Origin of the sequence: Pseudomonas sp. C6002, from assembly GCF_013385805.1 — a bacterium.
Classification (GTDB): Bacteria; Pseudomonadota; Gammaproteobacteria; order Pseudomonadales; family Pseudomonadaceae; genus Aquipseudomonas.
This window is the reverse complement of sequence record NZ_JACAPH010000028.1, coordinates 1-57,671: the sequence shown is the minus strand read 5'-3', so window position 1 is coordinate 57,671 and position 57,671 is coordinate 1. Positions and strand designations below refer to the sequence as shown.

Sequence of the window (57,671 nt, the reverse complement as noted above, 5' to 3'; positions counted from 1 at the left end):
CCCAGGCCAGCCCCGGCGGGTTTGTCATGGATTCGCGCCCGGGCCTCTACGAGTCGGTGCTGGTGCTTGACTACAAAAGCCTCTACCCGTCGATCATCCGCAGCTTTCTGATCGACCCGGTGGGCCTGATCGAAGGCCTGCGTCACCCCGAAGACAGCGAGTCGGTGGAAGGCTTTCGCGGTGCGCGGTTTTCCCGCACCCGGCATTGCCTGCCGTCGATTGTCGCGCGGGTTTCCGAGGGCCGCGAAGTGGCCAAGCGCGAACACAACGCGCCGCTGTCCCAAGCGCTGAAGATCATCATGAACGCCTTCTACGGCGTACTCGGCTCCAGTGGTTGCCGCTTCTTCGACACGCGACTGGCATCGTCCATCACCCTGCGCGGCCACCAGATCATGCGCCAGACCCGCGAGTTGGTCGAAGCCCGGGGTTATGAGGTGATCTACGGCGATACCGACTCGACTTTTGTCTGGCTCGGCAGCCCCCATTCCCAGGAAGACGCGACGCGCATCGGCCTGGACCTGGTGCAGCACGTCAACACCTGGTGGCGCGAGCGCCTGCAGAGTGAGTTCGGCCTGCAAAGCGCCCTGGAACTGCAATACGAAACCCACTTCAGCCGCTTCCTGATGCCGACCATTCGTGGTGCGGAAGAAGGCAGCAAAAAGCGCTACGCCGGGCTGGTCACCCGTGCCGACGGCAGCGAAGAAATGGTCTACAAGGGCCTGGAAACCGTACGCAGCGACTGGTCGCCCCTGGCCCGGCAATTCCAGCAGGAACTCTACCAGCGCATCTTCCACCGCCAGCCCCACCAGGATTATGTGCGCGACTACGTACGTCGCACCTTGAGCGGCGAGCTCGACGACCTGCTGATCTACCGCAAGCGCCTGCGCCGGCAACTGGGCGACTACGAGCGCAACGTACCGCCCCACGTGCGCGCCGCGCGGCTGGCCGACGAATACAACGACCGCCAGGGTCGCCCGCGCCAGTACCAGAACGGTGGCTGGATCAGCTACGTGATCAGCGTCAACGGCCCCGAGCCGCTGGAAGTGCGCCAGGCACCGATCGACTACGACCACTATGTCACCCGGCAACTGCAACCGGTGGCGGACGCGATCCTGCCGTTTGTAAACGATGACTTCGGCACCCTGGTGGGCGGCCAGATGGGCTTGTTCTAAAACGGCTTGCCTTGAGGTGGCGAGAGCCTGCAATCTTGGCCACTGACGACCACCAAACAGCGCAGCCCTCCCATGACTGAAATCACCCTGACCGGCACCACGGTCGAACTCCGGCCCCTGCAACGCGAACACGCCACCGCCCTGGTACAGGCTGCTGCCGACGGGCAGTTGTGGAACCTCAAGGTGACCAACGTGCCGGGGCCCGACACCGTCGAAAAGTACGTGGACATTGCCCTGGCCGGGCGTGAGGCAGGCACCGTGATGCCGTTTGTCATCGTGCGCCGCGACACCGGTGAAGTGGTGGGCAGCACCCGGTTCTGGAAGGTCGACCGGGTCAATCGCAAGCTGGAGATCGGCCACACGTTTATCAGCCAGTCGGTGCAGAAGTCCGGGGTCAACACCGAGGCCAAGCTGTTGCTGCTGACCCACGCGTTTGAAGTGATGGAGTGCGTGCGGGTGCAGTTCACCACCGATGAACTCAACGAAAAATCCCGGGCCGCGATCCTGCGCCTCGGCGCGGTACAGGAAGGGATCGTGCGCCACGAGCGCATCATGCCCGATGGCCGCAAGCGCAACTCGGTGCGCTTCAGCATCATTGATCCGGAATGGCCACAGGTGAAGGCGGGGTTGCAAGCCAGGCTGGCTCGCTAGGGCTTATGGCTCAGCTCTTCCACCAACTCATCCATCCGGTCGGCAATTTTCGGCGTGGTCGACAGCACAAAGCCTTTTTGCGTGCCCACATAGGTCTCGACGATGTACAGCGTGTCGCCCACATCCAGCCCCAGTTCCTGCAAGGCTTCGTCTGGCAGGCGGATGGCGCCGTCGCCGTCCCAGTCTTCGATCGTGACGCGTTTGCTGTGCATGATGGCTTCCCGTTGAACGAATGAACGGCCTAGCCTAACACCTCAATCCACTGCCAGGAGGCTTGGCACTGTGTACACCCTTTACGGAACCCAAGGCACCGGCTCGTGCATCATCGAAATTGCCCTGCAGCGTTGCGGTGTCGAGTGGTGCCAGGTCGACGCCTGCTCCTGGGAAGACCGCGTGGGCAACGAGGCGTTGGCGCGGATCAACCCGCTCAAGCAAATCCCCACTCTGCAACTGCCCAATGGCGGCGTGTTGACGGAAAGCGCGGCGATCCTGATTCACCTGGGCCTGCAGTTTCCCGCCTCAGGGCTGCTGCCCGAGGAGCCCGCCCAAGTCATTCGCGGCCTGGTGTACATCGCCGCCAACTGTTACTCGGCGATTGGCATCATCGACTATCCGGAACGCTGGACCGACAGCCCCGATGCGCAGCAGCATGAACAGCTGATCAGCGGCACCCGTCGCCGCCTGCATGGGGCCTGGGAAGTGTTTGCCGATCAATTTGCCGAGCAACTGTTCACCCCGGCGCAGGTTCCGAATGCACTGGCGATCATGGCTGCGGCGGTGTCGCGTTGGGCAGGCGGGCGGGACGCGCTGCAACAGTCGCGGCCTGAGTTTGCCCGGGTGCTGGCGCAGGTGGATGCCCACCCAAACGTAGCGCCGGTATTTGCCCGGCATTGGCCGTCGTGAGCATCCGCAATCAAAAGAAACAATGAGGCGTAAGGTGGCTAAACGCCTTGCGTCGCGGGCGTCCTGACCTACGCTTTCTGAAGTTGTTGTAGGAATCATCCTTGAATTTGACTGTCGCAGACATGAAACTCAAGAACCCTGCATGGAATTCAAAGGAGGTGTGCATGCTCATCCGGTCGCTGACCCTGGCTACCTTGATGGCTTTTACGGGGCCGCTGTTGGCCGCGGATGATCTCAATCCGCTCAAGCAGGACCTGGGCAAGTCCCGTCCGTTGGTGGTGGTGGAGCTCGACTCCGGCAACCCGACGTTGGCCACCCTCAAGAAACAGCTGGACGAGCCTGCCAACAAGCAGTCCTTTGAAGAGCGCAACATGGTGCTGTACACCGTGTCCTTTGGCAGCATCGGCGCTGAAGGCGAGAAGTTCGCCAAGGACGCGAAGGACAACAAGAAGCTCGCACCGCCGGAAACCAACGCGCTGATCCGCGCACTCAAGCTGGGTGCCGGCAGTGGCACCAAAGTGATTCTGGTGGGCAAGGACGGCGAGAAAAAACTCGAGAAGACCGTGCCACCCGACACCCTCAGCCTGGCGGATTTCTTCAGCGCGATTGATCAGATGCCCCAGGCTGAAAAGGACCTTGCCGCGCCGGCCGAACCTGAGCCCGCTGCCCCTGCAGCAGGCAAGCCTGGAGCCAAGGCCGGCAAGAACTCCAAGCATCCAGCGCCACAACCGGCACTGGATGATTGAGCGTTTTTCTGTAGGAGCTGGCTTGCCTGCGATAGCATCACCTCGGTAATTCAGGCACACCGCGGTGATGCCACGCAGCCTCGCTAAAGCTCGACAGCTCCCATATCACGCCTCAAGCTCCAGGCTTTTCACCGGCCACCGCCGGTGCCTTGCGCACCGGGAACGGGAAGTAGAAAAACCGCAGGAAGGCCACCCGCTTGATCACCTCGCCGATCATCAACGGCACCACCACCGCCACCACCAGCCCGATGCTCGCCGACAGCAGCGGATGCAGCCCGAACCGTTCCATCAAGTCCACCGTCTTGTGTTGAATTTCCCCGTGGAAGATCAACAAAATCAACGTTGACTGCCCGATGTACGTCATCGCCCGCGTCAGCAGCCCCGAGACCATCATCACCCCGGCCAGCGCCCAGCATACATACACGCCGATCACCGCCAGCAAACTGGTCCACAGCCAGTGGTCGTAACGCCGCTGTGCCAGGTCCATGGTGTCCCAGCTGTAGATGAACACCACCGCAAACAACGCCATGGCGCCCAGTAGCGTCAGCAACGAACTCTGGTGGCGACGCAGCACGTCCCGCAGCAGGTAACCAAAGATGAAATAGGTACTGCTGATCAACGTCACATCAATGCTGAACGGCAGCCCCGGCATCGTCCAGGTCTGCCCGCCGACGGTCACCGGCACCTGCCAGAACCACGGCAGGGTCCAGATCCCGAGCATCAATTGCAGGGTGATCACCACGCAGCTCATGGCCAGCGACAAGCCCAGGTGCTGCATCAGCCGCAACATCACCCAGCCGAACAGAATCGCCACCCAGAAGTGCGGCAGGAACCACAGCGCCTGCCATGGAATGGTGTCCACCGAGGCATACAGCACGCCGCCGATGTCCGGCAGCAGTGCCTGGCCGCGCAGCAGGTCGCGGATCAGGATGTACACCAGCATGGTGAAGAAGAACGGCTTGAGCAGTGCATCGGCCTTGCGCACCGCCATCTCGACAAAGGGTTGTTCAGGCTTGAAGAACACCCCGGAGAGAAAGAAGAACAACGGCAGGATAAATACCGCCAGCAGCGGGTACAGCAAGTCCAGGGAACTGGCGACAAACCAGCTGTGCCCGAACACGATGATCAGGATGCCAATGCCCTTGGCAATATCCATTTGAATCCAGCGTTTTTTCACCTGACTGCTCCCACTCTATAAATCTGCCTTGCGCCACGGCTTGAGCCACAGGCCCATGCCCAGCAACACCACGGCCCCCGCCAGGGTGCTCAACCCCAGCTGAAGCCAGATACCTTGAACCCGAAACAACACCAACGCCGCCAAGCCCATCACCAGCCCACTCAGCAACCAGTGCCCCTTCCAGGGCAGGGCGCCGAGCAAGGCCTGGCGTTGCATCAGCAGCAACGCCGTGCACAGCACGCCGGCGAGGGCGGCCAGCGGGATACCCGCCAGGCCAAACACAAACGGCAGCACACCCAGCAGCAACACGTTCACCAGGCTGCCCAGCAACTCGCAACGCAGCGGCTGGCGGGTGTCGCCGGCGGCATAGGCATAACGCGCCAGCAGGGCGTTCCAGGCGCCGAACACCAGCGGCACGGCAAACCAGGCCAGCAGCAGCGGCAACGGCGAATCCACCGACTGCTTCGGCAGCAGCAACGCCACCAGGCTCGGCGCCGCCGCCACCAGGCCGACGCCTGCGGGCAAGGTCAGCAGGCTGGCGGTTTCCAGGCCACGCTTGAGCAGGGCCAGGCGCTCGTCGCCCTGGCGCCGGCTCATCATGCCCAGCAGCACCTGGTTGAGGCTCATCAGGGCAATCAACGGCAAGTTCATCAGCTTGCGGGCCAGGTTGACCCAGGTCACCGCACCTTCACCCAGCAAGGACGCCACCAGCCGTTCAATCAGCGCCAAACCCTGGCTGGCACCGTTGCTTAAAAGCAGCGGGCCTATGCGAGCGCCCAGCTCGCGCAATTCCAATGTCGAAGCCCGCAGCCGCCACGGCCGCCAGCCCAGGCGCAGCATCGACGGCAACAGCGCCAGGGGCATCAGCAGGCTGCCGGTGAGGCAGGCCAACGCCAGCGAGTGCGGTTGCGTGGCGGTACCGGCGAGGGCGAGGTAGGTCACCGGCGGCAGGTTGAACAGCAACGAACCGAGCCCCGCGACCACAAAGCGCTCGCTGGCCTGCAGCGGAATACTGAACAGCGCATGCAGCATCAGCCCCGGCACACTCCAGGCGAGAATCTGCAAGTTGCTGCTGGCGAGGCTGGTGGCCGTCGCCGCCAGCCCCGGGCCGAGCAGCTGCACCAGCCATGGCGCCAGCAACGTCAGCAGCAGGCTGGTCACCAGGGCGATCAGCAACAGCGCCGGGAACAACACCGCCAGCCAGTCCAGGCGCTCGCCGTCCTTGCGTTGCAGGTACAGCGGCAGGGCGGCGGCACTCAGCACACCGCCGGCCAGGGACATGCGTAACGCTTCGGGCAAGAACAGCGCGATCAGGAACGCATCGCTGCGCTCGCCCGCACCCCACGCCGCCACCAGCAACCACTCACGGGCAAACCCGAGGCACAGCCCCAGCAAGGTTGCCAGGGTCAACCAGAACGCCGATCCGAGCATGCCTAGGGCCCGACGCTATCGAGCACAGGCTTGCGATGCGCCACGGTCTTGACCTTTGGCAGACGCGCCGGAAACAGCCGCCGCGCCTCCAGCACGTTGATCCCCACCATCAGCCAGAACAGCGCAATCATCACCAGGGCGAAGCTGAAGTAGTGGTCAAAAAAGCCGCTGACCAGCGCCGACAGAATCCCCGCCGTGCTGCCCAGCCAGATCGCATTGTCCTTGGTCAGGCGGATCGGGCCGATTTCCGGACGGGACTCGCGCCACCAGCGCCAGGTCACTGCGATAAACAGCAGCATGCTGATCACCCCGGTCTTGTAGACGAAATTCAGCCACAGGTTGGAAATCCCCAGCAGGTGCGTACCCGGCACCGGAGGGTCAACCTTGAAGCCAATGCCCAGCGGGTAACTGGCCACGGCCTGGGGGAACATGCGGTATTCGTCAAAGCGCACTTCCGTACTCGCGTTCTGCGCCGAAAAGATCGTCGCCAGGCGTTCCTGCAGCGGTGGATACGACACTACCAGCGCCGCCGCCAACGCCACGCCGATCATCAGCAAACGCCCGGTGTACGGCACCCGCCGCGACGCCATCCAGATCAGCACCAGCGCCAGGCTGACCATCGCCCCCCGGCTGCTGGCCAACAGCAGGGCCGCCGCACCCAGGCAGGCAACGCCCAGGCCGAGACCGCGTTTCCAGCCGGTGTTGGTGATGCCGTAGCAGAACGCCAATGGCAGCAGCAGCGCCATGATCCCGCCGGTGGCATTCGGGTGCATCCATGGCGAACCCATCCGCGAGGCCATGGCACCCAGGCCCAAGGACAAGGTGTCGAGGCTGCCGTAGTTCATCAGGGTCAGGATCGGCAACATGCCCGAGGCCGAGCGCGAGCGGATAAATACGCCGATGGACATCACCAGCATCGCCAGTGTGCCCAGCAACAAGGCGATCACCAGGGCTTCGCGGTTCTTCTGTTCAACCAGCAGCTTGGCGGCGAGGAACAGCACCGACAGGTTCAGCAGCCAACGCAACCAGTTCGCCACGCCGCTGGCCTCGGCGGTAATGCTCACCTGGCCGACGATAAACGGCACCACTGTGAAGATCATCAGCCACATCAACATGCGGTCGGTAGGGCGCCGCGACAGCGGTGGGGCGGCCGGCAGGCGCGAGAGGAAACCGTGCCAGATCACCGCCGCCCAGGTCAGGGCGATCAGCGCCTCACTGACCGTACTGCGAATCCCCAGGTTGAGGGTGGAGTAGGGCATGAACGTCGCCACCAGGGCGAACAGCAGCAGTCCCCAGAACGGGAACCGCAGAATCGTCACGGCAGCGGCCAGGCCGATCACTGCCAGCACGGCCTTGAACGGGGAAAGAAACAGGATCAACCCACCAAACAGCAGGCCGAAGACGATGGCGACGAGGCTACCCAGTGAGATTCTCAATTCAATTCCTCGATCAGTTCGGCCAGGCGCCGACGGTAGGCCTGGTGGTTGAAGCGTTCGGCCCAGCTGCGTAACTGTTCAGGTGGTTGTTCGACGGGTTGGTCGGCCAGGTGCAGCATCAATTGCACCAGCGCCGCGCCGTCCGTGGGTGAAAACCGCGGTGCCAGCGGCGGGGTGATTTCGTCCAGCGAGGTACCGCTGGCCACCGCCACCGGAGTGCCGACGCTCAGGGCTTCGATTACCGGCAAGCCAAAGCCTTCCGCGTAGGAAGGCTGCCACAGGCGCAAGGCCTTGCGGTAGAGCCCGTGCAATTCAGCGTCGGATACGCCGCTCAAGGCGCGTATCCCCGGGTAGTTGCGTTGTGCTTCGGGCAAATGCTCCAGGCTGCCCACCAGCACCAGTTCCGGCACGCTCGGCGACTGGCTGCGCGCTTGCTGCCAGGCGTTCACCAGGAACGGCACGTTCTTGCGCAATTCCCGGGTACCCACCAGCAGCCAGTAGCGCTCGGGCAGTTGCCGGGCCGAGAGGTCCGCCGGCAGTCCGACAAAACCGACCACCTGGTTGGGCAACACGCGAATCTTGCCTGCCGCCTTGGGAAACAGCCGCGCGGTTTCGTCGGCACTGTACTGCGAAGGCGTCCACACCCGGTCTGCCGTGTGCACCGCATAGGTGATCGACAGCCGATCACTGGCCTTGTAGATCAGCGCCTTCAGGCGGTTGGCGTGATAGTTGTCCAGGGTGATCTGAAACAGGTCATGCAGCAGCACCACGGTGCGCAGGCCCTGGGGTTTGGGCGGCAGCGGCAGGCCCATATTGAAGGTGCTTATGTACACATCGATGTGCTCATTGCGCAGCGCCTTGGGCAGGTAGCCCGCCTCGAAACGCAGGCGCTGGTGCGGCTGGTGCATGGCGGTCTTGGCGCAGCCCCAGTCCGGGCAATGCACGTTCAGGCGCAGCTCATCCCCCAGCGGCGCGACGCTGAAGCGTTCGAGCTCGATGCCGGGCAGGGTGCGCAGGGCATCTTCCAGGGCGTACACCTGGCGACTGATGCCTGATTGCGGCGAGGTGCCGACGGTGCGGTAATCGAGGCCTATGCGCATGCCGGCTCCTTTTGGCTCTGGGGCGACAGTTGCGCGTACACCTGCTCCAGCTGGCTGGCGGCGACGCTCCAGTCATGGGCACGGCGCACATAGGCGCGACCGGCTTCGCCCATGGGAGCTGCGATTTCAGGCTGTTGCAGCAGGCGCACCACGGCGTCGGCCAGGCTTTCAGCGGTCTGGCCGCCGAGGTAATCCAGGCCTTCCACCAGGTCCAGGCCGGACACGCCCTGGTCGGTACTCGCCAGCGGCAGGCCGGCGGCCAGGGCTTCAAGCACCTTGAGCTTGGAGCCGCCGCCATGGCGCAACGGCGCCAGAAACACCGAGCAACTCGATTGCAGGGCCAGCAGGTTGGGGACAAAGCCCTGCCATTCGATGCGTCCGTCCTGCCAGCGTTCGCGCCAGCTTTCCGGCATGCCGAAACCGCAGACGCTCATGCGTGCGTCGGGGCAGCGGGCCCACACTTTCGGCAGGATCTCATCCAGTGCCCACTCGATGGCATCGACGTTGGGCGCGTATTCGTAGTTGCCCAGAAACAGCACGCGGCGGGTCGTCGGGTCGGGTCGGGCAGCAGCGAAGTGCGCGCAATCCACCCCGTTGACCACCACCGGTACCGGCTTGCCGGCAATCTGCGCCAGGGTCTGGGCGTCGGCGTCGGTCACGGCGACCACTTGCGCGGCCTGGCGCATCACCCGGTGTTCCCAGCGGCCGTAGCGCCATTGATCGTAGCGTATGAACGGCAACGCCCAGCCGGGCAGGCGGTCGTAAGTCGCGGCGCCGAGGGACGATTCGACATTGTGTTCGGTCAGCACAAACGGCTGGGAGCGACGGGCCAATGCAGCTTCGTAAGGCTGGAAGGTGTAGGTATGTTCGATCTGCACCACGTCCCAATGCTCGGTCAGCAAGCGCTCGAAGGTGTCCTGCAGTTCACCCGACAGGCCATTCACACTGGCCAGCAACGGGTACGGCGCAAACAGCCCGGCCAGCAGGGTCTTCAGGCTGCGCAGCGGGCGGCGGGGGAGGATGATCACCTGTTCCAGAAAGGCTTCCAGCACCTGGCGATCCGTCAGCGATACCGCATGTTTGTCATGCAGCAGCAAGGTGATCCGATGCCCGCGCGCAGCCAGGCTGCGCAGCAAATGAAACTGGCGCGTCTTGCCGCCGCTGGTAGCGGGCCAAGGCGAGTAGGGCAGGATCCAGAGGATGCGCATGGGTGGCTTCAATCCCATAACAGAATTTGCAGGTTCGGCTTGACCGGTACGTCCAGTCCATTGGTGCCACTCAAGGGTGTTTCGGTGCCGCGCAACGGGTCATACAAGGTGGCGGTGGTCATGCCCGGCAAGTGCGCGCTGCCGCCACGGGCCGACCAGAAAAACCACACCTTGCGCCCGTCGGCACGGGACCAGCCGATGCTGAACAGGCCATCGGGCAACTGATCGGCGGTGGGTGGGTCGCCGGGGGTCAATTTGGGCCCGCTCACCTGCAGGAAATTCTGCAGCGCGGTGTACGACGGCTTGGGGTTGGCGTCGATGTCGAGCAAGCCATAACTCTGGTCGCGCACGCTGGCGCGCTGGTCCAGGTCGCTCAGGGTGAACAGGAAGATCTTGTCGAAATCCAGCGCGCTCATCAGCGCGACGCGGCGCACGATGTAGTCGGCCTGGCCCTGGGTGGTGATGAAGTCCTGCACCTCTTTCGGGCCTTTGTAGGTCGACCAGCCCCACTCGGTGCTCCACAGGGTATTCACCCCGGCCGCCCGCAGTTTCTGGTTGAGGGCGCTGGTTTTTTCGACAAAGTCGAGGTTCGACGGCGTGTTGCCTTCGGGCAATTGGGTGTAGGGGTGATAGGACATGACGGTATTCAGGCTCGGCACGCCCAGTTGCAGCAGCCCGTCGAGCATGTTCTGGCCGTTGGGCATTTCGCTGAAGAATGCCATGCCGGCGGCCACCACCGGTTTGTTCGGGTTCACCACCCGCAACGCGGCGGCGGTGACTTGCAACAGGTTCGCATAGCCGGCCGGGTCGGCGGCGGGGCGCCAGAACCCCAGCAGGTTCGGTTCGTTCCACACCTGCCACGCGTCCACGCTGGGGTAACGCTGTTCCAGCAATGCCATGCGGTTGGCGAAGATACTCGGGTCCTTGGGCGGGAACTGGTCCTGGTACGGCGAGGAGGCGGGCGCGGTGGTGGCGAACTTCGCCGAGCCCACCAGGTAGAACACCGACTTGATCTGGTTCTGCTGCAGCTTGTTCACCAGTTCGTCGAGGGTCGCGACGTTGTACTGGTTCTCGGCGGTTTCCAGCTGGTCCCAGTGCAGGTCCAGGCGCACCCACTCCAGGCCCAGGGCCTTGAGGCGGTCGATCTGCTTCTGATAACGCTCGGGGCTGAACCACAGGAACTGCGCGTTCACCCCCAGGAAGTCCTTCCACACGACCTCTTTGCTGCCCTTGAGCACATGGCTCTCGGCATCGGCCGGGCGGCCCCAGAGAAAGGCGGTCAAACCCAGCGCAGCGACGACTGCGAGGGTAGCGAGGTAAGTCCGTTTACGCGCCATGGTTGCCTCCTGCAACGGTTTGCTCAAACAGGCTCGCGAACTTCTGCGCGGTCACTGGCCACAACCGTTCGCGGCCTATGGCGGCGGCGCGTGCGGCCCAGTCCGTGGCCATGTGCGGGTTGCGTGCGAGCCGCAGCAGTTGTTCGCTCAAGGCGGCTACATCGCCTTGTGGATAGATGGCGCCATTGCCGCTGGCGACTTCCTCGGCAAACGCCCTGGCATCGGAGGTGATCGCGCCGCGCCCGCAGGCGGCAGCCCAGGACAATGCGCCGCTGGTGCCGCGCTGGCGGCCCAGCAGGCCGAGCTTTTTCGATTCGCGATACGGCAGCACCATCACATGGTGCGCCTGGATCGTCTGCGGGATCTCGCTGGCCGGCAAATTCAGCCGCCAGTCGATGGAGCCTGCCAGGCCGAGTTCGGCAATCTGGCTGTTCAACTGCTCCAGGTAATTGCCGCCTGTGCCAAACGCCATTTCGGCGGCAGTGCCACCGGCCAGGGTCAGGCGCACACGGTCACGCAATTCGGGGGCTTTTTCGAAGGCGGCGGCCAGGGCCTGCAACAGATCTTCGATGCCTTTGCCACGGTAGATAAAACCGAAATACAACAGGTGCAGCGTATCCAGCGGCGGCAAGGCCACCGGCGGGATATCCAGGTTGGCGTGGTTGATCACCGCCACCTTGCCGGCGGGCAATTGCATGCGCGCCGTCAGGCAGTCGGCGCCCAGGCGGGTGAGGGTCACCAGCCGAGTCAGGCCCTGGGCGACGTGACGTTCTTCGCGCAGGGTCAAGGGATCGGCCAGCACCACTGCCGCCTGGGGCAATGGGCTGGGCAAGGATTCCAGCAGGTTCAGCGGAAAGGGCAATTGCTCGCGCCGCCAGACCATGCGTTCCGGGTCATGCACCGTGGCGGTCAACGGCAGGGCGGGGTAGGCCTTGCGCAATTCGCGCAGGGCCAGGAACTCCCCCAGCCGCCCACCGCCCAGCTCGGCGTGGACCAGGTCAACACCCTGCCAGTCGAAACCGGCAATGGCTTGCTTGATCGCCGCCGTGCTGCCGACCACGCCCGTCAAGGGCGTAGCCACCTCGACGCCCAGTTGCTCCAGTGCCGTCTTGAAGTGGTTCGCGTAGTCGGCGATCCCGTTCTTTTCCGGCGGCAGGGGAGCGAGCAGGGCGATGCGCATCAGAACGAACCCCGGTATTTGGCGATGGTTTTCAGCACCTTGACCGGTACCTCGAACTTGCGGCGGTTGATGATAATGCCATCGACCTTGCCGAACGCCGTGGTGAGGATCGACAGTGCGTGTTCCACCACCGGTACCGTGCTTTTTTGCGCTTCCACTACCAGCGCAATCAGGTCGGCACGGCGCAGGTTGATGAACGCATCACGATTGTCCAGCAGCGCCGACGCATCCAGCAGTACCACCTGGCCCGGAATCGCCGGCTCAACCCCGCCGATCCGCACCCGCACGCCGTTCTCTTCCAGCAACTGGCGCAACTGCTCGACGATAAAGCTCACGCCTTCACCGTGCCGTGCCGAGGTCAGCCCCAGGGTCAGGCCCTGTTCGGCAATACGCTCCAGCGGCAGCAACCCATACAGGCGATAGATGCTCGCGTTGAAGGCGTTGGTGCTTTGCGCGGTGCTGGTGTCCAACTCCGGCAGCGTGGTCCACAGCGGCAGGCCGAATTTGCCTTCCACCAGGCCGCCGTCGTGGATCCGTTGATCCAGCAGGTAGCACAGGTAGATCACCAGCAAGCCGACCACGATGGAGAACGGGATCGCCAGCAACAGCATCAGCAGGGTTTTCGGGAAGACGCGCCCAGGGTTCAGGGTGGCTTCTTCGATCACCGCGATGTTACTGATCTGGCTCTTGTCCAGTTCGCGGTCGATCCGCGATTTTTCCAGGCTGTCGACATACAGCGCGTAGTTTTTCTCGGTGCCGTTCAACTCACGGGCCAGGCGCGCCAGTTCCGGCTCGATGGCCAGGGCGTCCTTGCGCTGGGCTTCCAGTTCAGTCAGTTGCTTCTGCTGTTGCACCAACTGTGTACGCAGCGACTGGTTGCGGCTGGTCTCATCCAGCAGTACCCGTTGCAGGTGGATTTCCAGGGTGTTCGGCGCGCGGTTCTCGGAGCTTTGCACCGTGTCGCTTTCACCGGCGACCTGGGCCTGCATGGCACGGATCGAAGCGTCCAGGGCTTTGACCGGCGGCGCGTTATCCGTATAGGTACGCATCATGTCGGCTTTTTCCAGGAGCTTCTGGTTCAGCAGGCGGCGCAAGTCTTGTTGCTGCGGGTTCAACGCGATCTGGCGAACCGTGGTCACCTCTTTGGGCTGGCCCTTGAGTTGGTCACGGGTGCTCTGCAACGCCACGTCGGAGGAAGCGATCAGCCGAGTGGAGTTGAACACCTCGCCACGCAGCACGTTGATCCGCTCGGACAAGTCTTCCAGGCGATCGGTGATGCTCGAGGCGCCGATGTCGTTCAAGTGCGCGAGGATCTGCTCCTTGTAGCTCTTGATCTGCGCAGCGCTGGAAGACACCTGGCCTTCATAGAACGCATACAGGCTCTTGCGGCCCAACGCCTGGGTGCGCTCGTCGATGTAGGTCTCGACCCAATCCTTGACCACCGCCTGGGCGATTTGCGGGTCATCCCAGCGGAAGCTGATGTCCATCACCGTAGAGCCGATGGCGTGGGTCACTTCGAAGTTTTTCTCCAGGCTTTTCGCCAGGCGTTCCACCGGGGTGGTTTCTTCGACGATGCCAACGGTTTCCAGCACCACTCGCACACCGTCAAATACGGCACTGATGCCTTTCTTGACGTACCACTTGGTGCGCTTCCACACGCCTTCCGGCGGCTGCATCTTGTCCATCACGTCGAGGTAATGCTCGGCCACTGCACGCACGATAGGGCGGCCGGTCAGCAGGCGCTCTTCGTCGACAATCGGGTCGCGCTGGGTGCTCGGCATGACGATTGGCTGACGGTTGTCGACCTCGATCGGCATCGTCGAGTCACGCCCTGGTTTTACCAGCAATCGCGCGGTGGATTCATACTTGGCCGGCAGCAGGAACGCCCCCAGCAAAATGATCACCAGCGCGGCAATCGCCGCCAGTTTGAACTCGTGCTTGAAGATGAAGAACAGACGCAGAAGATCACGAAAAGAACGGATCTCGATCATGGGATGTCGCTCCTTTAGTGGTTCGTGGTGTAGCTGTAGCCCACACCAATGGATTTGGTGAAGGGAATCAGCTGGTTCAGGTAAGTGTCCACGCCTTGGATCCGTTCGCCGACGTTGGACTTGGGTACAAACACCACGTCACCGCGTTGCAGCGCCACGGGCTTGCGGCCCAGTGCGCCGTTCTTCAGGTACTGGCTGAAATCGAGGAAGTAGGCGTGGTAGACGCCTTGGCCATCTTCACGCAGCAGGGCGACCATGCTCGCGTTGCCCACCGAGCTCACGCCGCCGGCACCGAGAATCGCCTGCTCCATGGTCGGGGCCGTGGCGATGGAGACAGCCGACGGGTTTAATACCGCGCCGCCGACGATCACCGTGTTGCCCGGCGCCTGGTTGATGTTCACCGTCACCCGAGGCTCGCGATACACCGGTGCGAGTTTCTGGCTCAGCTCGGCGGCGACTTCCGCCGGCGTGCGCCGCGCCACCTGGATCGGCCCCAGGAAGGGATAGTTGATCTTGCCGTCGTTCTGCACGGTGTACAGCGTCAGCTCGTAAATCGTGCTGACGTTGAACGCCGACAGGGTTGGCATTTCCCCGGCATCGCGGACAATCCGCAACTGGTCGCCGATGCGGATCCGCTCCACCGCCGGTGGCAGTTGGGCCATGCGATCGAGGGCCTGCTTGCCCTCGTCCACCGTCTTGCCATCGGGCGCGACGATCCGCGCGGGCGTATTGCAGGCGGCCAATGCCATCATGGCCAGGACGAGCAAGGTTCGTTTCATCAAAGGGGTCTTCCTGTAGGTCATGATGCTCACCTCCAATAACCGGGGAACATGCTGATGCGCCGCTTGAGGGCGAGGGGGAGCTGGCGCTCCAGATGGCCCAGCCGGTAGCCGAGCAATTTGAACGCGCTGCGCACCAGTACTTCGGGTACGCGGTGCAATGCACCGGCTTCGCGTAACGCTCGAAGCTCGGCCAGTACATAGCGTTTACCTTCACCGCCGGCATCGCCAAAAGCCTGGCGGATCCACGGCTCGCGGCCGTAGAAAACGCCAATGTCGAAGTAGCGGTGAAACTCATCCATGAGACGGTAATCGTGGGAGTGATAGACCAGGGCGGTGGCGGCGTAGCGCACCTTGTAGCCTTCCAGCAGCATGCGGGCGGCGACGTAGGCGTCCTCGCTGCCGATCACATCCGCGGGGAAGCCACCGACGGCTTGCAGGGCGCTGCGCCGGTACACCGAAAACGAATCCGAGCTGAAGCAGGTCTTGATCCCCAGCTCCGGCGCATCAGCCAGGCTTTTGCTGCGGCTTTGCGGCGGGTAATTGAAGTGGCGTGACTGGGCGCCCAGCACGCCGGCATCCGGGTGCGGCAACTGGCGGCCGTAAGCGACGCCGTTGAGCGGGTCCAGTTCCAGTTCGCCCACCAGGTTGGCGAACGTCTCGGGTTCGGCGGGGATCGCGTCCTGGGTCATCACGATCAGCGCGTCGCCGTCGACTTGCTCGCTGGCCCAGCGGCGGGTGCCGCCATGGTTGAAGTCCTTGGCATCGATCACTTCGACCCGTACGCCGAACTCGCGAAAACGCGCCACGGTGTCATCGCTGGAAGCGCTGTCGACCACCAGGGTTTCGTCCGGTTGCAGGGTTTGCATGCGCAGCGCCGGCAGCAGCCGGTCGAGGTGGCTGGAAGCGTTGCGGGTCGGGATGATCAGGGCGGTACGCATCACTTCTTCACTTCGGCCGGAGCCCGGCCGTAGATGTCGTCAAAACGCACAATGTCGTCTTCGCCCAGGTACTCGCCGCTCTGCACCTCGATCATCACCAGGTCGATGATGCCGGGGTTGGTCAGGCGGTGCTTGTGCCCGGCCGGAATGTAGGTCGACTCGTTGGCGTTGATCAGGAATTCACGGTCGCCGTTGGTAATCATCGCCGCGCCGCTGACTACTACCCAGTGCTCGCTGCGGTGATGGTGCATTTGCAGGGACAAGGAGGCCTGGGGCTTGACCACGATGCGCTTGATCTTGAAGCGGCTGCTTTCTTCCAGCACGGTGTAGGTGCCCCACGGCCGGGTGACGGTGCGGTGCAGGCTGAATGCCGGATGGTCCTGGCGCTTGAGCTCGGCGACGATGTAGCGCACGTCCTGGCTGCGTTTGGCGTCGGCAATCAGGATCGCATCCGGGGTGTCGACGACGATCAGGTCGCGCACGCCCACTGCGCCCAGCACGCGCTTGGGCGAGTCGATGTAGCAGTTGTGCACGTCATGCAGGATCGCCTGGCCATTGACCTGGTTGCCGTTGGCGTCGCTGGGGGTGAGTTGGCGCACCGCGTCCCAGGAACCGATATCACTCCAGCCGATGTCGCAGGGCACCACCGCCACTTGCGCGGATTTTTCCATGAGCGCCACGTCGATCGAGATGTCGGGCGCCGCGCCGAAACCTTCAGCGTTCAGCTCGCGCTGACGGCAACTGTTGTTGTTCAGGCTGTGGCCGTGCTCGAGGGCGGCCTTGGCGGCGTCCAGCACGGCGGGGGCGTGCAGCGCCAGTTCCTCCAGCAATGTACCGGCCTTGAAGCAGAACATCCCGGCATTCCACAGGTGCTTGCCGCCGTCCAGATAGCCCTGGGCGGTGGCCAGGTCGGGCTTCTCGACGAAGCGCTTGACCCGGAACCCCTGGCCTAGCGCCTCGCCTTGTTCGATATAGCCGAAACCGGTTTCCGGGTGGTCGGGCTGGATGCCGAACGTCACCAGGTAGCCGGCCTCCGCCAGTTCGCGGGCCTGGGTGACGGCATCGGCGAAGGCGCTTTCATCAAGAATCAGATGGTCGGCGGGCAGGATCAGCAACTGCGCCTCGCTGCCGAAGTTTTCCTGTACATGCAGGGCGGCCACGGCGATGGCGGCGGCGGTGTTGCGCCCGAACGGCTCCAGCAACAGGTCAAGGGCCAGATGGGCCTTGTTGACCACGCGGTAGTCATCGAGGGTGCGAAACAGCAGGTCGCGGTTGGTCACCGTCAGCACGCTTTCTACGCCCGGCAGGTGACTGGCCCGCAGGAACGTCTTCTGCAGCAGGCTCTGGTCATCACGCATGCGCATGAAAGGCTTGGGCATGTTCTGCCGCGACACCGGCCACAGCCGGGTGCCCGAACCACCGGAAATGATGCAGGGAATCAAGCCGTTGAGGGTGTTCATCAATAGACTTCCTTGGTCGAAAGGACGGCCGGGACCGTCATGAAAACGATGTACAAGTCGAACCACACCGACCACTTCGAGATGTACTCCAGGTCGTACTCAACGCGTTTCTGGATCTTGAACAGGGTGTCGGTTTCACCACGATAGCCGTTGATTTGCGCCCAGCCAGTGATGCCCGGTTTTACCCGGTGGCGCGAGCTGTACTCGCTCACCGCCACTTCGTAGGGCACGCCGGCGGCCTTGGTCGCGGTGGCATGGGGCCGCGGGCCGACCATCGACATGTTGCCCAGCAGCACGTTGAACAGCTGCGGCAGCTCATCGATGCTGGTCTTGCGAATGATCCGGCCCACGCGGGTGATGCGCGGGTCGCCGCGGGTGGTCTGGCGGTCGGCGTTGAAGTCGCTCATCTCGGCGTACATCGAGCGGAACTTGAACACCCGGATCACGTTGTCGTTGTAGCCAAACCGGTTCTGGCGAAACAGCACCGGGCCCTTGGAGTCGAGCTTGATGGCAATCGCCGTGATCAGCATGATCGGCGAGAGTGCCACCAGGCCCAGGGTTGCCAGGATCAGGTCTTCACAGCGCTTGATAAACGGCGACCAGCCCCGCAGCGGCACGTGGGAGGTGTTGAACATCAGGATGCCGCCCACATCGGTGATACGGCTGTGGCCATAGCGCAGGGCCGCCATGTCAGGCACCAGCATGACGTTGACCGACATCTGCCGCAGGCGCTTTACCAGCCCGTTGATCCGCTGTTCGGCGGCCCAGGGCAGGGTGATCATCACTTGGTTGACCTGCTCGGAGCGGATCAGTTTTTCCAGGTCGCGCGTGTTGCCCAGCAGCGGCAGGTTGCTCAGTTCCTTGGGGATGCGCTCGGTGCGGTCGTCGATAAAACCGATCAGTCCGGAACGGATATCGCCGTTGCGCTGCAAGTGGTCGGCCACGTGCACGGCGGTGTCGGTGAAGCCGAGGATCACCGTGCGTTGCAGGTATTTGCCGCTGGCCATCAGGTTGCGGAACAGGCGCAGCATCACGATCCGCTCCAGCCCGAACAACGCCAGGCTGGTGATAAACCAGAACGCCAGGTTGCGCGGGCTCAACTGCGGGAACATCAGCAGAATCTGGTACATGAACAGCAGGATGCAAAAGGCCGCGGACCAGGCCACCAGCATGGTGCGAAACCGCAGGCGGTTGCTGAACAGCTCCTCGGAGTAAACCCCCATGGCCTGGAACAGAATGATCGTCAGGATCGCGAAAAACAGCAGCAAGCCGAGAAAGTGCGCGCGCAGTTCGGGGGCCATCGGGTCTGGATAAAACAGCAGGATCAGTGCTGGAAAAACGGCGGTGAGGCCGTGCATCAATTTTACGAAAACAACAAAGAACTCAATGAAACCGGCCCGGGTCAAAAACAGGCTGTCGACTGACGACTTCTCGCGCATAAAAACATCCCTCATTGCACACCAGGGCTTCCTTGTTCGGCTGCTCATCCATAAAGGCAGGGCTTGCTTTATAAGTGGCGCCAGACGAACGGTTACTTCGCTGGGTAATACGCAATTACCTATCTATCTGCAGGGAATTTGCGGGGTAATGGCTAAATGATGGTTCCCTTTTCGTCGCTCGTCAAGGTTTTGACTTTTTTATAAGACCTTCGGTCTAGACACGTCAGGTGCTCTTCCGCGTGACAGTTTGTTGACTGTCTTGGTCGGATTTCCGGGTTTTCCCGGAACAAAATGCTGGCGTTTTGGAGTGTAGGAACAAATTTGGGAAATTTCCTGCGGCTGAGGAAAACCTTTTTTTGACGGAGGTCGGATGCGGGGTTTTTCGGGGACAAGCGATGAGTGGTGAGGACGTGAGTCCGTCACCACATTGAGGCGGTACTAACCTTAAAAATTGCCTTTCAAACTGACGGTAAAGTTGCGCGGTTCACCGTAGAAATTACCCCAGTCGGCCGTTCCCACCGTCTGATAGTAATTTTTGTCGAAGAGATTGTTACCGTTCAGCGCCACCGTCCATGTGTCATCAACCCGGTACGCCAACCGCGCATTCCATATCGCATAACCGGCTTGTTCCAGTTTGATGCCTTGAATTCGGTAGTTGCTGCTCTGGGCGTTGACGCCGGTGCCGACGCTCCATTTCGACAGTGTGCCGTCCAACTGATAATCGCCCCACAAGCGCAGCATGTGTCGCGGCACGTAGCTGTTTGCGACCGCGCCAATGGCGGCGCTGTTGATGTTGTTGAGATTCTTGGTCTGGGTGTAGGTGTAGCCGCCCGCCACTTGCAAGCGTTCCAGCAACTCGCCACTCAACTCGGCTTCGACACCTTGTGCGCGAACCTTGCCAGTGTCGGTGTAGCAATAGCCGTCTGCCGAGGTACCGCATTGGGTGGTGTAGTCGGTTTCGGCGGCGTTTTTCTCGATAGCGCGGAACAATGCCAGCGAGCTGTTGAGGCGCCCCTCAAACCATTCGCCCTTGATGCCCAGCTCGTAGTTTTCGCCGATTTTGGGCTTGAGGGCAGCGCCGGTCACCGTGGCGTTGGAGCTTTGTGGCTGGAAGATATCGGCGTAGCTGGCGTACACCGAAAGGTTGTCGTCGAGGTCATAGATCACCGCGGCGAACGGCGTGACTTCACCGGTTTCCTTGGTGCGTGCATCCTGCAGGGCCCATTCGCCCCAGGCGAGGTTATTCGACTGGCGGCGGTTTTCGAACCAACTGACGCGACTGCCGAGCACCACCATCAATGGCTCGGCCAGCCTCAGGCGCAAAGTGGCGTAGGTACCGTACTGGGTGGCGGTTTCCTTGACGGTGCCGCCCCGGTACATATTGGGCCAGAAGGTATCGTTGGCGGGCTGCGGGAAGTGGTGGTTGGGCAGGAAGATACTTTGCCGGTCGGGCAGGCTCCGGATCGCGTAGACATCGTCCTGGGTGCCACGGCTGCCATTGGCGCCGATGATGAGTTCATGCTGCAAACCGAACGCTTCGAACTTACCGTCCAGGTAGGCATCCAGTCCGAAATCCCGGTGGTCGTAGTCAAACAGCGCGGCGTACATCTCGGCGGTTGGCGCCGGATCACCGTACTTCACGGTGCCTTGGCTGGCGGCGTATTTGATGTCTTGCAGGTTGCGGCTGTTCACCGCCGTGACCTTGAGTTGCCAGTCGTCGTTGAAGTGGTGGGTGAGGTCGGCAAACAGCGTAGTGCGTTGGCTCTGCCAGTCGTTCCAGGCCTGGCCCAGGCAGGTGGAACGGCTCAGGCCGATGCTCTTGCCGTCGCTGTAGCGCGGCACGCCGCCCCAGCAGGGCGTTGCATCGACATCTTCGTAGCTGGCCCCGATGCCCAGGGTGGTGTCGGGCGAGAGGTCAACATCCAGTGCGAGGTACACAGCTTGGTCCTGGCGCTTGGAGACGTCCATGTACGAGCCACGGTTCTGTTGGCTGACCACGGCGCGGCCGCGTACGGTGCCGCTGTCATTGAGCGGGCCGCCGGTATCGACGTCGGCGCGGTAGTTGTCCCAGGTGCCGGCAGACAGCGACAGGCTGGTAGTGGGTTTGTCTTGTGGCCGCTTGCGCACGAAGTTCACCGCACCACTGGCGGTGCCGGCGCCCTTGAGCATGCCGGCCGCGCCCTTGAGCACTTCCACCCGGTCATAGATCGCCATGTTGGCGGTGAAGCTGTCGGCCTGTACGTAGTCTTTGCCGATGTCCAACGGCACACCGTCGAACTGGTATTGGCCGAGCATCTTGAAACCACGGGAATAGAAATACTTGCCACCCATAGGTGAGTCGTAGGTGGTGATGCCCGGGGTGTGTTCCAGTAATTGATCGATGGTGGTGATGTTCTGGTCGTCGATCAGCTTGCGGGTCATGACGCTGACCGATTGCGGTGTTTCCCGCAGGCTGTGGGCGCCCTTGCCGATGGTCACGGCGCCAGTGGTGTAGGAACCGCTGCCGTCAGTGGTGACGCCGAGGTGTTCGCCGGTCACGGTGGTGGCACCCAGGTTCAGCGCGCCGGTGTCCGCGACTTGCGGCAACAGCAGCCAGGTGTTGTTGCTCTGGCGTTGGGCTTGCAAGCCCTGGCCCTGGATCAATTGGCTCAAGGCCTGTTGGCTGTCCAGCGCGCCGTTGAGGCCGGGGCTGGTCTTGCCGGCGACGCTGGTGGCGTCATAGGACAGGCTGATACTCGCCTGGCGCGCAAACTGGTCGAGCACGGTGGCCAATGGGCCGGGTGCAATGTTCCAGTCACGGGCCTGGGTGTCGCTGACAGGCGTTTGCGCCATGACCGCCAGGGGCAGGGCGCTGCCGTTCAGGCAGGCACCGAGCAGGGCGGCGTGCACCGCATGCTTGAGGGGAGAACGCTTGGAGGGGAACGCTTGCATGACCGCGGAATGCTCCTGAAGGAAGTGGACAGAATCGGCCTGTTGATCGGCCTTTCCTTACAGGTCGAGCGAAGATGAGAATTCACCTCATTTATTTTCGGAAGGTCATGCACGAGCTGCGACGGTCACCCAATAACGGCTGCGATAGGTGATGTTCACCGACAGTGCCTGTGCCACCAGGGTCAGGACCTGATCGGTATCGTCCAACTGGTAAGTCCCGGACACACGCAAGCCGGCGACCGCTTCGCTGCAGCGCACCAGCCCAGTGCGGTAACGGCTCAGCTCCGCGAGGAAATCGTCCAGACGCATGTTGTGAGCGCTGATCACACCGTCGCTCCAGGCCCAGGGATCCAGGCCCGTGGTGGCGGGTGGACGCAAGCCGTTTCGATCAAACAGCACCTGCTCGCCGGGCTGTATCACCCCACGTGCGCTGGCCTGATGGCTGTCGGCGAATACCGCGACGCTGCCTTTTTGCACGGCGAGCAAGGTGCCGTGGGGCTCCTCGCGCACCATGAACCGGGTGCCCAAGGCGCGCAGATAACCGTCGCGGGTTTGCACCCAGAAGGGCCGTGGCGCGCTACCGTCGGCGCCCATGTCGATCAGGATTTCACCTTGGCGCAACTGCACCAGACGTCTTTCGGTGTTGAAGACTGTGTCGATGGCGCTGGCACTGTTGAGCTGGATACGGCTGCCATCGTCGAGGGCGACCCAACGCCGCTCTCCGGTGGCGGTGCGGTAATCGGCCAGCAGGCCGGGCAATGGCGTGTAGTCGCGGCCGAACCATGTCAGCCCTGCGGCACCGGCGAACAGCCCGAGCAACTTCAACCCTTCACGGCGGCTGATGCGTTGGCGGGCACCTTGCAAGGCATGGCGGCCGACCTGTGCCGGCAACTGCGCAAACTCGTCACTCATCGACGAGACCCGTTGCCAGGCCTGCTGGTGATCGCCACTGGTTTCAAGCCAGCGTTCGAAGGCAGCGGTGGTGGCGTCATCGGCAATATTGAACCGCAGCTTGATCATCCACTGGATCGCCTGGTCCACCAATGGCGGATTAGCCTTCGGCATAACGCAACCGATAACAGGCATGCAGTGCCTTGGCCAGGTCGCGCTCCACGGTGGCCTTGGACACCTCCAGGCGCTGGGCGATCTGTTGGCAGGTCAGGCCGTCCAGTTGCGCCAGCAAAAACGCTTCGCGCACCCGTGGCTTGAGTTGGTCCAGCAGGCGGTCGATGCGCTCCAGGCTGTCGAGGATCAGCAGGCGGGTTTCTTCCGACGGCACCTCGACTTGCGAGAAATGCGCGAGACTCTCCAGATAGGCACGCTCCAGTTCGCGGCGGCGATACTGGTCGATCATCAGGCTGCGGGCGATGCTGCTCAGGTAGGCCCGGGGTTGCAGCAAGGCTTGCTGCTTGCGCGCATTGAGCAGGCGCACGAAGGTTTCCTGCGCCAGGTCGGCGGCGTGCTCACGGCAGCCCGTACGCCGGCTCAACCAGCCGCGCAGCCAGGAATGATGGGCATGGTAGAGCTGGCCGATGGCGGCATGATCCAGTGGGTGGTCGCTCGACATGGGCATCCTGGCGCGGGCGTCTTAATTGATAACGGTTCGCATTCTATGCGTTGGCCAGAGGATTGGGCAATCGTTGCCGCGTGGATTTGGCCGGATGCACAAACCCACACAGGCTTGACGGGGTTGCGGCTAAGCCTTGCGCAGGTGCAAACACTCAATCGAGCGGTCGACGGTGGTCTTGGCAATTTCCAGCAAATGCCACACCGCCAGCAACTTTGCCCGCTCGGGGCTTTGCAGCAGTTCGCCGCAGTCGAGGGCGGTGGCCGAGGCGCTGCTGAGCAGGCTGGCAGTGTAGAGCAGGGAGTCTTCGAAGCTCAGGTCTTCGTTGACGGTATGGAAGCCCTGGGAGGGCAGGTAATGTTCGAGGGCGCGATTGAAGGCAGCGCGGTTTTTGAGCAGGTCGATGGGTGGGTCGGGGACGGGTTTATTCATGGTGTAACTCCTTTTCGGTTAAGGAACCGACCCCTTCGCGACTAAACGTAGGGTGGCGGCTGTACGCAGGTTAGTCGACCGGCCGAAAAGGAAAAACCGGCGCACCCGAAGGTGCCCTGCGCACAGCCACCATAAAACCTCATGATGGGACATGCGCCTTTTCGGATCCGGGCGACTAAACCCGATCACTGATGAGCAGTGACGGGGCGAAGACTAGCCACCGGTTCCGGCAGGCACAAGGCCGAAAGATTGTCTCGGAAATGTCCCGCAAATCAAAGGGATTTACCCTGCTGGCCCTTTATTCATATCCGAATTGCCTCGCGAATTTTCCCCAAGGCTATTCTCAACGTCGCCAAGTCAATCGACCCCAGCACCACCCGCAACGCATGCGGCACATGGGCCGTACAGGCAAACGGCTCGGCACTGGTGACCCGCACACCCTGGCCCTCAAGCGCAGCCACCACTGCATCCGCCCGCAGACCTTCCGGCAACACCAGCCACAGGTAATACGACGCCGGATGCGCAATCACCTCACACCCTCGCAAGACCTCCCGGGCCAGCGCCTGGCGTTGGCGCGCATCCTGGCGCTTGTGCTCTTCCAGTGCATCCACTGCACCGGATTCTATCCAGCGGCACGCCAGGTTCACCGTGAGCGTCGGCGTGCTCCAGGTCGAGACACGGATCGCTTGCTCCAGCGCCGGCACCCACGCCTTGGGCGCGACGATAAACCCCACCCGCAACCCCGACGCCACACTCTTCGAAAGGCCAGACACATACACCGTGCGCAGCGGTGCATAAGTAAACAACGGCTTCGGTGCGGGCTCGGCGAGAAAGGCGTAGGCGCCGTCTTCGATCAGTAGAAAATCGTAGCGTTCAGCCAACGCTGCAAGGCGCTCGCGGTCGGCTTCAACCATCACTGTGCCCAGCGGATTGTGCAACGTGGGCATGCAATAAAAAGCCCGCACCGGGCGCCGTTTGCACAAAGCCTCCAGCGCATCCAGATCCGTATGCCCAGCCGGTTGCGGCAGCGGCTCCAGGTCGATGCGCTGGGACTGGGCCAGGGTTTTCAACCCGGGATACGTCAGCGCATCCACCGCCAATACATCCCCCGGTTGCAGCAGCGCCATCAGGCTGACGGCGAGGCCTTGTTGCGCACCGTTGACGATCAGCACTTGCTCGCCACTCACGCGAATCTGCCGATTGCGCAGGTGCCGCGCGGCGGTCTGTCGTTCATGGGCGCGGCCACCTTGCGGCGCGGAATGCAGCAGCGCATCGAGGTCGCCCGAGGCGGCAATGGCACGCAAACCGTCGCGCAGCATCTCGGCCTGGCCCGGCAACGAGGGGTAGTTGAGGCTCAGGTCCACGGTGCCCGGTTGCAGCGGTTGTTGCACCAGGCCCATGCCCCGCAGCAACGTGGTGTCGCGCACAAACGTCCCGCGTCCCGGTTCACCCACCACCAGGCCGCTGGCCTCCAGTTCGCTGTACACCCGCAAGGCAGTGGCGAGGGCGATGCGATGGCTGTTCATCAGGCTACGCAGGGTCGGCAACTGGGTGCCCGGCGGCAACTGTCCGGCGCGAATCCGCGTGGCCAGTTCATCGACGATCAGTTTGTAGCGGACCTGAGCCATGGTGCGTTCCTGTGCAAAGTGTATCTAGATCAATTTTTTGTTTGTATCAGGTGGGCTGATTAATCTACAGGCTTTCCCGGCGGATGGCTTGAGCATGATCGACCTCGCAACCCTGGCTGTGTTCTCTGGCGCAGTCCTGCTGCTGTTGTTATCCCCGGGCCCGAACATGGCCTTCGTCATCAGCCACGGTGTGACCTATGGCTGGCGTGGCGGGGTGGCATCCGGGCTGGGCATCAGCGTGGCGGACCTGCTGCTCACGGCACTGACCGCAACCGGCGTGACCGCTCTGGTCGCCAGCTGGCCGCCGGCCTTCGACCTGATTCGCTACGCCGGGGTGTTGTACCTGCTGTGGCTGGTGTTCAAGACCCTGCAGAAAACGCCCGCCCTGGACACGGCCCACGTCAGCCGCGTGCCGCTGGGCCGGGTGTTTGTGCGGGCCATGCTCAACAGTTTGCTCAACCCCAAGGCGCTGCTGTTTTTCATGGTGTTCCTGCCGCAATTCGTCAGCCCCGAGGCGGGCCCCATCGCGCTGCAACTGGTGCAACTGGGGATCATCCTGACGCTGATCAGCGGTGTGTTTCATGCCGTGCTGGGGATTTTTGGCGGGGCGGTGAGCCGGTTTTTTGCCGGCAAACCGGGGAGCGCAGGCTTACAGAAATGGGGCCTGGCAACCGTGCTGATGGTGCTGGCCGTGCGCTTGGCATTGATGTCTCGCCCGACGTGAAACATCACTCATAAAAGGACGTTACCCATGTATATCGCAGCCTTTATCTACAAGCCCGGCGAACGGGATGACGAGTTCCAGCGCCTCACGAATCTGATCGACGCACTGGCAGCAAGGCTGCCGGGATACGTGGGGGCCGAGTCGTGGCGTTCGGCGGATGGCGGGTTGATCAACGCCAGTTATTACTGGCGTGACGAGGCCTCCATTCGCGCCTTTGCCAGCCACCCGACCCACCTGGAAGCCAAGCGCCTATACCGCCGCTGGTACGGCGGTTATCACGTGGTGATTTCCAAAGTGGAGCGGGCGTATGGGGACGGCACCATCGGGCATTTGGTGCCCGCCGACCGCCACGGACGGGCGAACGCTTAACCCAACCTGGCTGCCGCCCGTGCCACGATTTCACCCCGGGTCTTGCGCGACTCGGCGGTGCGCTTGCGGGCTTCTTCCAGTACATGCGGCGGTGCGGTTTCCGGCCGGCCAGCATTGAACGGCGGCGCCGGGGCGTACTCAATCTGCAACTGCACCAGTTGCGCTGCCGCCTCGCTGTACAGCTCGGCGGCCAGGGTCAGGGCAAAGTCGATCCCGGCGGTAATCCCGCCACCGGTCAACAGGTTGCCGTCACGCACCACGCGCTCCTGCACCGGGATCGCACCGAGCGGTGCGAGCAGGTCGTGGTAGGCCCAGTGAGTGGTCGCGCGACGCCCGCGCAGCAAGCCCGCGGCACCCAGCACCAGGGAGCCGGTGCACACCGAGGTCACGTAACGTGCGGTATGTGCTTGTGCCTTGAGAAACGCCAGGGTTTGCTCATCTTCCATCAGCGCCCCAACCCCCGAGCCGCCGGGCACGCAGATCACATCCAGCGTCGGGCACGCGTCGTAGGTGGTGCTGGGGGTAAACACTAACCCGGTGCTGGAGGTGACCGGCGCCAGGTCCTTCCACACCAGGTGCAGTTTCACATCCGGCAGCGATCCCAACACGTCGTAGGGCCCGGTGAGGTCCAGTTGCTGGATGCCGGGGAACAACAAAAAGCCGATCTGCAAGGTCATGGGGACTGCTCCTGATAAAGGGATGGACGGCTTCACTCTAGTCACCTAGGCTTTGGCGCATACGCCATTGAGCCCACGAATTACGCCAACATGCCCAGAATCATCAACGTTCTCGCCTTTCCCAATGTGCAGGTGCTCGACGTCACCGGGCCCTTGCAAGTATTTGCCTCGGCCAATGACCTGGCGCGCCAGCAGGGCTTGCCGTTGCCCTATGCGGTCAGTGTGATCGCCGCGCAGGCCGAGCCGGTGATGACCTCGGCGGGCCTGGCCCTGGTGGCCGAGCCACTGCCGCCTGCCGATGCCCCGTGCGACACACTGGTGATTGCCGGCGGCTGGGGGGTGTACGGCGCCGCCGAAGACCCGGCGCTGGTGGACTGGGTTCGGCAAAAAGCCACCCAGGCCCGGCGCATGACTTCGGTGTGTACCGGCGCCTTTCTGCTGGCCGCCAGCGGTTTGCTCGACGGCCGCCGCGTGGTGACCCACTGGACGCGCTGCGAAGAACTCGCGCGCAAGTACCCACAGCTGACGGTGGAGGCCAATCCGATTTTCATCCAGCAGGGCAACCTGTGGACCTCCGCCGGCGTGACCGCCGGTATCGACTTGTGCCTGGCGCTGGTGGAGGAGGACCTGGGTCGCGCCGTGGCCCTGGAAGTGGCGCGGCACCTGGTGGTGTTTCTCAAGCGCCCCGGTGGGCAATCGCAGTTCAGCGTGACGTTGTCCCTGCAAAAGGGCGGTAGCCGTTTTGCGGAGCTGCACGCCTGGATCGCCGAACACCTGACCCTCGATTTGAACGTTGCCACACTGGCCGCCCAGGCAGGCATGAGCGAGCGCAGTTTCGTGCGCCACTACCGCAGCGAGACCGGCCAGACCCCCGCGCGGGCGGTCGAGTTGATTCGCGTGGAGACCGCCCGCCGGCAATTGGCGGACAGCAGCGCGTCGATCAAGCGCATCGCCGTGCACTGCGGCTTTGGCTGCGAAGAAACCATGCGCCGCAGCTTCCTGCGAGCGGTATCGATCACGCCCCAGGCCTATCGTGAACGGTTTTCCTCACCCGGTTGAAGCGAAGCCTGTTTGAACGAATAGGTACGTTTTTGTATCAAGGTGCTATGTTACTCACAGTCCATTGCGCAGTGTCTTGATCCCAGGCCTCTACGTCGCGGTTTTGAACCTTCCCGGCGTGCGCACAGCTCATGAATTCACTACCTCCTGTCCTTGTCGAACTACGTGCGGCGACCGCTGCGCTGCACCGACGCCTCGATACCCGTCTGCCGTTTTCCCGCATGGACCTGGCGTTGTACCGCGAGTTGATGAGCGCCTACTACGGCTTCTATCAACCGCTGGAGCGCGCCCTGGCGCCGTGGGGCGAGATCATCCCGGACCTGGAGTGGGGGCGGCGCAGCAAAACTCCGTACTTGCAGGCGGATTTGCGGGCGCTGGGCCTGGAAAACCTGCAGATCGATGCCTTGCCGATATGCCCCGAACTGCCCGCCATCACCAACGTGGCCCAGGCCTTGGGCGCCCTCTATGTGCTGGAAGGCGCCACCCTCGGCGGCCAGGTGTTGCGCGACCTGATCGAGATCAAGATTGGCGTGGGCTCCACCAATGGCGGCGCGTTCATGAATGTGTACGGGGCCGAGACCAGCGCCCTGTGGCAGCGCTTTATGGCGTGCCTTTACCCGCTGCGAACCGCGTACGAGCGCGTGGAGGCGGTGAAGGTCGCCGAGTCGACCTTCCTGTGTTTCGAGCAGTGGCTGGACCGCTGCGGGGTGCTGCGATGACCACGGTCGATACGCTGATCGACGATTGCGCCAGCGAGCCCATCCATATCCCCGGCTCGATCCAGCCTCACGGGTTGTTGTTGACGCTGAGCGAACCGGCGCTTGAGGTGCTGCAAGCCAGCAGCAACCTGAGCGTCGCGCTGGGCCTGGACGCGCAACGCCTGTCGGGCCAGGCGCTGGCCAGTGTGCTGGGCAGCGAAGCGGCAGTACAGGTGAGTCGTGCCCTGGCAGACCTGGACGCCTTTGAGGAGGACGTGCATCAACTGACGCTGGATGGCTACGCCTACGACATCCTGCTGCATCGTCATCAAGGCCTGCTGTTTCTCGAACTGGAGCGGAGCCTCACGCTTGAGCACAGCGCTGTGAAGCAGCTGTCCCGAACGCTGCGCCGCTTGCAGTCGGCCAAGACGCTCGACAGCTTGTACCAGATCAGCGTGACCGAGATTCGTAGCCTCACCGGTTATGACCGGGTCACCTTGTACCGCTTCGAGCAGGAAGGCCACGGCAAAGTGATTGGCGAGGCCCTCAGCGACGGCATGCAGCCGTACCTGGGATTATGTTTTCCCGCGTCGGACATCCCGCCCCAGGCCCGCGAGCTGTACCGGCTGAACTGGATCCGCGCGATTCCCGACGCCGAGTACCAGCCGGTGCCGATCCTGCCGGCCCTGCGCCCCGACAACGGCCAGCCCCTGGACCTCAGCTTCGCCGTGTTGCGCAGCGTGTCCCCGGTGCACTGCCATTATTTGAAGAACATGGGCGTGCGTTCCTCCATGAGCATTTCGCTGCTCAAGGACGACCAGCTCTGGGGCCTGATCACCTGTGGTCACCGTGAGCCGTTGCGCGTGCCCCATGAACTGCGCACGGCGTGCACCAGCATCGGCCAGTTGTTGTCGATGCAGATCACGTTGCTCCAGGAGCAGCAGGAGCGCCGCCAACAACGTGACAAGGCCGCCATGGTCGAAGAGTTGGTCGCCGCCATGACCGCGGACCAGTGCGATGTGATGGAAAGCCTGTTGCCCTATGCGCAAACGCTGCTGAACCTGACCGCCGCCGGTGGCCTGGCGATACGGGTGGAAGAGCGCCTGCATGTGTTCGGCGTTTGCCCTGCACGTGCTGAAATCCACGCCTTGTACCAGTGGGTGCGCGGACAGGGCAAAGGCGTGGTGCACAGCCATCAATTGTCGGTGGACTTTCCCCCGGCGGCGGCCTACCAGGCCCATGCCAGCGGCCTGTTGGCGTTCTGCCTGCCCAAGCCGGTGGACAACGCGGTGATGTGGTTTCGCCCGGAGGTCCAGTCCTCGGTGGAGTGGAGCGGCCAGCCGGTCAAACATCAGGAACCGGGCAGCACGACCTTGAGCCCGCGCCTGTCGTTTGAGTTGTGGAAGCAGCAGGTCGACGGCAAGGCGCTGTATTGGTCGCTGTCGGAGCTACAGGCGGTGGAGAGCCTGCGGCGCAATGCTCTGGAGCATGACCTGGCGCGCCAGGTGCAACGCGAACATGCTGCGGTGCGGGCGCGTGACGAGCTGGTGGCGGTGGTCTCCCATGACCTGCGCAGCCCGCTGACCATCCTGCTGATGCAATGCGGCATGATGCGCAGCATGGTGCCCGCCGAGGACAACAAGGCGAACCGGCGCCTCTCCACCGCGATTGAAACCATGCAAAACGCCACCGCCCGCATGAACACGCTGCTGGAAGACCTGATCGATATTTCGCGCATCGAGGCCGGGCGCTACAGCGTTTCGCTGCAACGGCTCGATGTGGCGGCAACCCTGGACCAGATCTGTTCGATGTGGCAACCGCTGGCGGCGGCCAAGGGTGTGGACCTGACTTGGCGCTCAGTGGACGGGCTGAGTGCCCAGGCCGACCCGGAGCGCTTGTTCCAGGTGTTTTCCAACTTACTGGGCAACGCCCTGAAATTCACCCCGGTGGGCGGAGTGATCGAGGTGATTGCCGAGGCGGCGGGGGACGAAGTGCTGTTTCGGGTATGCGACAACGGCATCGGCATCGACCCGGCGCAACTGCCGTATATCTTCGACCGCTACTGGACCTCACGCGAGGGCAACCCCACCGGTAGCGGGCTGGGGTTGTACATCTCCCACGGCATCGTCGAAGCCCACGGCGGCACCCTGTGGGCTGAAAGCGTGGTGGGGCAGGGCAGCGTGTTCAGCTTCAGGATTTCGGCTGGGGGCTGAGGCTCAGCAGCTCGAAGATCGCCTCAAGGGTTGCCTGGGGCGCCTCCTGGGGAATGTTGTGGCCCACGCCGGCCAACACCTCGCGCCGATAAAACCCGCTGAAATTTTCCAGGTCGTCATCTTCGACCGGAGCCGGACCTACGCCGTCATCAGCGCCGCACAACGAGATGCTCGGTACTGAAATCGGCGGTGGCTGCACCAGGGCCTGCTCGATGCTTTCCAGCGCCGGATCACCCGGCGCGTACATGAAGCGATGACGGTAGGAATGGACCACCACCTCGACAAAATCCGGGTTATCAAACGAGGGCGCTGTCTTGCCATACAGGCTCGGCCCTTCGGCCCAGGACGGCGACCAGAGCGCCCACAGCAACTGGCAGAACTCACGCCGGTTGGCGGTCAGTCCGTCGACACCCCGTTGGGTATGAAGGTAAAACTGATACCACAGCCGATGCTCTGTTTCCGGCGCCCGAGGCTTGGTCGACGCAGCGATATCCTGAATGTTGTAGCCATCGCCCGTCACCAGGCCGCGCACCCGTTCAGGCCAAAGCGCCGCAACGATACACGCCGCGCGTCCGCCCCAGTCATAGCCCACCAGCGTGGCTTTTTCGATGGACAGGGCATCCATGAAATCCAGCAAATCCTTGGCCAGCGCTGCTTGTTGGCCGGAGCGCATCACCTGTTCGTTGATAAAGCGCGTCGGGCCATAGCCGCGCAGGTATGGCACCAATACCCGGTAGCCACGTGCGGCGACCACCGGGGCGATCTCGTCATAGCCACGAGGGTCGTAGGGGAAGCCATGCAGCAGGATCACCACCTCACCGCCTTCCGGGCCATGGGTTTCGTAGGCGATATCGAGCATGGGCGTGCGGATTTGGAGGGTGGGCATGGAGGCTCCAAGGGTGGAGGGAAAGTGTTGGAACTGTAGACCAAGCGGGTTACCGAGTGTGGTTCGAAAGGCTGCAATTGCTTGACTTGTCTAGACCGGCCTGGCGCAAGCCGATGCAATTACCCCAAGGGTCGCGCACCTGGCACATCCACTCGCCGCCCTCGACTTCCATTGGCCCGCGATACAACGTGGCGCCTAACGTGACTGATGTTTCCGTCGGCGACCTGGCTGGCAGTGACGCCGAGTAATGCGTCGGCAGAGCGCCGATCAATACGAGCCTTGTGTCAACGATGGTGTTTGCCAAACAACCTGTGGCGAGGGAGCTTGCTCCCGTTGGGCTGCGCAGCAGCCCCAGGTTTTGTTGACTGTGTTCTTTGAGTTAGATGGCGTTGAGCTTCTTGGGGCCGCTTCGCGACCCAGCGGGAGCAAGCTCCCTCGCCACAGTGAGGGGCTGACTTAAATCTCTGCGTGGGTGATGACGTGTTTAAAGTGATGTCGCCACAAATCCGCGCCCAGTTTCCCCGAGCGATCCAGCGATGAACCCACAGTCAAATCGCTGATCAGCGTGGGCTGTAATCCGGCATCAAACAACGCAAACCCGGCCGCCAGCACACAGGTATCAGTCTGGATGCCACACACCAGCACTCGGTCCGGCGCGAGGCTTTTCAGGTGGCTGATGGTCTCGGGCGTGGGCGCATAGCCGTGTTTGATGAAGATATGGTCAGCGGCGATCAGGCTGTCGTCGTCGGGCGCCGGTTGCCAGCCGAGTTGGCGAGCGAAGGGGGTTATGTTTTCGTCGTGGCGCTCTACGGTGGCCACTGACGGCATGCGACCCAGCAAGGCGTTGATGCCGATTACCAGCCAGTCGGGCGGGGCGAAGGAGGGTTGTACATCGATGATCAGTAGGACTTGGCGCATTGGCATCCTGGTATAGATCGAAGGACCACGCATTGTGCACCGGGTACACCTCGTCTCCAAGTCTGGCGCGGTCATGTGGGAGCAGGCAAGCCAGCTCCCACAAGGTTACTCAATTGCCTTCAGATTGTGCTCGGGCTCAAGGCTGCCAAACCGTCTTCACCCCACTCAACTTCCGGTCCAGGAACGTTGCCGCGCTGATCAGCGCCAAATGGCTCAACGCCTGCGGCGTATTCCCCAAATGCCGTGCCTGGTTATCAAACTCTTCGGCATACAACCCCAGCGGGTTGGCATAGCGCAGCAACTGTTCAAACTCCAGATGCGCCTTCTCCACTTGCCCGGCCCGGGCCAGGCATTCCACGTACCAGAACGAGCACGCTGCAAACGCGCCCTCGGTGCCTTGTAGCCCATCAATCTGGCTGTCGTCGTTGCGATAGCGATAAACCATCCCATCGCGCACCAGGCTTTTCTGGATCGCCTCCAGTGTCGACAACCAGCGCGGGTCTGTCGCCGCAACGAAGCGCACCAGAGGCATCAACAGCATCGAGCCATCCAGCGCGGTGCTGCCGATATGCTGCACGAAGTGGCCGCGTTCTTCGTTCCAGAAGTTGCTCCAGATATCGGCATAAATCGCCTGGCGGGTCTGGTCCCAACGGGCAAACGGCGCCGGTAGCGAGCGCTTGGACGCCAGTCGAATCGCCCGGTCCAGGGCCACCCAGCACATCAGCCTTGAGTGCAGGAAGTGATGCTGCTCACCGCGCATTTCCCAGATGCCGACGTCTTTGTGGTTCCAGGTTTCGCAGACCTGGTCGGCTACTTCCACCGTGTGTTTCCAGCCCTCATGGGAGATGGCCTCACCGTATTTGTTGACCAGGTATACCGCGTCCATCAACTCGCCGTAGATATCCAGTTGCACCTGGTCGTACGCCTCGTTGCCGATGCGCACCGGTTGCGCGCCGCCGTGGCCGCTGAGGTGGCTCAGCTCGGTTTCCGGCAGTTCCTGGCGGCCGTCGATGCCGTACAGGATGTTGATTTTCATCGGCTGATCGCAGCAGTCACCCACCCGGCCTTTCAACCAGCGCATGTAGCCGTTGGCTTCCTCGATAAACCCCAGGCGCATGAACGCGTAGACGGTGAACGAGGCGTCGCGGATCCAGGTGTAGCGGTAGTCCCAGTTGCGCTCGCCGCCGGGTGTTTCCGGCAGGCCGAAGGTGGCGGCAGCGAGGATTGCACCGTGTTTGCGCGAGGTCAAAAGCTTCAAGGCCAGGGCCGAACGATTGACCATCTCGCGCCAGCGCCCACGGTAGTTGGATTGGGAAATCCAGCCGCGCCAGAACTTCAGGGTGCGCTCCAGGCACAGGTCGGTGCAGTCGTTTTTGACTCGGGCATCGTCCAGCCCGCCGAGGACAAACTCGGCGCCTTCTTCCTGGTCGAGTTCAAAGGATGCTACGGCAGCGTCGCCATCCAACTGCAGGGTGTGGCTGCTGGTCAGGCGCAGGCCGGGTTGGTCTGCGGCCTCAAACAACACGTCGCCGTCATCTTGAGTGGCCCGGGTCTGGGCGCGGGCGTAGTCATGACGCACTGCGCAGCGCATATGGATGCTCGCTTTGCCGCTGACCACCCGCACCCGGCGAATCAGGATCGGCAGGTCGTCGACTTCTTCACTGACGGTCAAGAAGTCGGTAATTTCCACCACCGCATCATTACTCAACCAGCGGGTTTGCAGCACGTTGGTGTCCGGCAGGTAAATCTGCTCGCGGCGGGCGTCGGGCAGGTCCGGCGTGAGCTGGAAGATCCCGGCGGCGGGGGAGTCCAGCAATGAGCAAAAGATGGACGGGCTGTCGAACTCCGGCCAGCAGAAAAAATCGATGCTGCCCTTGTCATTCACCAGGGCCGCGCTGCGCATGTCGCCGATGATGCCGTGGGCATCAATGGCACTTTGTGGTTCGTTTTTCAGATCAACCATTGCCACGAAACTCCGGATAAAGGCTCATGCCGCCATCAATGAACAAGGTGCTGCCCACCACGTAGTCGGAGGCATCACTGGCCAGCCACACCACCGCATTGGCGACATCTTCGACGTCACCCACGCGGCCATAGGGAATTAACTTGAGAAGCTCCACCTCGGCCGCGCCTTCGGTGGCGGCGCGGTTGATGGCCGTGCGAATCGCCCCCGGCGCAACGCCGTTGATGCGGATGCGCTGCTGGCTGACTTCCTGCGCCAGGGTGCGCATCAGCATTTCCACGCCGCCCTTGGACGCGGCGTAGTTCACGTGCCCGGCCCAGGGAATCACCTGGTGCACCGAACTCATATGGATAATCTTCCCGGCGGCCCGGGAAACACCTTCGCGGATGCCCTGGCGGTTGAAGATGCGCAACGCGGCGCGGGCGCAGAGGAACTGGCCGGTGAGGTTGACGCCGATCACGGTGTTCCAGTCGTCGAGGGTCATGTCGACGGCAGCGGCGTCTTTCTGCATGCCCGAGTTGGCCACCAGGATGTCCAGGTGCCCGAAGGCATCAAGGGTCTGGGCAAACAGGCGCTCCACATCGGCCTCTTGCGACACGTCGGCGCCAATCGCAATGGCCCGGCCGCCGTTGGCGTTGATCTGCGCCGCCAGTGTTTCAGCCGGCGCCGCCTGGGCGTTGTAGTTCAGTACCACGGCGGCTCCGGCCTCGGCCAGGGCCTTGGCGGCCCCCGCGCCGATTCCGGAACTGGCGCCAGTCACCAGCGCCACTTGTTGCTCCAACGAAATGCGCATTGCCCACCCAACCTTTTTCAGAGTGCCCAACTAGCTGACTGACGGGGCGGCCCACAAGTTCACCGGCTGTCTGGAATGCGACGATGGCTGTCTATATCTATCGTTTTTGCCACAGGACTTTTCGCTAGAATCGACGCTTGATTGATGCGAGACCTCAGCCGATGAACTGCCCACCCCGCCCGTGGCTTGAAGCCTACGCCGACAACTACCGCAACGATGACGTGGTGCATCCCCATTGCCACGCCCAGGCGCAATTGATCCACGGCGTGTCCGGGGTGATGGTGGTCAGCACCGCCCAGGGCAGTTGGCTGGTGCCGTCCGGGCATGCGCTGTGGGTGCCGGCCGGAACCCCGCACGAGATCCGTATGGCCGGCGAAGTGCATATGCGCACGCTGTTCCTCATGCCCGAGGCCGAGCCGGGGCTGGGGCGCACCTGCCAGGTGATTGAAGTGTCGGCATTGCTGCGGGAGCTGATCGTCGCCGCCACGCAGATTGCCGGGCACCACAGCCCGCGTCTGCAGGCCATGATCGAGTTGATCCGCATGGAACTGCTCGCCGCGCCGGTGGTGGCGATGCACGTGCCGGTGCCCGGCGAAGCACGGCTGGCCAGGCTGTGCACGCATTTCATCCGCAACCCTTCTGACGACAGCAGCCTGGAATCCTGGGCCGACAGCCTGAACATGAGCGCCCGCACCCTGAGCCGGGTGTTCCAGCGGGAGTTGGGCATGAGTTTCGGTGAATGGCGCAAGCGTGCGCGGTTGGCCCTGAGCTTGAAGTTGCTGGCCCAGGGCGTGTCGATCCTGGAGGTGGCGCTGGAGCATGGTTACCAGAGCCCGAGTGCGTTCAGTGCGATGTTTCGCAAGTCGCTGGGTTATCCGCCAAGTCATTTTCGGCCCGGAGTTTAGTGTTGCGTCAGGTAACGCTATTGTCTGTTTAGCGACGATACATGGCCCTGACGCGGGCGAATCGGACAGGCCATCTGCCTAATCTGCAAGGCTCCTTCTTGAGCGAGCCTTGTGATGCACAGCCCTTCTTTTCACCCATGGATGCCCATCGCCCTGTTGAGTGTGCTGGCCGGGTGCACTGGTGTGCCCGGTCAACCGTCGACCGTCACGGCGCAGCCTGCACCGCGGCTCTCCGCCGAGTCGGCCGAGGCGTTGCCCGCCCGTTGGTGGCAGCTGTACCGCGACCCGCAACTGGACGCCCTGGTGGCGCGGGCCCTGCACCAGAACAAAGACCTCGAAGCCGCCGCCGCCCATGTCGATGCGTTGCTGGCGCAGCTGGAACAGGCAGACGGCGAGCGCCTGCCGTCGACTTCCCTGGACTATGGCCTGGCCTACGGTCGCAGCCGCGATGACCAGACGCTGGCCCAGGCGACTAACCGTCATGCCGGTGCCGAATGGAGCCACACCCCTGAGTTTTCCCTGAGCTACACCCTCGATTTGTGGGGCGAGGTGCGTTATCGCATCGCTGCGGCACGGGCGGATGCCCAGGTGGCGCGGGCGCTGGAGGATGAGCTGCGGGTGACGGTGGCCGCGCAGACGGCCCGCGCCTATGCCCAGGCCTGCGTCTATGGTGTGCGCGAACAGGTGCAGGCGCACTCGGTGCAGTTGTTGGAGCAGAGCGTCGCGGTCACGCAGAAGCTGCAAAAGGCCGGCGCGGCCACGCAACTCGACCTGGCGCGCCTGCAAGGGTTGCTGGAAGAAACCCGGGCACCGTTGCCGATGTTCACGGCCCGGCGCAGCAGCGCGCTGTATGAGTTGGCCGTGCTCAGCGGGTTGCCGCCGGAGCAGGTCACGCCACGCAGCTGTACCCAGGCCCCGCAGTTGCAGGCGCCTTTGCCGGTGGGCGAGGGTTGGGCACTGGTGCAACGGCGGCCGGACATCCGCCGCGCCGAAGGGCAATTGCGCGCAGCCACCTTGACGGTGGGCCTGTCCCGCGCCGAGCTTTACCCGCGGATCACCTTCGGCGCGATGCTCGGTTCGTCCGCCAGCAGCCTGGGCAAACTCGGGGACCGCTACGCCACGGTGTATTCCGTCGGGCCGCTGGTGTCCTGGCGCTTTCCCAACCGGCAGGTCGCCCAGGCGCGGGTCAGGCAGAGCCAGGCCGAAGCGCGCCAGGCCCTGGCACGGTTTGACGGTACGGTGCTCAACGCACTGAAGCAGGTGGAGCAGGCCATGGCCCTGTACCAGGGCGAACAGCAGCGTGGGCAGGCCCTGGCCGCCGCCCTGGACAACAACCGCCGCGCCTTCGACCTGGCCTCCCGCGGCTACCATTCCGGCGCGCTGGATGCCCTGCAACTGCTGGACAGCGAACGCAGCCTGGTGGGCCTTGAAGCCCGCGTGGCCGAGTCCGACCTGCGCTTGATCAACCGCCAGATCGACCTGTTCCAGGCCCTCGGTGGCGGCTGGCAGCGTGACGATCCAACCGCCCCCTTATCTGTCGCTGTCAATGGAGCCAAACCATGAACCAGGCTGTTGAACCCATTCGCCTGACCGTTATGCAACGCCATCGTCGCGCCCTGGTGACCACTGCATCGCTCGCTACGTTGCTGGGGCTGGCAGCCTTTGCCGGGTATTGGTGGCAGTGGGGGCGTTTTCTGGAAGAAACCGATGATGCCTATGTACGCGCCGATTGGGTCGCCATCAGCCCACGGATTGCCGGGTATGTGGCCCAGGTACTGGTGGAAGACAACCAGCCGGTCAAGGCCGGCGATGTACTGGTGCGTATCGACGACCGGGATTTCACCGAGCGTCTGAACAGCGCCCAGGCGCAACTGCAACAGGCGCAAGCAGCAGCGAGCGCACAGCAGGCATCGGTGCAAACCCTCGACGCGCAAATGGGCGAGCAACAGCAACGCATCGCCCAGGCCCGGGCGGAACTGAGCAGTGGCGAGGCCGAAGCCCGGCGCGCGCGGCTCGATTACCAGCGTTATCGTGAACTGGTCGCGCAACAGGTGGCCAGCGCCCAGCACCTGGAAACCGTCAGCGCCAGCCAGGCCAAGGCCCAGGCGGCCCTGGCCCAGGCCAGCGCCCAAGTCGCGCGGCAGCAGGCGCAGTTGCAGGTCTTGCAGGCACGCCGGCAACAGGTGCAGGCGCAAATCGTCGAGCATCAGGCACGCATCGGCGAGGCCCAGGCCAACCTCGCGCTGGCCCGCAATGCGTTGAAGGACACCGAGATCCGCGCGCCTTTTGACGGCGTGGTGGGCCAGCGCAAGGTCCGGCGCCAGCAATACGTGATGCCCGGCCTGCCGCTGTTGGCTGTGGTGCCGGTGGAGCAGGCCTATGTGATTGCCAACTACAAGGAAACCCAGTTGCAGCACATGGCGCCGGGGCAGTCGGTGGAAATCGCGGTGGACAGTTTTGCCGGCGCACATTGGCACGGCAAAGTGGAAAGCATCGCCCCCGGCTCCGGTGCGGTGTTCGCGCTGTTGCCGCCGGACAACGCCACCGGCAACTTCACCAAGATCGTCCAGCGGTTTCCGGTAAAGATTCGCCTGGAACCCGGTGAGTCGCGGGTACTGCCGGGCATGTCGGTGATTGCCACGGTTGACACCCGCCCTGCCGCCAGCCAGGAGCACGTCCATGGAGGCTGAAGGGCGTGTGCCGTTTCGCGCCTGGGTCGCGGTGATCGGCGGGCTGTTCGGCTGCTTCATGGCCGGGATGAACGTGCACGTCACCAGCGCCGCACTGCCGGAAATCGAAGGTGCACTGGGCGCGACGTTTGAGGAGGGTTCGTGGATTTCCACCGCTTACCTGGTGGCGGAGATCATCATGATTCCCCTCACCGCGTGGCTGGTGCAGGTGTTTTCCCTGCGCCGGGTGATGCTGTGGGGCTCGGGGATATTCCTGGTGGCCTCGGTGGCGTGTTCGCTGTCGCCCAACCTGCAAGTGATGATCCTGATCCGGGTGGTGCAGGGCGCGGCCGGGGCGGTGCTGATTCCCTTGTCATTCCAACTGATCATCACCGAGCTGCCGCCCAGCAAGATCCCGCTGGGCATGGCCTTGTTCAGCCTGGCCAACAGTGTGGCCCAGGCCGCCGGGCCGTCGATTGGCGGCTGGCTGACCGATGCCTATTCCTGGCGCTGGATCTTCTACCTGCAACTGTTCCCGGGGATCGCGTTGCTGGCGGCGGTGGCCTGGTCCATTGACCGCCAGCCGATGCAGCTGGGCCTGCTGCGCCAGGGCGACTGGCTGGGTATCGGCTGCATGGTGCTGGGCCTGGGTGCGTTGCAGATCGTGCTGGAGGAGGGCGGGCGCAAGGACTGGTTCGGCTCGCCCTTTATCGTGTGGATGACACTGCTGGCGGTGGTGGGCCTGATCGGCTTCGTTGCCCGGCAATTATGGGGCGCGCACGCCTTTATCAACCTGCGACTATTGGGCCACTACAACTTTGGGGTGGCCAGCGTGGCGATGTTTATCTTCGGCGCCAGTACCTATGGCCTGGTGTTCCTGGTGCCCAACTACCTGTCGCAATTGCAGCACTACAACGCCAGCGAAATTGGCGTGAGCCTGATCGCGTATGGTCTGGTGCAACTGATCATGGCGCCGTTTTTGCCGCGCCTGATGAAGTGGGTCAGCGCCAAAATGCTGGTGGCCTCGGGGTTCGCGATCATGGCTTTGGGCTGCTGGATGGGTGCGCACTTGTCGGCGGACAGCGCCAGCAATGTGATCGTGCCCTCGATCGTGGTGCGCGGCATGGGCCAGCCGCTGATCATGGTGGCGTTGTCGGTGCTTGCGGTGCATGGGCTGGCCAAGGCGCAGGCGGGGTCGGCGTCGGCGGTGTTCTCGATGCTGCGCAACCTGGGGGGCGCGGTTGGCACGGCGCTGCTGGCGCAATTGGTGGTGGTGCGCGAGCGGGTGCATTCGGCGCGTATTGGCGAGTCGGTGACGCTGTTTGACCCGACCTTGCAACAGCAGCTTCCCGGTGGCGGGGTGCTGCAGGATCAATTGCCGGAACATCAGGTGGTGCTGAACCTGCTGGACCAGAGTGTTCGTCATCAGGCGTTTTTGATGGCTTACAGTGATGCGTTCTTTCTGGCGTGCGTGGCGTTGGCGGCGTGTGGGGTGGCGGCGTTGATGTTGCGGCGTATCTAGGGGCAGTGCTGTGGGTGACTTTCCGGCGTTCGGCCAGCGTGGTTTAACGGGACGCTTAAGGTCAAGAACACAGCGGCCTCCCGGCCGGCTTGAGTGGGGCACGGTCAAAAATGTGGGAGCGGGCTTGCTCGCGAAGGACGTTAACGATGACGTTGGCGTCCTGAATGAACGCGGCGGCCTCCCGTTTTTCGCCGGCAAGCCGGCTCCTACAGAAAAGCAGCGCTGCTTTTGATCTTGATCTGACTGTCTCATTCAGCCCGGCGCGGGTGAGCAACCGTGTCGAATCGCAAGCCATTTCAGCGAACGACATTGGGCTTCAACCCGCGCAACAACAACTCCAGCCCTTGCAAGGCTTCTTCCAGCCGCGCCCCCGGGTGTTCATCCTGAGCGATCCACAGCGATGCGCTTACCAGGCTGCCATTGATCAGCCTCGCCAGCGCCTGACTGCACGCCTGCTCGATGAGGCCCGCTTGCATCAAGTCATCGAGCAGCTGGCGCAGCGAGTCCACGCATTGCTGCTGGTCGGTGGCACCCAGCACCGCCGGCGCATCTTGCAGCACAATGCGCTGGACCTCGGGATCCTGAGCCATACGCAAATAAATCCGGCAGCGCTCGCAAAACCCTTCCCAAGGATCAACCGCCTGCTCCGAGATACGCTGCAGGCTCGCGTCCATTTCACCGTCGAGCTGCGCAACCACCGCCGCCAGCAAGCCTTTCTTGTCGCCAAAATGATGGTACAACGCACCCCGGGTCAGGCCGGCGCGAGCGGTGAAATCGTCCATCGACGTCTGGGCGTAGCCTTGTGTGGCGAAGGCCTGGCGGGCGCTGGCGATCAGGCGGGCGCGGGTGTCTTCGATCATGTCGGCACGGGCTCGGCTCATGGGTAAGGCTCACAATAGGTGATTGACATACGACGCGTATGTTACGCATGATTTGTCACATACGCACCGTATGTATTTTGCCCCGAAAACCTCGAATAGCAAGTTTCAGGGCGCTCAGGAAGAGGTTACACACCATGGCAAACCCCTACGCCGAGCTGTTCCAGGCGCCAGGTTCCAGGGCTTTTGTATTGGCGGGCATGCTCGCCCGCATGCCGATCTCCATGACCGGGATCGGCTTGATCACCATGCTGTCGCAAGTGCACGGCGGTTACGGTTTGGCCGGTGCGGTGACCGCTACCTTCGCCCTGGCCACCGCGTTTTGCGCGCCCCAGGTCTCACGGTTGGTGGACCGTTATGGCCAGGGCCGGGTGTTGCCGGTGGCCGCGTCCACCGGCGGCGGCGCGCTGTTGCTGCTGTTGCTCTGCACCCGGGTGCAGGCGCCAACGTGGACGCTGTTCGTCTTTGCCGCCCTGGCCGGCTGCATGCCCAACATGTCGGCCATGGTGCGGGCGCGCTGGACCGAGCTGTACCGCGGCCAGCCCAAACTGCAAACGGCGTTTGCCCTGGAGTCGGTGCTCGACGAGGTGGTGTTCATCATTGGCCCGCCGGTCTCGGTGGGTCTGTGCGTGCTGCTGTTCCCCGAAGCGGGGCCGTTGATTGCCGCGCTGTTTCTGGCAGTGGGCGTGACCGCCTTTGTGCTGCAACGCCAGACCGAGCCACCCGTGCATGAACATCACGCCGAGCACGGCCGTTGGCTGATTGCCTCGCCCTCGGTGTTGATCCTGATGGTGCTGTTGATGGCCATGGGCATCATCGTTGGGGTGGTGGATGTGGTCAGTGTCGCGTTCGCCCAGCATCAGGGTCAGCCCGCCGCGGCGAGCATTGTATTGTCGGTATACGCCATCGGTTCGTGCCTGGCCGGGCTGGCGTTTGGTGCGCTTAAGTTGAAAGCACCGCTGCCGCGCCAGTTCTTGTACTGCGGCGTGGCCACCGCCGTGACCACGCTGCCGTTGTTGCTGGTGACGAATATTCCGGGGTTGGCGGCCGCGATCTTCATCTCCGGCCTGTTCTTCGCCCCGACCCTGATCGTGTCCATGGCCCTGGTGGAACAAATCGTTCCGCCCAGCCGCTTGACCGAAGGCATGACCTGGCTGATCACCGGCCTGAGCATCGGCGTGGCCATTGGTGCTGCCAGCTCCGGCTGGATGATTGACCGCTTCGGCGCACCCAGCGGGTTCTGGGTGGCGCTGGCGGCGGGTGCGGTGGTGCTTGGGGCGGCGGTGCTGGGGTATCGGCGGCTGGGGTGATTACCCGGTCACCAGTGCGCCGCGATGTTGCAGGAATTCGTTCAGCGCCTGGCGCGTGAGATCGTTCAACGTGACTTTTTGCCGGGTCGCGGCAAGCGCGGCGGCCAGGTGGAGGTCATGGCCGACACGGACGTTGAACGAACCCTTGCAGGGCTTTTCCGGTGCTTGCCCAAGGGCCTGGCAGGTCTCGATGTAGTCGTCCACGGCGGTGCAAAAGGCGGCGTCCAGTTCGGCGACGGTTTTGCCCTCGTAGCTGACCAGGGCCTTGATGAAAAGCAGCTTTCCGAACAGGCAGTTGTCTTCGATGCTGGCTTCGATGGAGCCGATGTAGCCTTTGTGTTTCAGCTGGTTGTTCACTGAATCAGTTCTCCTGATTTCAATTGTTCGATGATCTGGCGCCGAATGTAGTGTTTCAGTTCGTTGCCGGGGTGAGGCTTGTGCAGGGTGATCATTGCACTGGGGTCGCCTATGTCGAACCTGACCCGGCTACCCGCCCCTTCGATTTGCGTGTATCCCAGGCGCCGCAGCAGCGTGACGAGTTCGGGCCAGGTAAAGGCCGATTGCTCATTGAGCAGTTTGGCCAGCAGCTTTTCATTTTTCGACACGGCGATCCTTGCCTGTAACTAAATGTAGTTGCAATTGATGGGTTGCGTCAATGATAGGACAGCCGCGCCGAGCCTCTCGGTGTTTGATGTAACCCTTGATGACACCGTGGTCTGCGCCCCCAATCCCCGCTAATTTTTCCCTTCCGGATTCGTTTTATAGGGACGACGTGCCTTTGTGCTTCCTGCCTATTGCCCCGGATCCCAAGAAATGAACGCTGAAGACTCCTTGAAACTTGCTCGCCGGTTTATCGGGTTGCCCCTGGAAAAACGCCAGATGTTCCTCCAGGCGCTACACAAGGAAGGGGTGGATTTTTCCCGGTTTCCGATCCCGGCAGGGGTGGAGGCCGAGGACCGGCAGGCGCTGTCCTATGCGCAGCAGCGGATGTGGTTTCTGTGGCAACTGGACCCGGCCAGTGGCGCCTATAACCTGCCCGGCGCGGTACGGCTCAAGGGCGCCTTGAGCCTGCCGGCGATCGAGCAGGCGTTCGCCAGCCTGGTGGCCCGCCATGAGACGTTGCGCACGGTGTTCCAGCGCCAGGCGGATGATCGTCTGTTGCAAGTGGCCGCGCAGTCGCCGCTGGTGGTCGAACAGTTGGACTTCAGCGCCCTGGCACCCGCCGAGCGTGAGCAGGCGGTGATGCAGGCCGCTACCCGTCAGTCGCTGTTGCCCTTCGATCTGGCCAACGGCCCGCTGCTGCGGGTGCAATTGCTCAAGCTGGCCGAGCAGGAACACGTGCTGCTGCTGACCTTGCACCACATCGTGTCCGACGGCTGGTCGATGAACGTGCTGATCGACGAGTTCATTCGCTGCTACGACGCCCATGAGCGCAACGAGCCGCCGCAACTGCCGGCCCTGCCGATCCAGTACAGCGACTACGCCCTGTGGCAGCGCCGCTGGCTGGAGGCCGGCGAGCAGGCTCGTCAGCTGGAATACTGGCAGGCACGCCTGGGAGATGAGCACCCGGTACTGGAACTGCCCATCGACCATCCACGCCCGGCGATGCCCAGCTACCAGGGCACCCGGCATGACTTTGCGATTGATCCGGCGCTGGCTGCGCAGTTGCGCAGTTGCGCGCAAAAACACAATGTGACCTTGTTCATGTTGCTGCTCGGCGCGTTCAACGTGCTGCTGCATCGCTACACCGGGCAGGGCGACATTCGGGTTGGCGTGCCGATTGCCAACCGCAACCGCAGCGAAGTCGAAGGGCTGATCGGTTTCTTCGTCAATACCCAGGTGTTGCGCACCGAACTGACCGGGCAAACCCGCGTCGACGAATTGCTGCAAGGCATCAAGGAACACGCACTGGGCGCCCAGGCCCATCAGGAATTGCCGTTCGAACGCCTGGTAGAAGCCTTGAAAGTCGAGCGCAGCCTGAGCCACACGCCGCTGTTCCAGGTGATGTACAACCATCAGCCGCAAGTGGCGGACATCGCCGCGGTCAACACCGCCTCCGGGCTTGAACTGTCCCTGGTGCAATGGCAAGGCCGTACCACCCAGTTTGACCTGAGCCTGGACACCTACGAGAAGTCCGGCACCCTGCACGCCGCGCTGACCTATGCCAATGACCTGTTCGACGCCGCCACCATCGAGCACATGGCCCGGCACTGGCTCAGCCTGTTGCAGGCGATGGTCGCCGATGGCAGCCAGCGCATCGGTGAACTGCCGATGCTCGCCGCCGCAGAGCAGCACGTGCTGGTGCATGACTGGAACCAGACGGCCGAGGCGTACCCGACCGAACGCGGCATCCACCACCTGATCGAAGACCAGGTACAACGCACTCCGCACGCCGTTGCCCTGGTGTTCGGCGCGACGCAGTTGACCTACGCGCAGCTCGACACGCGCGCCAACCAGTTGGCCCATGCCCTGCGGGAGCAGGGTGTTGGCCCGGACGTACTGGTGGGGATCTGCATCGAGCGCTCCATCGAAATGGTGGTCGGCCTGCTGGCGATTCTCAAGGCCGGCGGCGCCTACGTCCCGCTGGACCCTGAATACCCCCGCGAACGCCTGGCTTACATGATCGAAGACAGTGGCATCGGGCTGCTGCTCTGCCAGCAGGGCCTGCTGTCGACCTTGCCGGTCGACGGCATCAACGTCATCGCACTCGACCAGGCACAAGGCTGGCTCGACGATTACGGCCGCGAGCCTCTGGCCGTCAACGTGCACGCGCTGAACCTCGCCTATGTGATCTACACCTCCGGCTCCACCGGCAAGCCCAAGGGCGCCGGCAACAGCCATCGTGCGTTGGTCAACCGCCTGTGCTGGATGCAGCAGGCTTATGGCCTGGATGCCAGCGACGCAGTGTTGCAGAAAACCCCGTTCAGCTTTGACGTGTCGGTGTGGGAGTTCTTCTGGCCGTTGATGAGTGGCGCACGGCTGGTGGTCGCAGCACCCGGCGCGCATCGCGAGCCGGCTCGCCTGATCGAGACCATTGGCGAGCACGCCATCACCACGCTGCACTTCGTACCGTCGATGCTGCAGGCATTTATCCACGAGCCGGGCGTGCAGGCCTGCGCCAGCCTCAAGCGCATCGTATGCAGTGGCGAGGCGCTGGCGCTGGATGCGCAGTTGCAGGTATTCGCCAAGCTTCCGGGCGCCGGGTTGTACAACCTCTACGGCCCGACGGAAGCGGCCATCGACGTCACCCATTGGACCTGCATCGACGAAGGTGCCGACAGCGTGCCCATCGGCCGCCCCATTGCCAATCTGGGAACCTACATCCTCGACGCGCAACTCAACCCTGTGCCGGCAGGCGTCAGCGGTGAGCTTTACCTCGGTGGCACCGGGCTGGCCCGCAGTTACCACCGCCGCGCGGCGCTCACCGCCGAGCGTTTTGTGCCGTGCCCGTTCAATGACGGTGCGCGGCTGTACCGGACCGGCGACCGGGTGCGCCAGCGCGCCGACGGTGTGATCGAATACCTCGGCCGCCTCGATCATCAGGTCAAGCTGCGCGGCCTGCGTATCGAGCTGGGTGAAATCGAGACCCGCCTGATGCAACACCCGCTGGTGCGCGAGGCCGTGGTGCTGGTGCAGGGGGGCAAACAGTTGGTTGCTTACCTGGTGCTGGAGGGAGGCGAGCCTGCCACGCCGTGGCAACCGGAGCTCAAGGCGTGGCTGTTGAACAGCCTGCCGGAATACATGGTGCCCACCCACCTGATGCCGCTGGTGAAATTGCCGGTGACCGCCAACGGCAAGCTCGACCGCAAGGCCTTGCCGTTGCCGGACGCTGCGCCGCAGCAGGCGTTCGTGGCGCCACAGGATGCATTGCAAAAAGCCCTGGCGGCGATCTGGGAGGATGTGCTCGGTCTTGAGCGCGTAGGCCTGGAAGACAACTTCTTCGAGCTGGGCGGCGATTCGATCATCTCCATCCAGGTGGTCAGCCGTGCGCGGCAGGCCGGCATCCGCGTCAGCCCGCGTGACCTGTTCCAGTACCAGACCGTGCGCAGCCTGGCGCTGGTCGCCACCCTCGATAAACGCTCGGCGGTGGATCAGGGGCCGGTGAGCGGTGATGCCGCGCTCGGGCCGATCCAGCAGCATTTCTTCAGCCGCGGGATGCCGGTGCGCGAACACTGGAACCAATCGCTGCTGCTGACTCCCCGTGAGGCCTTGAATGCGCAGTGGCTCGATACAGCGCTGACGTACATCATCAATCACCACGATGCCTTGCGCCTGCGTTTTACCGAAAGCACCGAGGGCTGGCAGCAAAAACACGATGCTCCAGTGGCCAGCGCTGATCTGTGGCTACGCGATGCCGAGTCGGCGGAACACCTGAATACCTTGTGCAACGAGGCGCAGCGCAGCCTTGACCTGCAAAACGGCCCGCTGTTGCGAGCCTTGCTGGTCACGCTGGTCGATGGCAGCCAGCGCCTGGCGCTGATCGTTCACCACCTGGTGGTCGACGGTGTGTCCTGGCGCGTATTACTGGAAGATCTGCAGCAGGCTTACGAACAATTGGCGGCAGGCGGCGGCATTGAGCTGCCGCCGAAAACCAGTGCATTCCAGGGTTGGACTGCGCGGCTCGAACAGCAAGCGCAGCGCTTCGATGAACAACTGATGTACTGGAAAACCCAGCATCAGGATGCGAAGGATCTGCCGTGCGACCGACCTGACGCCAGCCTGCAAAATGCGCAGGGTGAAAAAATCGAGTGGCGACTCGACGCCGCACGGACCCGTCAGTTGCTGCAACAGGCGCCCGCCGCGTACCGCACGCAGGTCAATGACCTGCTGCTCACCGCGTTGGCCCGCACCATCAGTCGCTGGAGCGGTCAGACGGGCACGCTGATCGAGCTTGAAGGCCATGGCCGCGAAGACCTGTTCGATGACATCGACCTGAGTCGCACCGTGGGTTGGTTCACCAGCCTGTTCGCGGTCAACCTCACCGCCAGCGATGACCTCGACGGTTCGATCAAGTCGATCAAGGAGCAACTGCGCGCGGTGCCGGACAAAGGCCTGGGTTATGGCGTGCTGCGTCATCTGGCGGCCCCGGCAGTGCGTGCCGAGCTGGCGGCACTGGCGCCACCGCGGATCACCTTCAACTACCTGGGCCAGTTCGACCGTCAGTTCGACGACGCGGCCTTGTTTGTGCCGTCTGCCGAAACCAGCGGTGTGGCACAGGACCTAGCGGCACCATTGGCCAACTGGCTGACGGTTGAAGGCCAGGTCTATGGCGGCGAACTGTCGATGAGCTGGGGCTTCAGCCGCGAGATGTTCGACAGCGCGACCGTGCAGCAACTGGTGGACCGCTATGCCAGCGAGCTGCATGCACTGATCGAACACTGCTGCACCTTGCCGGCCGCGCAAGCCACGCCATCGGACTTCCCGCTGGCGCGGGTGACCCAGGCGCAACTGGATGCGCTGCCGGTGCCGGCCGGCCAGCTCGACGATCTCTATCCGCTGTCGCCCATGCAGCAAGGGTTGCTGTTCCATACCCTGTACGAACAGGCGGCGGGTGAATACATCAACCAGTTGCGCGTCGACGTGCAGGGCCTGGATCCCGAGCGTTTCCGCGCCGCTTGGCAGGCCACCGTCGATGCGCAAGACATCCTGCGCAGCGGTTTCGTCTGGCAGGGCGAGCTGGCGCAACCGCTGCAGATCGTGCACAAGCAGGTGCAACTGCCGTTCGCCACCCTGGATTGGCGGGCCCGCGACGATCAGCCGGCGGCTCTCGCGACGCTGGCCGATGCCCAGCGAGCGCAAGGTTTTGACCTGGCCTGTGCGCCCCTGCTGCGCCTGGTACTGGTGCAGACCGGCAGTGACCAATGGCACCTGATTTACACCCATCACCACATCCTGATGGACGGCTGGAGCAACTCGCAGTTGCTCGGCGAAGTATTGCAGCGCTATAGCGGCCGCACACCGGCGAATGCCGGCGGCCGCTATCGCGACTACATCGCCTGGCTGCAACGTCAGGACGCCCAGTTGAGCCAGGACTTCTGGAGCGAACAACTGGCCGCGCTGCAAGCGCCGACCCGGCTGGCCCGCGCGGCCACCGCTGGCGAGCGCCATCGCGGTCACGGCGATCATTACCTGACGCTGGACGAGCAACGCACCCAGGCGCTGGAAGCGTTTGCCCGCCAGCAGAAAATCACCGTCAACACCCTCGTGCAAGCCGCGTGGCTGCTGTTGCTGCAACGCTATACCGGGCACGAAGCGGTGGCGTTCGGTGCGACCGTGGCTGGACGTCCGGCAGACTTGCCCGGCATCGAGCAACAGGTCGGCCTGTTCATCAACACCCTCCCGGTGATCGGCGCACCGCGTCCCGATCAAAGCGTCGGCCAATGGTTGCAAACGGTGCAGGCGCAGAATCTCAGCCTGCGTGACTTCGAACACACGCCGCTGGCGGACATCCAACGTTGGGCCGGGCAGGGCGGTGAAGCGCTGTTCGACAATATCCTGGTGTTCGAAAACTATCCGGTAGCCCAGGCGCTGAGCCAGGCCGGGCAGGGGCTGGTGTTCGGCGATGTGGGCAACCTGGAGCAGACGCACTACGCGCTGAGCGTGGCGGTGACCCTCGGCCGGCAGCTGGCGTTGCATTACAGCTTCGACCGCGGCCAATTCGCGAGCGAGGTGGTCGAAGGCATCAGTGCGCATTTGCTGCAACTGCTTGAGCAGTTTGCCGAGTCGGCAGAACGCAACCTGGGTGAAATCGCCCTGGCAAGCCGCGACGAACAGGCCCGCCAGCAAGCGCAGAACCATCCACAGCCGTACCCGGTGGACATCGGCGTGCATCAGCGCATTGCCACCCTGGCGGCCGAGCGCCCGCAACGCACAGCGGTGATTTTCAACGATCGGCAGTTCAGCTACGGTGAAATCGACCAGCGCGCCAACCAACTGGCCCACGCGCTGATCGCCCGCGGCGTTGGCGCTGAAACCCGTGTGGGTGTGGCGTTGCCGCGCAGCGAGTCGGTAATTGTGGCGTTGCTGGCGGTGCTCAAGGCCGGCGGCGCTTATGTGCCGCTGGACACCCTCTACCCGCGCGAGCGCCTGGCCTACCTGATCGAGGATTCGGGGCTGGCGCTGCTGATCAGCGATTCGTCGGTGTCGGCGCAGCTGCCGGTTGCCGAATCGGTACCCTTGCTGGAGCTGGACCGTCTTGATCTGCGTGAGCAGTCGATCAAGGCACCCTCGGTGCAGCTCGACCCGCACAACCTTGCGTATGTGATCTACACCTCCGGCTCCACTGGCAATCCGAAAGGCGTCAGCGTTGCCCACGGTCCATTGGCCATGCATTGCCAGGCCATCGGCCAGCGCTATGAAATGCGCGACAGCGACTGTGAGTTCCACTTCATGTCGTTCGCCTTCGACGGTGCCCACGAGCGCTGGCTGACCAGCCTGACTCACGGGGCTTCGCTGCTGATTCGCGACGACACGCTGTGGACGCCGGAGCAGACCTACAACGCCATGATCGAACACGGCGTGACCGTGGTCGCGTTCCCGCCGGTGTACCTGCAACAACTGGCCGAACATGCCGAGCGCGTCGGCAATCCACCGAAGGTGCGCATCTATTGCTTTGGCGGTGACGCGGTGCCGAACGCCAGTTTCGAGCGGGTCAAGCGTGCGCTCGATCCGGACTACATCATCAACGGCTACGGCCCGACCGAAACCGTGGTCACCCCGCTGATCTGGAAGGCCGGTCGCGAGGTGCCGTGCGGTGCTGCCTACGCGCCGATCGGCAGCCGCATCGGTGACCGCAGCGCCTATGTGCTCGACACCGACCTGAACCTGTTGCCCCAAGGCATGGCCGGTGAGCTGTATCTGGGGGGCACCGGCCTGGCCCGTGGGTACCTCAACCGACCGGGGCTGACCGCCGAGCGTTTTGTCGCTGACCCGTTCAGCGCCACTGGCGGCCTGCTTTACCGCACAGGCGACCTGGTGCGCCAGCGCGCCGACGGCACGTTCGACTATCTGGATCGTATCGACAATCAGGTGAAGATTCGCGGCTTCCGCATCGAGCTGGGTGAGGTCGAAGCGGCGCTGCAAGCCCTTCAGGGTGTGCGCGAAGCGGTGGTCGTGGCCCAGGAAGGCAGCGCCGGCAGCGGCAAGCGCCTGGTGGCTTACGTGGTCGGCGATTCAACCCGTGCCGGTTTCAGCGAAGACCTGCGTGCGCAGCTCCAGGCTTCATTGCCGGCGCATATGGTGCCGGCGTATGTCTTGTCTCTGGAACGCATGCCGCTGACACCGAACGGCAAGCTGGATCGCAAGAACCTGCCCAAACCGGATGTCAGTCAACTGCAACAAGCCTACGTCGCTCCGCGCAACGCGCTGGAGCAGCAACTGGCGACGATCTGGCAAGACGTGCTCAAGCTTGGGCAGGTGGGCATCAGCGACAACTTCTTCGAACTGGGTGGCGATTCGATCATTTCGATCCAGGTGGTCAGCCGTGCGCGGCAGGCGGGGATTCGCTTCAGCCCCAAAGACCTGTTCCAGCACCAGAGCATCCAGGCGCTGGCCGTGGTCGCACAGACCGGTGAGACGCTGCCGTCGATCGATCAGCGACCGGCAACCGGCACCACGGTGCTGTTGCCGATTCATCAGCAATTCTTCGCTCAGGAAATACCCGATCGTCACCACTGGAACCAGTCGGTGATGCTCAAGCCGGCGCAGGCACTGGATGCACACGCACTGGAGCAGGCGCTGGAGGCTTTGGTGGCGCATCACGACAGCTTGCGCCTGGATTTCGTCGAACGGGCTGACGGCTGGTCGGCACACTACCGTGACGTCGCGGCGCACACGGATCAAACGCTTCTGTGGCCAGTGGAGGTCGCGGACCTCGCAGCCCTTGAGGCACTGGGTGACGAAGCCCAGCGCAGCCTGCAATTGAACGGTGGCTCGCTGATACGCGCGGTGCTGGCGAACCTGGCGGACGGCACTCAACGGCTGTTGCTGATTATCCATCACCTGGTGGTCGATGGCGTGTCGTGGCGGATTCTGTTCGAGGATCTGCAGAACGCCTACCGGCAAATCCTTTCAGGCGCAGGTGTGCAGTTGCCGGCCAGGACCAGTGCGGTCAAGGCCTGGGCGGCGGCATTGCAGGGCTACGCCACAACCCCTGCGCTGCAGGCCGAGCTGGGTTTCTGGCAACAACAGTTGCAGGGCGCTTCGCCAGCCTTGCCATATGACCGTCCGAACGGCGGGCAGCAACATGATCAGGCCCTGACCTTTCGTAGCAAGCTGGACCGGGCCCTGACCCGCCAGCTGTTGCAGGATGCGCCGGCGGCGTATCGCACCCAGGTCAACGACGTATTGCTGACCGCGCTGGCGCGGGTGATAACGCGCTGGACCGGTGACGACAATGCGTTGGTGTTGCTTGAGGGGCACGGTCGCGAAGACGTGTTCGAGCACATCGACCTGACCCGTACCGTGGGCTGGTTCACCAGCGTGTTCCCGGCGCGGCTGTCGCCGGTTGCGGATCTCGCTGGGTCGCTCAAGCAGATCAAGGAGCAGCTGCGGGCAATTCCGCATAGGGGCATCGGCTTCGGCGCACTGGCGCACCTGGGCGATGAACAGACTCGGGAGTCTCTGCAAGCCTTGCCGCTACCGTGCCTGACCTTCAACTATCTCGGTCAGTTCGACGCCAGCTTCGATACCGCCGACGACGCCCTGTTTGTGCCGACCGGCGAATCCGGCGGTGAAGAAGTCAACCTGCAGGGGCCGCTCGGCAACCCGCTGGCGCTCAACAGCAAAGTCTTCGGTGGTGAACTGGACCTGACCTGGACCTACAGCGGCGCGATGTTCGATGCCGCGACCATCCAGCGCCTGGCCGACGACTATGTGCAAGAACTGACGGCGCTGATCGGCCATTGCTGCGACAACGCCAACCGGGGAGTGACGCCGTCGGATTTCCCGTTGGCGCAACTGTCTCAGGCCCAACTCGATGCGCTGGTGCTCGAACCTCAAGGCATCGACGACATCTACCCGTTGTCACCGATGCAGCAGGGCATGCTGTTCCACACCTTGCTCGAAAAGGGGAATGGCGATTACATCAACCAGATGCGCCTGGATATCGATGGCGTCGATCCGCAACGCTTCCGCGCGGCCTGGCAAGCCGTGGTGGATGCCCATGACATCCTGCGTACCGGGTTCATCTGGCAAGGCAATCTTGAACAACCGATGCAGGTAGTACAGCGTCAAGTGCAGGTGCCGTTCCGTGTGCTCGACTGGAGCGGTCACGCCGATCGGGATGCGGCACTGCAAACCCTTGCCGATGAAGAGCGCGCCCAAGGCCTGGACCTGAACTGCGCGCCCTTGATGCGCCTGGTACTGGTACGCACGGCAACTGATCGTCATCACCTGATCTACACCAACCATCACATCCTGATGGATGGCTGGAGCAGCGCGCAGTTGCTCGGCGAAGTGTTACAGCACTACAGCGCAGAAACCGTGGCACGACCCGTTGGCCGGTATCGTGATTACATCGCGTGGCTGAAGCGGCAGGACGCATCGCTCGGCGAAGCGTTCTGGAAGGAGCAGTTGCACGCCCTGGATGGACCGATTCGCCTGGCGCAGATGTTTGCCCGTCCGGCGCAGGGCATCGCCACCCACCTTTACGCTCACCACCACCTGCACCTCGATGAGCAGCAAACGCGCCGTCTGGGCGACTTTGCCCGAGAGGCGAAAGTCACCGTCAACACTGTGGTCCAGGCTGCGTGGCTGTTGCTGTTACAGCGCTACAGCGCAAAGTCCTGCGTCGCCTTCGGCGCAACCGTGTCGGGGCGCCCGGCGGACCTGGCAGGCGTCGAGCAACAGATTGGCCTGTTCATCAACACCTTGCCGGTCATTGCCAGCCCGCGCTCCGAGCAGAGCCTGGGGGATTGGCTGCACAGCGTCCAGGCGCAGAACCTGGCGTTGCGGGACTTCGAGCACACCGCGTTGTTCGATATCCAGCGCTGGGCGGGGCAGGGTGGTGAAGCGCTGTTCGACAACATCCTGGTGTTTGAGAACTATCCGATTTCAGAAGCCCTGGAGAAAGGTTCGCCTCAGGGTCTGCGCTTTGGTGCCGTGGGCAATCTGGAGCAAACCAACTACCCGCTGACCCTGCTGGTGGGCCTGGGCGCCGAGCTGACCGTGCAGTTCAGCTATCAATGTGCGAGCTTCACACCTGTGTCGGTGGAGCAGATCGGCGTGCACCTCAAGCGTCTTCTGCTGCAAATGAGCAGCGATGCCGCACGCCCACTGGGTGACCTCACGCTGTTGGACCCGAGTGAAACCCGCCAGCAATTGCAGGACTGGAACGCCACCGCAAGCGTCTACCCGGGCGAGCACTGCATTCATCGTCTGTTTGAGGCGCGGGCACGGCAGACGCCGGATGCCACGGCGCTGCTGTTTGCTGATCAGGCGCTGACCTACGCTCAACTCAATACCCAGGCCAATCGCCTGGCGCATCGTTTGATTGAACTTGGTGTCGGCGCTGACCAACCGGTGGGTATCGCCCTTGAGCGTGGGGTGGACATGATCGTCGGGCTGCTGGCGATCCTCAAGGCCGGTGGCGCCTACGTGCCGCTCGATCCGCACTATCCGGTGGATCGCCTGGCCCACATGATTGAAGACAGTGGGTTGCAGTTGCTTCTGACCCAGGCATCGTTGCTGCGCCAGTTGCCGATTCCGGCAGGGGTGCACACCGTCTTGGCGAGTGCAATGGATGAATCGGTCAGCCCTGAACAGGCGGCCAATCCGCAGGTGTCGGTGGACGGCGATAACCTGTGCTACGCCATTTATACCTCGGGCTCTACCGGCAAGCCCAAGGGTGTGATGGTACGCCATGGTGCCCTGGTGAATTTCGTTGCCAGCATGGCCCGCGAACCAGGCATCGAGGCAAGTGACCGCCTGCTGTCGCTGACCACCTTCTCGTTCGATATTTTCGGCCTGGAACTGTACGGCGCGCTGTTCAGCGGTGCGGCCGTGGTGCTGGTGGACAAACAGAGCGCCCACGACCCTGAAGCATTGCTGGGGATTATCGAACAGCAGCAGGTCAGTATCGTGCAGGCCACGCCGTCGACGTGGCGCATGTTGCTTGAGCATCCCATGGCCGAGCGTCTTGCCGGACGCACATGCCTGTGTGGCGGCGAGGCATTGGCCGAGGACCTGGCCGAGCGCTTGCTGGCGGTCGCAGGCCCGGTCTGGAACCTCTATGGGCCCACGGAAACCACGATCTGGTCGGCGGCTTATCCACTGACCACAGACAAGCGCTTGCCTTACCTCGGCCGGCCGATTGCCAACACCTCGCTGTACATCGTCGGCGAGCACTTCGCGCCGAACCCTGTCGGGTTGATCGGTGAATTGCTGATTGGCGGTGATGGCCTGGCGCGCGGGTACCACGAGCGGCCGGCGCTCACCGCCGAACGCTTCCTGCCGGATCCATTTGGTAATGGCACACGGCTGTACCGCACCGGTGACCTTGCGCGACATCGCGTCGACGGTGTGATCGAGTACATCGGCCGGGCAGACCACCAGGTGAAAATTCGTGGCTTTCGCATCGAGTTGGGAGAGATCGAAGCGTGCCTGTTGGCGCAGGACGCGATCCGCGAGGCGGTGGTGGTGCCTCAGCAAGGGCCGGGTGGCACGCAGTTGGTGGCCTACCTGATTGCGGCCGGTACTGAGGCGGCCGAGGCGCAGTCGTTGGTGGCGCTGCGCGACGAGCTGAAGGCGCGGCTCGCCTGCGACCTGCCGGACTACATGATTCCGGCGCACTGGATGCTGCTTGAGCGCTTCCCGCTGACGCCCAACGGCAAGCTGGACCGCAAAGCCTTGCCGCTGCCCGACGCCAATCAGTTGCTGCGGGCCTATGTGGCGCCGCAAGGGGCGCTTGAGCAGAGCGTCGCACAGATCTGGCAAGAGGTGCTCAAGCTTGCGCGGGTAGGGCGCGACGACAACTTCTTTGAATTGGGCGGGCATTCCTTGCTGGCGACCCAAGCGACAGCCCGCCTGCAAATGGAGCAAGGCGCAGCCGTGCCCCTGGACCTTTTATTTCGAACCCCATCGCTGTCGGAGTACGCCGCGCAACTGGCGGTGCACCTGACACCTCACTCCAGCGAAGACTTGAGTGAGATGCATGACTTCCTGGCAGACCTGGAGACCCTTTGAAAATGACTCAGCTCGATAACCTGTCTCTGGTTCAGCGATTCATCCGTTTGCCGCTCGCCCAACGGCAAGCGTTCCTGCAAAAGCTGCACAGCAAAAACATGAGTTTTGCCGCGTTGCCGATTCCGGCGATGCGTGACGAGTTCGAGCATATCGGCCTGTCCTACGCCCAGGAGCGCCAGTGGTTCCTCTGGCAATTGGACCCTCACAGCGCGGCCTACCATGTGCCGACGGCGCTGCGGTTGCGCGGTGCACTGGACGTGCCGGCGTTGCAGCGCAGCTTCGATGCATTGCTGGAGCGCCATGAGGTGCTGCGTACGGTGTTTGTCGACGGGCCGGAAGGGCCGCTGCAGGTTGCGCACCCATGCCTGAGCCTGCCGGTCACGACGGTGGTGCTGGAAGCGGTGCCGGACGCCGCAGCGCTCAAGGCGTTGATTGACACTGAAATCACTGCGCTGTTCGACTTGCAGCAGGGCCCGCTGTTGCGGGTCAAGCTGTTGCAACTGGCACCGGACGACCACGTGCTGGTGCTCACCCAGCACCACATCATTTGTGACGGCGCATCGGCGCAGATCATGGTTCACGACCTGGTCAAACTCTATGCTGCCCACAGCACCGGCCAGGCGCTGGACCTGCAGGCGCTGCCGATTCAATACGCCGACTATGCGATCTGGCAGCGCAAATGGATGGAAGCCGGCGAGCTTGCGCGGCAATTGGGTTACTGGACCGAACGCCTGGGTGATGGCGGTGAAGTGCTGCCTTTGCCTGCTGACCGCGCCCGTCCGGCGGTGCAGAGTTATCGCGGTGCGCGGCTGGACCTCGCCATCGATGCCGGGCTGACCGAACGCCTCAAGCGCGTGGCCCAGCGCGAAGGCTGCACCTTGTTCATGCTGTTGCTCGCCTCATTCCAGGTATTGCTGCACCGTTACAGCGGCCAGTCGGACATCCGCGTGGGCGTGCCGGTGGCCAACCGCAACCGTCTTGAAACCGAAGGCCTGATTGGTTTCTTCGTCAATACCCAGGTGCTGGATGCGCGGATTCAGGGGGCAATGCCTTTCGATCAATTGCTGGCGCAGGTCAAGCAGGCTTCGTTGGGCACCCAGGCTCACCAGGATTTGCCGTTCGAGCAATTGGTGCAAGCCCTCGCACCGGACCGACACATGAGTCACAGTCCGTTGTTCCAGGTGATGTTCAATCACCAGAGCGGCGATGCCGCCCAAGCGTTGCAACTGCCAGGCTTGCATGTCGAGAGCCTGGATTGGAGCTCGCACACGGCGCAATTCGATCTGACCCTTGGCACGCACGAGACCCAGGGCGCATTGGCCGCCACATTCACCTATGCCACTGATTTATTCGACACTGGCACCATCGAACGCCTGGCCGCTCACTGGCTGAACTT

43 protein-coding genes (1 of these 43 running past the window's edge) are annotated in these 57,671 nt (G+C 63.1%); 17 read left to right on the top strand and 26 right to left on the bottom strand.

Features of this window, described 5'->3' with window-relative positions:
- Positions 1-1,172: the 3' end of a DNA polymerase II gene (locus tag HX817_RS18615; protein WP_003208233.1), read on the top strand. The gene continues 1,186 nt to the left of window position 1, outside the view; 1,172 of the gene's 2,358 nt are visible here — the last part of the coding sequence; its start codon lies beyond the left edge, outside the window; its stop codon occupies positions 1,170-1,172.
- A 72-nt stretch (positions 1,173-1,244) separates the two neighbouring features.
- The gene (locus tag HX817_RS18610) at positions 1,245-1,823 is read left to right on the top strand and encodes a GNAT family N-acetyltransferase (RefSeq protein ID WP_008434573.1); all 579 of its coding nucleotides are present in this window, start codon (positions 1,245-1,247) and stop codon (positions 1,821-1,823) included.
- Here HX817_RS18610 and HX817_RS18605 read toward each other — a convergent pair.
- Positions 1,820-2,035, bottom strand: coding sequence for an AbrB/MazE/SpoVT family DNA-binding domain-containing protein (locus HX817_RS18605; protein ID WP_003208231.1), 216 nt, complete (start codon positions 2,033-2,035; stop codon positions 1,820-1,822). The two genes, HX817_RS18610 and HX817_RS18605, sit on opposite strands and share 4 nt — an antisense overlap.
- Before the next feature lie 70 nt (positions 2,036-2,105).
- Here HX817_RS18605 and HX817_RS18600 point away from each other — a divergent pair, with 70 nt between their 5' ends.
- Both HX817_RS18600 and HX817_RS18595 read left to right on the top strand, forming a co-directional pair.
- On the top strand, positions 2,106-2,726 hold the full coding sequence (locus HX817_RS18600) for a glutathione S-transferase (RefSeq protein WP_177040831.1): 621 nt from the start codon (positions 2,106-2,108) through the stop codon (positions 2,724-2,726).
- 164 nt (positions 2,727-2,890) lie between these two features.
- Positions 2,891-3,472, top strand: a complete 582-nt coding sequence (locus tag HX817_RS18595; RefSeq protein WP_134327043.1) for a DUF4174 domain-containing protein — start codon at positions 2,891-2,893, stop codon at positions 3,470-3,472.
- 112 nt (positions 3,473-3,584) lie between these two features.
- Here the strand turns inward: HX817_RS18595 and HX817_RS18590 are convergent, their stop codons facing one another.
- The 17 genes from HX817_RS18590 to HX817_RS18510 form a co-directional block, all read right to left on the bottom strand.
- Positions 3,585-4,628: an acyltransferase family protein gene (locus tag HX817_RS18590; RefSeq protein WP_177040829.1), complete on the bottom strand. Its 1,044-nt coding sequence runs from the start codon at positions 4,626-4,628 to the stop codon at positions 3,585-3,587.
- Positions 4,629-4,664: 36 nt separating this feature from the next.
- Entirely contained in the window at positions 4,665-6,080 is a 1,416-nt protein-coding gene (gene murJ / locus HX817_RS18585) for a murein biosynthesis integral membrane protein MurJ (protein WP_003208222.1), read from the bottom strand.
- Positions 6,081-6,082: 2 nt separating this feature from the next.
- Positions 6,083-7,510: an O-antigen ligase family protein gene (locus HX817_RS18580; RefSeq protein WP_177040839.1), complete on the bottom strand. Its 1,428-nt coding sequence runs from the start codon at positions 7,508-7,510 to the stop codon at positions 6,083-6,085.
- Positions 7,511-7,512: 2 nt separating this feature from the next.
- Positions 7,513-8,616: a glycosyltransferase family 1 protein gene (locus HX817_RS18575; protein WP_177040827.1), complete on the bottom strand. Its 1,104-nt coding sequence runs from the start codon at positions 8,614-8,616 to the stop codon at positions 7,513-7,515.
- Positions 8,607-9,824 (bottom strand): glycosyltransferase family 4 protein, encoded by a 1,218-nt coding sequence (locus HX817_RS18570; protein WP_177040824.1) that lies wholly within the window; start codon positions 9,822-9,824, stop codon positions 8,607-8,609. Before HX817_RS18570 ends, HX817_RS18575 begins: the two co-directional genes overlap by 10 nt.
- An 8-nt stretch (positions 9,825-9,832) precedes the next feature.
- Positions 9,833-11,161, bottom strand: a complete 1,329-nt coding sequence (locus tag HX817_RS18565) for a cellulase family glycosylhydrolase (protein ID WP_177040823.1) — start codon at positions 11,159-11,161, stop codon at positions 9,833-9,835.
- Positions 11,151-12,341 (bottom strand): glycosyltransferase, encoded by a 1,191-nt coding sequence (locus HX817_RS18560; RefSeq protein ID WP_003208215.1) that lies wholly within the window; start codon positions 12,339-12,341, stop codon positions 11,151-11,153. Before HX817_RS18560 ends, HX817_RS18565 begins: the two co-directional genes overlap by 11 nt.
- Positions 12,341-14,332 (bottom strand): exopolysaccharide transport family protein, encoded by a 1,992-nt coding sequence (locus tag HX817_RS18555; protein WP_003208213.1) that lies wholly within the window; start codon positions 14,330-14,332, stop codon positions 12,341-12,343. Before HX817_RS18555 ends, HX817_RS18560 begins: the two co-directional genes overlap by 1 nt.
- 14 nt (positions 14,333-14,346) lie before the next feature.
- A complete protein-coding gene (locus tag HX817_RS18550) occupies positions 14,347-15,111 on the bottom strand; it encodes a polysaccharide biosynthesis/export family protein (protein ID WP_008434559.1) in 765 nt (254 codons plus the stop codon).
- Positions 15,112-15,140: 29 nt separating this feature from the next.
- Positions 15,141-16,052, bottom strand: coding sequence for a glycosyltransferase family 2 protein (locus HX817_RS18545; protein ID WP_003208209.1), 912 nt, complete (start codon positions 16,050-16,052; stop codon positions 15,141-15,143).
- Entirely contained in the window at positions 16,052-17,512 is a 1,461-nt protein-coding gene (locus HX817_RS18540; RefSeq protein WP_003208208.1) for a mannose-1-phosphate guanylyltransferase/mannose-6-phosphate isomerase, read from the bottom strand. Before HX817_RS18540 ends, HX817_RS18545 begins: the two co-directional genes overlap by 1 nt.
- On the bottom strand, positions 17,512-18,951 hold the full coding sequence (locus tag HX817_RS18535; protein WP_003208206.1) for an undecaprenyl-phosphate glucose phosphotransferase: 1,440 nt from the start codon (positions 18,949-18,951) through the stop codon (positions 17,512-17,514). The genes HX817_RS18540 and HX817_RS18535 overlap by 1 nt, the downstream gene beginning before the upstream one ends.
- Positions 18,952-19,395: 444 nt before the next feature.
- On the bottom strand, positions 19,396-21,882 hold the full coding sequence (locus HX817_RS18530) for a TonB-dependent receptor (RefSeq protein WP_177040821.1): 2,487 nt from the start codon (positions 21,880-21,882) through the stop codon (positions 19,396-19,398).
- A 105-nt stretch (positions 21,883-21,987) separates the two neighbouring features.
- Positions 21,988-22,947, bottom strand: coding sequence for a FecR domain-containing protein (locus HX817_RS18525; protein WP_177040819.1), 960 nt, complete (start codon positions 22,945-22,947; stop codon positions 21,988-21,990).
- Complete coding sequence (locus HX817_RS18520; protein ID WP_177040817.1) at positions 22,934-23,449, bottom strand: sigma-70 family RNA polymerase sigma factor; 516 nt, start codon at positions 23,447-23,449, stop codon at positions 22,934-22,936. The genes HX817_RS18525 and HX817_RS18520 overlap by 14 nt, the downstream gene beginning before the upstream one ends.
- Before the next feature lie 129 nt (positions 23,450-23,578).
- Positions 23,579-23,881, bottom strand: coding sequence for a DUF6124 family protein (locus tag HX817_RS18515; protein ID WP_003208197.1), 303 nt, complete (start codon positions 23,879-23,881; stop codon positions 23,579-23,581).
- A 302-nt stretch (positions 23,882-24,183) separates the two neighbouring features.
- Positions 24,184-25,509, bottom strand: a complete 1,326-nt coding sequence (locus HX817_RS18510) for a PLP-dependent aminotransferase family protein (RefSeq protein ID WP_177040816.1) — start codon at positions 25,507-25,509, stop codon at positions 24,184-24,186.
- 94 nt (positions 25,510-25,603) lie between these two features.
- Here HX817_RS18510 and HX817_RS18505 point away from each other — a divergent pair, with 94 nt between their 5' ends.
- Entirely contained in the window at positions 25,604-26,233 is a 630-nt protein-coding gene (locus tag HX817_RS18505; protein WP_087695340.1) for a LysE family translocator, read from the top strand.
- A 27-nt stretch (positions 26,234-26,260) separates the two neighbouring features.
- Positions 26,261-26,602, top strand: coding sequence for an antibiotic biosynthesis monooxygenase (locus HX817_RS18500; RefSeq protein WP_003208192.1), 342 nt, complete (start codon positions 26,261-26,263; stop codon positions 26,600-26,602).
- Here the strand turns inward: HX817_RS18500 and inhA are convergent.
- Positions 26,599-27,279 (bottom strand): isonitrile hydratase, encoded by a 681-nt coding sequence (gene inhA, locus HX817_RS18495; protein ID WP_177040814.1) that lies wholly within the window; start codon positions 27,277-27,279, stop codon positions 26,599-26,601. The genes HX817_RS18500 and inhA overlap by 4 nt on opposite strands.
- Before the next feature lie 90 nt (positions 27,280-27,369).
- Between inhA and HX817_RS18490 the strand changes: the two genes are divergently transcribed.
- From HX817_RS18490 to HX817_RS18480, 3 genes are all read left to right on the top strand, one after another.
- Positions 27,370-28,338, top strand: coding sequence for a GlxA family transcriptional regulator (locus tag HX817_RS18490; protein ID WP_177036734.1), 969 nt, complete (start codon positions 27,370-27,372; stop codon positions 28,336-28,338).
- 131 nt (positions 28,339-28,469) lie between these two features.
- Positions 28,470-29,057: a biliverdin-producing heme oxygenase gene (locus HX817_RS18485; protein ID WP_043225183.1), complete on the top strand. Its 588-nt coding sequence runs from the start codon at positions 28,470-28,472 to the stop codon at positions 29,055-29,057.
- A complete protein-coding gene (locus tag HX817_RS18480; protein ID WP_177040812.1) occupies positions 29,054-31,249 on the top strand; it encodes an ATP-binding protein in 2,196 nt (731 codons plus the stop codon). Before HX817_RS18485 ends, HX817_RS18480 begins: the two co-directional genes overlap by 4 nt.
- Here the strand turns inward: HX817_RS18480 and HX817_RS18475 are convergent.
- Positions 31,227-32,135 carry an alpha/beta fold hydrolase gene (locus HX817_RS18475; RefSeq protein WP_177040810.1) on the bottom strand — a complete coding sequence of 303 codons (909 nt, stop codon included), beginning with the start codon at positions 32,133-32,135 and terminating at the stop codon, positions 31,227-31,229. The two genes, HX817_RS18480 and HX817_RS18475, sit on opposite strands and share 23 nt — an antisense overlap.
- 113 nt (positions 32,136-32,248) lie before the next feature.
- On the opposite strand from HX817_RS18475, the gene HX817_RS31405 reads away from it, so the two are divergent.
- Positions 32,249-32,383 carry a hypothetical protein gene (locus HX817_RS31405; RefSeq protein ID WP_256347623.1) on the top strand — a complete coding sequence of 45 codons (135 nt, stop codon included), beginning with the start codon at positions 32,249-32,251 and terminating at the stop codon, positions 32,381-32,383.
- Positions 32,384-32,591: 208 nt separating this feature from the next.
- Here HX817_RS31405 and HX817_RS18470 read toward each other — a convergent pair whose 3' ends face one another.
- The 3 genes from HX817_RS18470 to HX817_RS18460 all read right to left on the bottom strand — a co-directional run bounded on the left by HX817_RS18470 (position 32,592) and on the right by HX817_RS18460 (position 35,809).
- Positions 32,592-33,053 (bottom strand): cysteine hydrolase family protein, encoded by a 462-nt coding sequence (locus HX817_RS18470; protein WP_008434533.1) that lies wholly within the window; start codon positions 33,051-33,053, stop codon positions 32,592-32,594.
- A gap of 136 nt (positions 33,054-33,189) precedes the next feature.
- Positions 33,190-35,016 carry a glycoside hydrolase family 15 protein gene (locus HX817_RS18465; protein WP_177040808.1) on the bottom strand — a complete coding sequence of 609 codons (1,827 nt, stop codon included), beginning with the start codon at positions 35,014-35,016 and terminating at the stop codon, positions 33,190-33,192.
- Positions 35,009-35,809, bottom strand: a complete 801-nt coding sequence (locus tag HX817_RS18460; RefSeq protein ID WP_177040805.1) for an SDR family oxidoreductase — start codon at positions 35,807-35,809, stop codon at positions 35,009-35,011. The genes HX817_RS18465 and HX817_RS18460 overlap by 8 nt, the downstream gene beginning before the upstream one ends.
- Positions 35,810-35,970: 161 nt before the next feature.
- Between HX817_RS18460 and HX817_RS18455 the strand changes: the two genes are divergently transcribed.
- The 4 genes from HX817_RS18455 (at position 35,971) to HX817_RS18440 (ending at position 40,905) form a co-directional block, all read left to right on the top strand.
- The gene (locus HX817_RS18455; RefSeq protein ID WP_102605376.1) at positions 35,971-36,714 is read left to right on the top strand and encodes a helix-turn-helix domain-containing protein; all 744 of its coding nucleotides are present in this window, start codon (positions 35,971-35,973) and stop codon (positions 36,712-36,714) included.
- A gap of 114 nt (positions 36,715-36,828) precedes the next feature.
- Positions 36,829-38,277 (top strand): efflux transporter outer membrane subunit, encoded by a 1,449-nt coding sequence (locus HX817_RS18450; protein ID WP_177036745.1) that lies wholly within the window; start codon positions 36,829-36,831, stop codon positions 38,275-38,277.
- Complete coding sequence (locus HX817_RS18445; RefSeq protein ID WP_087695350.1) at positions 38,274-39,404, top strand: HlyD family secretion protein; 1,131 nt, start codon at positions 38,274-38,276, stop codon at positions 39,402-39,404. Before HX817_RS18450 ends, HX817_RS18445 begins: the two co-directional genes overlap by 4 nt.
- Positions 39,394-40,905 (top strand): MDR family MFS transporter, encoded by a 1,512-nt coding sequence (locus HX817_RS18440; RefSeq protein ID WP_177029340.1) that lies wholly within the window; start codon positions 39,394-39,396, stop codon positions 40,903-40,905. Before HX817_RS18445 ends, HX817_RS18440 begins: the two co-directional genes overlap by 11 nt.
- A gap of 296 nt (positions 40,906-41,201) precedes the next feature.
- On the opposite strand, the gene HX817_RS18435 is transcribed toward HX817_RS18440, so the two are convergent.
- Complete coding sequence (locus HX817_RS18435) at positions 41,202-41,786, bottom strand: TetR/AcrR family transcriptional regulator (RefSeq protein WP_003208169.1); 585 nt, start codon at positions 41,784-41,786, stop codon at positions 41,202-41,204.
- A gap of 134 nt (positions 41,787-41,920) precedes the next feature.
- Between HX817_RS18435 and HX817_RS18430 the strand changes: the two genes are divergently transcribed.
- On the top strand, positions 41,921-43,093 hold the full coding sequence (locus HX817_RS18430) for an MFS transporter (protein ID WP_177040803.1): 1,173 nt from the start codon (positions 41,921-41,923) through the stop codon (positions 43,091-43,093).
- Here the strand turns inward: HX817_RS18430 and HX817_RS18425 are convergent, their stop codons facing one another.
- Both HX817_RS18425 and HX817_RS18420 read right to left on the bottom strand, forming a co-directional pair.
- Positions 43,094-43,450, bottom strand: coding sequence for a type II toxin-antitoxin system HicB family antitoxin (locus HX817_RS18425; RefSeq protein ID WP_003208166.1), 357 nt, complete (start codon positions 43,448-43,450; stop codon positions 43,094-43,096).
- The gene (locus HX817_RS18420) at positions 43,447-43,698 is read right to left on the bottom strand and encodes a type II toxin-antitoxin system HicA family toxin (RefSeq protein ID WP_063028501.1); all 252 of its coding nucleotides are present in this window, start codon (positions 43,696-43,698) and stop codon (positions 43,447-43,449) included. The genes HX817_RS18425 and HX817_RS18420 overlap by 4 nt, the downstream gene beginning before the upstream one ends.
- Positions 43,699-43,906: 208 nt before the next feature.
- Between HX817_RS18420 and HX817_RS18415 the strand changes: the two genes are divergently transcribed.
- Together HX817_RS18415 and HX817_RS18410 are read left to right on the top strand one after the other, a co-directional pair.
- Positions 43,907-56,275, top strand: a complete 12,369-nt coding sequence (locus HX817_RS18415) for a non-ribosomal peptide synthase/polyketide synthase (RefSeq protein WP_177040802.1) — start codon at positions 43,907-43,909, stop codon at positions 56,273-56,275.
- A gap of 2 nt (positions 56,276-56,277) precedes the next feature.
- The coding region (locus tag HX817_RS18410) for a condensation domain-containing protein (protein WP_256348799.1) at positions 56,278-57,671 on the top strand (1,394 nt) is incomplete at its 3' end.

Excerpts from the sequence above, each read along its gene's own strand:
- HX817_RS18485 (WP_043225183.1), top strand. The coding sequence starts at position 28,470 with ATGAATTCACTACCTCCTGTCCTTGTCGAACTACGTGCGGCGACCGCT.
- HX817_RS18505 (WP_087695340.1), top strand. The coding sequence starts at position 25,604 with ATGATCGACCTCGCAACCCTGGCTGTGTTCTCTGGCGCAGTCCTGCTG.
- HX817_RS18500 (WP_003208192.1), top strand. The coding sequence starts at position 26,261 with ATGTATATCGCAGCCTTTATCTACAAGCCCGGCGAACGGGATGACGAG.
- HX817_RS18560 (WP_003208215.1), bottom strand. The coding sequence starts at position 12,341 with ATGCGCATCGCCCTGCTCGCTCCCCTGCCGCCGGAAAAGAACGGGATC.
- HX817_RS18590 (WP_177040829.1), bottom strand. The coding sequence starts at position 4,628 with ATGGATATTGCCAAGGGCATTGGCATCCTGATCATCGTGTTCGGGCAC.
- murJ (WP_003208222.1), bottom strand. The coding sequence starts at position 6,080 with ATGCTCGGATCGGCGTTCTGGTTGACCCTGGCAACCTTGCTGGGGCTG.
- HX817_RS18475 (WP_177040810.1), bottom strand. The coding sequence starts at position 32,135 with ATGCCCACCCTCCAAATCCGCACGCCCATGCTCGATATCGCCTACGAA.
- HX817_RS18535 (WP_003208206.1), bottom strand. The coding sequence starts at position 18,951 with ATGCGCGAGAAGTCGTCAGTCGACAGCCTGTTTTTGACCCGGGCCGGT.
- HX817_RS18540 (WP_003208208.1), bottom strand. The coding sequence starts at position 17,512 with ATGAACACCCTCAACGGCTTGATTCCCTGCATCATTTCCGGTGGTTCG.
- HX817_RS18595 (WP_134327043.1), top strand. The coding sequence starts at position 2,891 with ATGCTCATCCGGTCGCTGACCCTGGCTACCTTGATGGCTTTTACGGGG.
- HX817_RS18575 (WP_177040827.1), bottom strand. The coding sequence starts at position 8,616 with ATGCGCATAGGCCTCGATTACCGCACCGTCGGCACCTCGCCGCAATCA.
- inhA (WP_177040814.1), bottom strand. The coding sequence starts at position 27,279 with ATGACCTTGCAGATCGGCTTTTTGTTGTTCCCCGGCATCCAGCAACTG.
- HX817_RS18550 (WP_008434559.1), bottom strand. The coding sequence starts at position 15,111 with ATGAAACGAACCTTGCTCGTCCTGGCCATGATGGCATTGGCCGCCTGC.
- HX817_RS18440 (WP_177029340.1), top strand. The coding sequence starts at position 39,394 with ATGGAGGCTGAAGGGCGTGTGCCGTTTCGCGCCTGGGTCGCGGTGATC.
- HX817_RS18510 (WP_177040816.1), bottom strand. The coding sequence starts at position 25,509 with ATGGCTCAGGTCCGCTACAAACTGATCGTCGATGAACTGGCCACGCGG.
- HX817_RS18415 (WP_177040802.1), top strand. The coding sequence starts at position 43,907 with ATGAACGCTGAAGACTCCTTGAAACTTGCTCGCCGGTTTATCGGGTTG.
- HX817_RS18435 (WP_003208169.1), bottom strand. The coding sequence starts at position 41,786 with ATGAGCCGAGCCCGTGCCGACATGATCGAAGACACCCGCGCCCGCCTG.
- HX817_RS18515 (WP_003208197.1), bottom strand. The coding sequence starts at position 23,881 with ATGAATAAACCCGTCCCCGACCCACCCATCGACCTGCTCAAAAACCGC.
- HX817_RS18555 (WP_003208213.1), bottom strand. The coding sequence starts at position 14,332 with ATGATCGAGATCCGTTCTTTTCGTGATCTTCTGCGTCTGTTCTTCATC.
- HX817_RS18490 (WP_177036734.1), top strand. The coding sequence starts at position 27,370 with ATGCCCAGAATCATCAACGTTCTCGCCTTTCCCAATGTGCAGGTGCTC.
- HX817_RS18525 (WP_177040819.1), bottom strand. The coding sequence starts at position 22,947 with ATGCCGAAGGCTAATCCGCCATTGGTGGACCAGGCGATCCAGTGGATG.
- HX817_RS18565 (WP_177040823.1), bottom strand. The coding sequence starts at position 11,161 with ATGGCGCGTAAACGGACTTACCTCGCTACCCTCGCAGTCGTCGCTGCG.
- HX817_RS31405 (WP_256347623.1), top strand. The coding sequence starts at position 32,249 with ATGCAATTACCCCAAGGGTCGCGCACCTGGCACATCCACTCGCCGCCC.
- HX817_RS18570 (WP_177040824.1), bottom strand. The coding sequence starts at position 9,824 with ATGCGCATCCTCTGGATCCTGCCCTACTCGCCTTGGCCCGCTACCAGC.
- HX817_RS18455 (WP_102605376.1), top strand. The coding sequence starts at position 35,971 with ATGAACTGCCCACCCCGCCCGTGGCTTGAAGCCTACGCCGACAACTAC.
- HX817_RS18470 (WP_008434533.1), bottom strand. The coding sequence starts at position 33,053 with ATGCGCCAAGTCCTACTGATCATCGATGTACAACCCTCCTTCGCCCCG.
- HX817_RS18460 (WP_177040805.1), bottom strand. The coding sequence starts at position 35,809 with ATGCGCATTTCGTTGGAGCAACAAGTGGCGCTGGTGACTGGCGCCAGT.
- HX817_RS18480 (WP_177040812.1), top strand. The coding sequence starts at position 29,054 with ATGACCACGGTCGATACGCTGATCGACGATTGCGCCAGCGAGCCCATC.
- HX817_RS18450 (WP_177036745.1), top strand. The coding sequence starts at position 36,829 with ATGCACAGCCCTTCTTTTCACCCATGGATGCCCATCGCCCTGTTGAGT.
- HX817_RS18610 (WP_008434573.1), top strand. The coding sequence starts at position 1,245 with ATGACTGAAATCACCCTGACCGGCACCACGGTCGAACTCCGGCCCCTG.
- HX817_RS18605 (WP_003208231.1), bottom strand. The coding sequence starts at position 2,035 with ATGCACAGCAAACGCGTCACGATCGAAGACTGGGACGGCGACGGCGCC.
- HX817_RS18430 (WP_177040803.1), top strand. The coding sequence starts at position 41,921 with ATGGCAAACCCCTACGCCGAGCTGTTCCAGGCGCCAGGTTCCAGGGCT.
- HX817_RS18545 (WP_003208209.1), bottom strand. The coding sequence starts at position 16,052 with ATGCGTACCGCCCTGATCATCCCGACCCGCAACGCTTCCAGCCACCTC.
- HX817_RS18530 (WP_177040821.1), bottom strand. The coding sequence starts at position 21,882 with ATGCAAGCGTTCCCCTCCAAGCGTTCTCCCCTCAAGCATGCGGTGCAC.
- HX817_RS18445 (WP_087695350.1), top strand. The coding sequence starts at position 38,274 with ATGAACCAGGCTGTTGAACCCATTCGCCTGACCGTTATGCAACGCCAT.
- HX817_RS18520 (WP_177040817.1), bottom strand. The coding sequence starts at position 23,449 with ATGTCGAGCGACCACCCACTGGATCATGCCGCCATCGGCCAGCTCTAC.
- HX817_RS18465 (WP_177040808.1), bottom strand. The coding sequence starts at position 35,016 with ATGGTTGATCTGAAAAACGAACCACAAAGTGCCATTGATGCCCACGGC.